The sequence below is a fragment of the Lamprobacter modestohalophilus genome, from assembly GCF_016583905.1.
GTDB lineage: Bacteria > Pseudomonadota > Gammaproteobacteria > Chromatiales > Chromatiaceae > Lamprobacter > Lamprobacter modestohalophilus.
Window position 1 is genome coordinate 1 of sequence record NZ_NRRY01000027.1, and the last position, 57671, is coordinate 57671.

Annotated in this window: 44 protein-coding genes (1 of these 44 running past the window's edge); 25 read left to right on the forward strand and 19 right to left on the reverse strand. The window is 62.2% G+C overall.

Features of this window, described 5'->3' with window-relative positions; translation table 11 throughout:
- Positions 1-177 precede the first annotated feature (177 nt).
- From istB to CKO42_RS15550, 4 genes are all read left to right on the forward strand, one after another.
- On the forward strand, positions 178-954 hold the full coding sequence (istB, locus tag CKO42_RS15535; protein WP_274608926.1) for an IS21-like element helper ATPase IstB: 777 nt from the start codon (positions 178-180) through the stop codon (positions 952-954).
- A 643-nt stretch (positions 955-1597) separates the two neighbouring features.
- Positions 1598-2422 carry a hypothetical protein gene (locus tag CKO42_RS15540; protein WP_200246025.1) on the forward strand — a complete coding sequence of 275 codons (825 nt, stop codon included), beginning with the start codon at positions 1598-1600 and terminating at the stop codon, positions 2420-2422.
- 136 nt (positions 2423-2558) lie between these two features.
- Positions 2559-3065, forward strand: a complete 507-nt coding sequence (locus tag CKO42_RS15545; protein ID WP_200246027.1) for a hypothetical protein — start codon at positions 2559-2561, stop codon at positions 3063-3065.
- Positions 3066-3266: 201 nt separating this feature from the next.
- Positions 3267-4814, forward strand: a complete 1548-nt coding sequence (locus tag CKO42_RS15550; protein ID WP_200246117.1) for an ATP-binding protein — start codon at positions 3267-3269, stop codon at positions 4812-4814.
- Positions 4815-5345: 531 nt separating this feature from the next.
- Here the strand turns inward: CKO42_RS15550 and CKO42_RS15555 are convergent.
- The 4 genes from CKO42_RS15555 to CKO42_RS15570 form a co-directional block, all read right to left on the reverse strand.
- Complete coding sequence (locus tag CKO42_RS15555; RefSeq protein ID WP_200246029.1) at positions 5346-8477, reverse strand: CusA/CzcA family heavy metal efflux RND transporter; 3132 nt, start codon at positions 8475-8477, stop codon at positions 5346-5348.
- Complete coding sequence (locus tag CKO42_RS15560; RefSeq protein WP_200246031.1) at positions 8474-8797, reverse strand: hypothetical protein; 324 nt, start codon at positions 8795-8797, stop codon at positions 8474-8476. The genes CKO42_RS15555 and CKO42_RS15560 overlap by 4 nt, the downstream gene beginning before the upstream one ends.
- Complete coding sequence (locus CKO42_RS15565; protein WP_242479427.1) at positions 8784-10148, reverse strand: efflux RND transporter periplasmic adaptor subunit; 1365 nt, start codon at positions 10146-10148, stop codon at positions 8784-8786. Before CKO42_RS15565 ends, CKO42_RS15560 begins: the two co-directional genes overlap by 14 nt.
- Before the next feature lie 98 nt (positions 10149-10246).
- Complete coding sequence (locus CKO42_RS15570) at positions 10247-10435, reverse strand: hypothetical protein (RefSeq protein WP_200246034.1); 189 nt, start codon at positions 10433-10435, stop codon at positions 10247-10249.
- A gap of 565 nt (positions 10436-11000) precedes the next feature.
- On the opposite strand from CKO42_RS15570, the gene CKO42_RS27975 reads away from it, so the two are divergent.
- Positions 11001-11423, forward strand: coding sequence for a c-type cytochrome (locus CKO42_RS27975; RefSeq protein WP_200246036.1), 423 nt, complete (start codon positions 11001-11003; stop codon positions 11421-11423).
- On the opposite strand, the gene CKO42_RS15580 is transcribed toward CKO42_RS27975, so the two are convergent.
- From CKO42_RS15580 to CKO42_RS15590, 3 genes are all read right to left on the reverse strand, one after another.
- Positions 11413-12096, reverse strand: coding sequence for a 3'-5' exonuclease (locus CKO42_RS15580; RefSeq protein WP_200246038.1), 684 nt, complete (start codon positions 12094-12096; stop codon positions 11413-11415). The two genes, CKO42_RS27975 and CKO42_RS15580, sit on opposite strands and share 11 nt — an antisense overlap.
- Positions 12097-12125: 29 nt before the next feature.
- Complete coding sequence (locus CKO42_RS15585; protein WP_200246039.1) at positions 12126-14063, reverse strand: DUF294 nucleotidyltransferase-like domain-containing protein; 1938 nt, start codon at positions 14061-14063, stop codon at positions 12126-12128.
- Positions 14064-14161: 98 nt separating this feature from the next.
- Positions 14162-14713: a MarR family winged helix-turn-helix transcriptional regulator gene (locus tag CKO42_RS15590; RefSeq protein ID WP_200246041.1), complete on the reverse strand. Its 552-nt coding sequence runs from the start codon at positions 14711-14713 to the stop codon at positions 14162-14164.
- 327 nt (positions 14714-15040) lie between these two features.
- Between CKO42_RS15590 and CKO42_RS15595 the strand changes: the two genes are divergently transcribed.
- Positions 15041-15853, forward strand: coding sequence for a glycine/sarcosine N-methyltransferase (locus CKO42_RS15595; protein ID WP_200246044.1), 813 nt, complete (start codon positions 15041-15043; stop codon positions 15851-15853).
- Positions 15850-16695, forward strand: coding sequence for an SAM-dependent methyltransferase (locus CKO42_RS15600; protein WP_200246045.1), 846 nt, complete (start codon positions 15850-15852; stop codon positions 16693-16695). Before CKO42_RS15595 ends, CKO42_RS15600 begins: the two co-directional genes overlap by 4 nt.
- A 158-nt stretch (positions 16696-16853) precedes the next feature.
- Here CKO42_RS15600 and adk read toward each other — a convergent pair whose 3' ends face one another.
- The 4 genes from adk to CKO42_RS15620 all read right to left on the reverse strand — a co-directional run bounded on the left by adk (position 16854) and on the right by CKO42_RS15620 (position 21017).
- Positions 16854-17519, reverse strand: a complete 666-nt coding sequence (gene adk / locus CKO42_RS15605) for an adenylate kinase (RefSeq protein WP_200246046.1) — start codon at positions 17517-17519, stop codon at positions 16854-16856.
- A gap of 104 nt (positions 17520-17623) precedes the next feature.
- The gene (locus CKO42_RS15610; protein WP_200246047.1) at positions 17624-18568 is read right to left on the reverse strand and encodes an alpha-E domain-containing protein; all 945 of its coding nucleotides are present in this window, start codon (positions 18566-18568) and stop codon (positions 17624-17626) included.
- 79 nt (positions 18569-18647) lie between these two features.
- Positions 18648-20165, reverse strand: a complete 1518-nt coding sequence (locus CKO42_RS15615; RefSeq protein WP_200246048.1) for a circularly permuted type 2 ATP-grasp protein — start codon at positions 20163-20165, stop codon at positions 18648-18650.
- 303 nt (positions 20166-20468) lie between these two features.
- Positions 20469-21017, reverse strand: coding sequence for a cytochrome b (locus CKO42_RS15620; RefSeq protein WP_200246050.1), 549 nt, complete (start codon positions 21015-21017; stop codon positions 20469-20471).
- Positions 21018-21316: 299 nt separating this feature from the next.
- On the opposite strand from CKO42_RS15620, the gene CKO42_RS15625 reads away from it, so the two are divergent.
- The 8 genes from CKO42_RS15625 to CKO42_RS15660 all read left to right on the forward strand — a co-directional run bounded on the left by CKO42_RS15625 (position 21317) and on the right by CKO42_RS15660 (position 31815).
- Complete coding sequence (locus tag CKO42_RS15625) at positions 21317-22240, forward strand: SAM-dependent methyltransferase (RefSeq protein WP_200246052.1); 924 nt, start codon at positions 21317-21319, stop codon at positions 22238-22240.
- A gap of 619 nt (positions 22241-22859) precedes the next feature.
- Positions 22860-23816 carry an AAA family ATPase gene (locus CKO42_RS15630; RefSeq protein WP_200246054.1) on the forward strand — a complete coding sequence of 319 codons (957 nt, stop codon included), beginning with the start codon at positions 22860-22862 and terminating at the stop codon, positions 23814-23816.
- A 124-nt stretch (positions 23817-23940) separates the two neighbouring features.
- Entirely contained in the window at positions 23941-24858 is a 918-nt protein-coding gene (locus CKO42_RS15635; protein WP_200246057.1) for a DUF58 domain-containing protein, read from the forward strand.
- Positions 24859-24914: 56 nt separating this feature from the next.
- On the forward strand, positions 24915-25685 hold the full coding sequence (locus CKO42_RS15640; RefSeq protein ID WP_200246059.1) for a DUF4381 domain-containing protein: 771 nt from the start codon (positions 24915-24917) through the stop codon (positions 25683-25685).
- Entirely contained in the window at positions 25682-26749 is a 1068-nt protein-coding gene (locus CKO42_RS15645; RefSeq protein WP_200246061.1) for a VWA domain-containing protein, read from the forward strand. Before CKO42_RS15640 ends, CKO42_RS15645 begins: the two co-directional genes overlap by 4 nt.
- Positions 26742-27830, forward strand: a complete 1089-nt coding sequence (locus CKO42_RS15650) for a vWA domain-containing protein (RefSeq protein WP_200246064.1) — start codon at positions 26742-26744, stop codon at positions 27828-27830. The genes CKO42_RS15645 and CKO42_RS15650 overlap by 8 nt, the downstream gene beginning before the upstream one ends.
- Positions 27831-28078: 248 nt before the next feature.
- Positions 28079-29770 (forward strand): tetratricopeptide repeat protein, encoded by a 1692-nt coding sequence (locus tag CKO42_RS15655; protein ID WP_200246067.1) that lies wholly within the window; start codon positions 28079-28081, stop codon positions 29768-29770.
- Between the two features lie 407 nt (positions 29771-30177).
- On the forward strand, positions 30178-31815 hold the full coding sequence (locus CKO42_RS15660; protein WP_200246070.1) for a BatD family protein: 1638 nt from the start codon (positions 30178-30180) through the stop codon (positions 31813-31815).
- On the opposite strand, the gene CKO42_RS15665 is transcribed toward CKO42_RS15660, so the two are convergent.
- Both CKO42_RS15665 and CKO42_RS15670 read right to left on the reverse strand, forming a co-directional pair.
- On the reverse strand, positions 31812-32231 hold the full coding sequence (locus tag CKO42_RS15665) for a DUF2384 domain-containing protein (protein ID WP_200246072.1): 420 nt from the start codon (positions 32229-32231) through the stop codon (positions 31812-31814). The two genes, CKO42_RS15660 and CKO42_RS15665, sit on opposite strands and share 4 nt — an antisense overlap.
- Before the next feature lie 130 nt (positions 32232-32361).
- On the reverse strand, positions 32362-34026 hold the full coding sequence (locus tag CKO42_RS15670; protein ID WP_200246075.1) for an amidase: 1665 nt from the start codon (positions 34024-34026) through the stop codon (positions 32362-32364).
- 218 nt (positions 34027-34244) lie between these two features.
- On the opposite strand from CKO42_RS15670, the gene CKO42_RS27360 reads away from it, so the two are divergent.
- Together CKO42_RS27360 and CKO42_RS15685 are read left to right on the forward strand one after the other, a co-directional pair.
- Positions 34245-38339, forward strand: a complete 4095-nt coding sequence (locus CKO42_RS27360) for a hydantoinase B/oxoprolinase family protein (RefSeq protein ID WP_242479428.1) — start codon at positions 34245-34247, stop codon at positions 38337-38339.
- A gap of 68 nt (positions 38340-38407) precedes the next feature.
- Positions 38408-38887 (forward strand): hypothetical protein, encoded by a 480-nt coding sequence (locus tag CKO42_RS15685; RefSeq protein ID WP_207148748.1) that lies wholly within the window; start codon positions 38408-38410, stop codon positions 38885-38887.
- A gap of 216 nt (positions 38888-39103) precedes the next feature.
- Here the strand turns inward: CKO42_RS15685 and CKO42_RS15690 are convergent, their stop codons facing one another.
- Entirely contained in the window at positions 39104-40921 is a 1818-nt protein-coding gene (locus CKO42_RS15690; protein ID WP_200246077.1) for a SufS family cysteine desulfurase, read from the reverse strand.
- Between the two features lie 148 nt (positions 40922-41069).
- Positions 41070-42896 (reverse strand): diguanylate cyclase, encoded by a 1827-nt coding sequence (locus CKO42_RS15695; protein ID WP_200246079.1) that lies wholly within the window; start codon positions 42894-42896, stop codon positions 41070-41072.
- Between the two features lie 316 nt (positions 42897-43212).
- Between CKO42_RS15695 and CKO42_RS15700 the strand changes: the two genes are divergently transcribed.
- On the forward strand, positions 43213-44781 hold the full coding sequence (locus tag CKO42_RS15700; RefSeq protein ID WP_200246081.1) for a hypothetical protein: 1569 nt from the start codon (positions 43213-43215) through the stop codon (positions 44779-44781).
- Positions 44782-44816: 35 nt separating this feature from the next.
- Here CKO42_RS15700 and CKO42_RS15705 read toward each other — a convergent pair whose 3' ends face one another.
- From CKO42_RS15705 to CKO42_RS15720, 4 genes are all read right to left on the reverse strand, one after another.
- Entirely contained in the window at positions 44817-45722 is a 906-nt protein-coding gene (locus CKO42_RS15705) for a GGDEF domain-containing protein (protein WP_200246083.1), read from the reverse strand.
- Positions 45723-45872: 150 nt separating this feature from the next.
- Positions 45873-46757: a carbohydrate deacetylase gene (locus tag CKO42_RS15710; protein WP_200246085.1), complete on the reverse strand. Its 885-nt coding sequence runs from the start codon at positions 46755-46757 to the stop codon at positions 45873-45875.
- Positions 46744-47232 carry a GtrA family protein gene (locus tag CKO42_RS15715; protein ID WP_200246087.1) on the reverse strand — a complete coding sequence of 163 codons (489 nt, stop codon included), beginning with the start codon at positions 47230-47232 and terminating at the stop codon, positions 46744-46746. The genes CKO42_RS15710 and CKO42_RS15715 overlap by 14 nt, the downstream gene beginning before the upstream one ends.
- 2 nt (positions 47233-47234) lie before the next feature.
- Positions 47235-48278, reverse strand: coding sequence for a glycosyltransferase family 2 protein (locus CKO42_RS15720; RefSeq protein WP_200246088.1), 1044 nt, complete (start codon positions 48276-48278; stop codon positions 47235-47237).
- A gap of 391 nt (positions 48279-48669) precedes the next feature.
- On the opposite strand from CKO42_RS15720, the gene CKO42_RS15725 reads away from it, so the two are divergent.
- From CKO42_RS15725 to CKO42_RS15755, 7 genes are all read left to right on the forward strand, one after another.
- The gene (locus CKO42_RS15725) at positions 48670-48936 is read left to right on the forward strand and encodes a DUF2934 domain-containing protein (RefSeq protein WP_200246089.1); all 267 of its coding nucleotides are present in this window, start codon (positions 48670-48672) and stop codon (positions 48934-48936) included.
- 787 nt (positions 48937-49723) lie between these two features.
- Positions 49724-51631 (forward strand): PKD domain-containing protein, encoded by a 1908-nt coding sequence (locus CKO42_RS15730; RefSeq protein ID WP_200246090.1) that lies wholly within the window; start codon positions 49724-49726, stop codon positions 51629-51631.
- A gap of 734 nt (positions 51632-52365) precedes the next feature.
- Complete coding sequence (locus CKO42_RS15735) at positions 52366-53646, forward strand: sugar transferase (protein ID WP_200246091.1); 1281 nt, start codon at positions 52366-52368, stop codon at positions 53644-53646.
- Between the two features lie 30 nt (positions 53647-53676).
- A complete protein-coding gene (locus CKO42_RS15740; protein WP_200246093.1) occupies positions 53677-54708 on the forward strand; it encodes a Gfo/Idh/MocA family protein in 1032 nt (343 codons plus the stop codon).
- Positions 54705-55232, forward strand: a complete 528-nt coding sequence (locus CKO42_RS27980; protein WP_207148749.1) for an acyltransferase — start codon at positions 54705-54707, stop codon at positions 55230-55232. Before CKO42_RS15740 ends, CKO42_RS27980 begins: the two co-directional genes overlap by 4 nt.
- Positions 55233-55274: 42 nt before the next feature.
- The gene (locus tag CKO42_RS15750; RefSeq protein WP_200246095.1) at positions 55275-56468 is read left to right on the forward strand and encodes a DegT/DnrJ/EryC1/StrS family aminotransferase; all 1194 of its coding nucleotides are present in this window, start codon (positions 55275-55277) and stop codon (positions 56466-56468) included.
- Positions 56461-57671, forward strand: partial view of a GumC family protein gene (locus tag CKO42_RS15755; RefSeq protein ID WP_200246098.1) — the 5' portion only. Its footprint extends 979 nt past the window's final position; only the first 1211 of its 2190 coding nucleotides appear in the window; its start codon is at positions 56461-56463; the stop codon falls past the right edge of the window. Before CKO42_RS15750 ends, CKO42_RS15755 begins: the two co-directional genes overlap by 8 nt.

Below are 57671 nucleotides of genomic sequence, written 5' to 3' on the forward strand. Positions count from 1 at the left end.
CAATCCGCGTTATCGCAGTGTCAAGACCATCCTCGAGAAGGGGCTGGATCAACAATCCGATGCGGCTGCGGCCTTTGACACCCTGGCGGAGAGCTACACCGGTGGCGCGCGTTTCTTGCGCGATGCCAGTGAGCTGCTGTCGCACTGATGATGAACAGGACAACCCCGATGAATCCGATGCCTGAGCTCGCTCCCATGCTCAAACAACTGCGCCTCTCTGGCCTCCTTGAGGCCCTGCCGGCGCGCAACCGCCAAGCCATCGAGGAGCACTTGGCCTATACCGACTTCCTCGCCTTGTTGATCCAGGATGAGATCGCCCGCCGCGAGCAGAAGCGCTTGAGCCAACGCCTGCGCCGGGCCAACTTCCGTTCGCACAAGACCCTAGAGCAGTTTGACTTTGCCTTCAATCCTGGCATCAACCGGGCCTTGATCCAGGAGTTGGCTACGGGGCAATTCCTCACGGAGCCGGCCTCGGTGCTGATCGCCGGCCCCAGTGGCACGGGCAAGAGTCATCTGGCCCAGGCCTTGGGCCAGATCGCGGCGTGCCAGGGACAGGATGTGCGCTTCATGACCCAAACCCAGCTGCTTGGCGCACTGAACGAGGCGCGCGCGACCGGGACCTTTCAGCGCCGCTTCCAGGCGCTGGCTCGGGTGGCGTTGCTGATCATCGACGATTTTGGACTGAAACCGCTGCGCTCGCCGCAGGATGAGGATGTCCATGACTTGATCAGCGAGCGCTATGAGCAGCGCGCAACCATCGTCACCAGCAACCTGGACTTCAGCGAGTGGGGCGATGCGTTCCCGAATCGTTTGCTGGGGGCCGCGACGCTGGATCGGCTGCGCCACAACGCCTACCGCGTGGTCCTTGATGGGGCCAGTTATCGCTCCCCGAAACCACTCCCAGAACCCCCACATTCACCCCTTGCAAATTCGGCTAAAACTGCCGAACAATAGCCCCCGTTCGAGACCCCTGTGAGCCACCTCTGAGTGGCTCCATTAACCCGATCATGGGTGGCTCCATTAGGGCGGTCAGTGACACCTCCTGCGCCTGCAGCGTAAATACCGGCAGAAAGCTCAGTGTGATGATCAGCAGCGAGAAGAACAGCGCCGGGCTGAAGCAATCAAAAACTACTTCCGGCCTGATGGGAGCCCCGAAGGTGTCGAAAAATTTTACAGTAGCAAAACACCGCGAGAAGAAACCAAAAAGCGGTTAGATAAATCAGTAACTTGCCGATTTTTAGACATTTAGTTTATCTTGCGAGCGTAACCATATCGTCACATAACACATTCAGTGCGAATTTTTCTGCATTTTGCCCCATTTTACCGGCCTTCAGGTGTCAGGATTTTTTACACATCAAACCAAGGTGCCTGGACACCACGAAGATCGACTAAAAGCACCCTAACTCATTGAATCAAATAACCAAAAAATTGACTAAAATCGTAGACATTAGCCCGCAGTAAATCACGGAAGCGAATTTACGCCAAGAAAACAGTCGAAAAATTTTTACACTTTCAACCTGCCGTGCGATGGCACTATTTCTATAAGTGCTATTTTTAAGACATAAATAAAAGTGGCTCGGTTTTTGCTTGAGCCACCGTGCGACCAGGGAAGCTGTCGGCTGACAGGAACCAAGGTTTCCTCTTTTTCTCTGAAGTTCGCGTTCAGTTCCAACATTCATCGATATGTGCAAAGGAGATTCCCTATGAACTCGAAGGCAGTACGTCGTTTGGCAACATCCACCGCCGCCGCCATGGCGCTCATTGTCGGGGGGGGGTGGCGCAAGCCACGCCGATCGACTTTCACCTCGAATCAACCAGCACGGTGACGTTTTTCGAGTCGGTCACCATTAACCCTTTTGAGCTGTATTTTGATGTTGAGCTAGACGGCAGCGGGATTCAAAACTACCTTCATGATGTGAGCGGAACAACGAGTGAGCCTCCATTAACATTTGTCGTTCCGGATGGTACGGATGACGATTCTTATATTTTCGAAACTCAATCAATTTTCTTGCCTATCTCTATCACGGACTTAACAAACAACGAAATCATTAATCAGAATGTCGAGTTTAGTGTGCAAATCCAAGTCACTGGCTTTGTGAGACAAGGCTCTTTGAGTCATTTGTCGAACTCTCATGGTGGTGGAATATTCTCTTTCTCAGCGGGTGATTTGGAGATTTCCACGTTTGCCGGAACAGCGAGAGCCTGGTCTCAGCCTGAAGGGACCGTGGCGACGAACAACCCTTATGTCTTTGTCCGATCCCTTCCAGCCAGCGCGCCCCCACCCACGAGTGTCCCCGTGCCAGCCTCAATCTTCCTGCTGGGAGCAGGACTGCTCGCTCTGGTGGGAGGGCGCTTGTTAACAGGACAGCGCTCCCCGAAGCTCCGTCGAGGCACCCAATCTCCGCTAGCATCCGCCGCTTGAGCCGACATGACCGCCCCGGTGATACCCTGCCGCAGCCGGGGCGGTTCATGGCTTATGGCGCCGAGAGCGAATTCTTTGGCTGCATCACGGTGCCCTGTTCCTGCAGATTGATAACACAATCTAAGGAGGCTCTCCTATGACTCGATTTACTGGTCTTGCGCTCATTGTTCTGCTGCCGTTGAGCGCCTCACCAGCCATCGCAGCTGAGCTTCCTGCGCCTGTTAAGGCGCAAATCTCGGAATTGAAATCCTCGTGTCGCGGGGTCGGTGGTAAACTTGTCAATCCGAAACAGGCCATCCTAAGCGCGGATCTCAACGGGGATGACCAACCAGATTATGCGATCGATCAGTCGGCCCTCAACTGCGACGGTGCCGCCTCAGCGTTCTCTGGCTCGGGTGGCTCTCAAGTCGATGTCTTCGTTTCGACGCCAAGCGGATATATCAACGCTTGGTCCGGTGGGACGTTCGGCGCGAAAGTCGAGCAACAAAGGCTGTGGCTGGCACTTGGAGGCCGTTACTGCGGCCAACAGAAGCCCTCAAGCCGGGCCGCAGCGCAAGGATGCTACCGCGCGTTATCCTGGAACCCCAACAAACGCAAGATGGTCATCGACCCCAAGATCAAGCCGCGTCCGGTCGGGTCTTAACTCGCCCTGTCGGCGCCTTTGCAAGCCTTACTCTTGCTGCCTTCTAGCCCCCAACCCAGCATCTTTCGCGCCTGCGGGCGGGGCCTCTTGTCAGACCGACGGATCGCCGAGCCCTGCTTGCTCCCTCGGGAACAGGGTCGACTTTATCGCGCTGTTGTTCGATGATCGCAGCCCATCACCAGCATCCCCATGGCCGCGATCATGCCCCGCCGCAAACTGCCCATTGGCATACAGACCTTCGCCAAGATGCGCGAGGAGGACTACTACTATGTCGATAAGACCGGCTTCATCGCCCGGTTGATCGACGCGGGCAGCTTTTACTTCCTCTCCCGTCCGCGCCGCTTCGGCAAATCTCTGCTGATCGACACCATCGGCGAGCTGTTCGCCGGCAATGAGCCGCTGTTTCGGGGCCTGGCGATTCATCCCGACTGGGATTGGTCGGTGCGTTACCCGGTTATCCGCCTGAGCTTCGGTGGCGGGGTGGTGCGCTCTCGCGCGCGGCTCGATACCAAGATAGGCGAGCAGTTGCGTCTGAACATGGCCGAGCTGGATGTCGAATGCACCGAGCCAGAGCCAGAAGCCTGTCTCGCGGAACTGATTGGCCTTGCCCGCCAAAAGAGCGGCCAGCGCGCAGTGGTGCTGGTGGACGAATACGACAAGCCCATCCTCGACAATCTGACCTGCCCTGAGCTGGCGCGCGAGCTGCGCGACGGGCTGCGCAATCTCTACTCCGTGATCAAGGACCGCGAGGCCGATGTGCGTTTTGTCCTCATCACCGGAGTGAGCAAGTTCAGCCGAGTGAGTCTGTTCTCCGGGCTGAATAATTTAAACGACATCACCGTTGATGCACCTTATTCGGCGCTGTGCGGCTATACCGAGACCGATCTGGACACCGTCTTTGCGCCTGAGCTGCACGATTTGGATCGCACCGAGATTCGCCAGTGGTATAACGGCTACAACTGGCTGGGCGATGCAGTCTACAACCCCTTCGACCTGCTGCTGCTGTTCCAGAAACGCGAGCTGCGTTCGTTCTGGTTCGAGACCGGCTCACCCACCGGGCTGATTGACCTGCTGATGCAACGCGGAATTTTCACCCCCGATCTATCCCAGACCATCGCCGACGACGAGCTGCTGTCGAGCTTCGATGCCGATCATATCGCCACCGAAGCCCTGTTATGGCAGACCGGTTATCTCACCTTCGCCGAAGTGCAACGTATCGGCGCCCGCGCGCGCTACCGCCTGACCTACCCAAACCTGGAAGTCCAAAGCGCCCTGAATGACGTGCTGGCCAAGGCATTGATGGGCAACGCCAGCCAGGCCAGCCGACTGTCCGGGCAGCTCTACCACATCCTCCAGGCTGGCGACCCCGAACCGCTGCGTGAGCACCTGCACAGCCTGTTCGCCGCCATCCCGCATCATTGGCACGACAACACGCCGATTGCTCACTACGAAGGCTACTGGGCCAGCGTCTTCTACAGCCATCTGGCCGCGCTTGGCCTGGAGCTGATCGCCGAAGACATCACCCACCACGGGCGCATCGACCTGACGCTCAAGTTCAACCACCAGATTTGGCTATTCGAGTTCAAGATTGCCGAACGCTCGCCTGCAGGCAGCGCCTTGCAACAGATCAAAGACAAGGGCTATGCCGACAAATACCGCGCGCTCGGGCAGCCGGTTTTTCTGATTGGCATCGCCTTCAGCGAACAGCAGCGGCAGCTGGTGGGCTTCGATGTCGAACGGATCGACTGACGCCGGCTGGGTGCTTCGGGGAGAAAAGGATATGAAATCCAAGTCACCCTGAGCGTCCAGGTTGGCCCGATGAAGAAAGGTAGCGGGGGTGGGATGCGCCGTCAACGCCCGACTGCGGGGCTGACGGACGTCGCGCGCGGTGTGGGCGCGCGCGTTTCGGGGTGCTGGGGTGAGCACCTGCGCCGCAACGCGCCGCCGGGAGACGAGCGGGGCTGTACCGTTTCCTGCGGGACAGAGACGGCGGCTACTCCGCAATGCGCTGATCAAACTCGAAGTCGAACTCGGGCGGGTACGGCCTCGACATGATGTCGCGTGAGGTTGTGACGTAGCAAGAAGAGGCTCGCGCAGAGACGCAGAGGCGCAAAGGAAGAAAGAGCTTGCTCGATGTTCCCAGTGCGCTTCTCTTGTCCTTCTCTTTTTCTCTTTTTTCTTCTTCTCTGCGACTTTGCGTCTCTGCGCGAGATATCTTTTTCTTGTGTCGTCTACCCGACATGGCTCCATCTGATTGACATTATTCGGAGACCACACTCGCTACTCTCCTCGCCGCAGCCCCCGCTGCCGCCACAACAGATAGATCGCCGGGATCACGAACAGGCTCAGCAGTGGCGCTGTGATCATGCCGCCGACCATCGGCGCGGCAATGCGGCGCATCACCTCGGAGCCGATACCCCCAATCAGCATGATCGGCAGCAGGCCCGCAAAGATGGTCGCCACCGTCATCGCCTTGGGCCTGATACGCAGCACCGCGCCCTCCTCGATCGCGCCCTTGAGTTCATCAATGCTCGTCAGCCGGCCTTCCTTACGCCATTGCTTCAGCGCATTGTCGAGATACACCAGCATCACCACGCCGAACTCGGCGGCAACCCCCGCCAGCGCGATGAAACCGACCGCAACCGCCACCGAGAGGTTATAGCCGAGCAGATAGATCAACCAGAAGCCACCGACCAATGAGAACGGCAGGGACAGCATCACCAACAGCGCCTCTCCGCCACTGCGGAAGGCGAGATAGAGCAGCAAGAAGATGATCGCCAAGGTCACCGGCACTACCTGATTCAGCCGCTCCCGCGCGCGCTCCATGTACTCGTACTGACCCGACCAGGCCAGCGAATAGCCGGGCGGCAGCTCGACCTCCTCGCTCACCACCTGCTTGGCCTCCTCGATCCAACTGCCGAGATCACGCCCACGGATATCGACGAAGGTCCAGCCGTTCAGCCGCCCGTTCTCGCTCTTGAGCATCGGCGCGCCGTCGGCGATCACCACCTCGGCGACCTGCGCCAGCGGAATCTGGGCGCCGGTTGGGGTCACGATCGGCAGTTCGCGCAACTTCTGCACGCTGTCACGCTGCTCGCGCGGGAAGCGCAGATTGACCGGATAGCGCTCGAGACCCTCGACGGTCTGGGTCAGGTTCACGCCGCCAATCGCCGCCGCGACGACCCGATTGATGTCGCTGACGTTGAGCCCGACCCGCGCTGCAGCCAACCGATCCGGCCGGATCTCGACATAACGACCACCGGCGACCCGCTCCGAGAATGCAGAACTGGTGCCCTCGACCTGCAGCACCGCGCGCTCCACCGCCTGCCCAATGCGCTCGATCTCGGCTAGATCCGGCCCGGCGATCTTGACCCCAACCGGCGTCTTGATGCCGGTTGCCAGCATGTCGATGCGGGTCTTGATCGGCATCACCCAGGCATTGGTCAGGCCCGGCAGATCGACGGTCGCATCCAGCTCCTCGATCAGCTTGTCGACGGTCATCCCCTCGCGCCACTCGGATTCGGGCTTGAGCTGGATCAGGGTCTCGATCATGGTCAGCGGCGCCGGGTCGGTTGCGGTGTCGGCACGGCCGATCTTGCCGAATACCCGCTCGACCTCGGGCAGGGTCGCGATCAGCCGATCGGTCTGCTGCAACAGCTCCTGTGCCTTGCCGATCGACAGCCCCGGCAGCGTCGTCGGCATGTACATCAGATCGCCTTCGTAGAGATCGGGCATGAACTCAGAGCCCAGCCGCGACAGCGGGATCAGGGTGCTGACCAGCACCAGCAAGGCCGCCAGCAGGGTCATGTAAGGCCAGCGCAGCACCGCCCGCAGCAGCGGCCGGTACAGCCAAATGAGCACCCGGTTGAGTGGATTGCGCATCTCGTTCGGGATACGCCCGCGCACCAGATAGCCCATCAGCACCGGCACTAGGGTCACCGCCAACCCGGCCGCCGCCGCCATCGCATAGGTCTTGGTAAAGGCCAGCGGCGCAAACAAGCGCCCCTCCTGCGCCTGCAGCGTAAACACCGGCAGAAAGCTCAGCGTGATGATCAGCAGCGAGAAGAACAGCGCCGGACCGACCTCGCCCGACGCCTCGCCGATCACCTGCCAATGTTGCTCACCGCGCGGACGTTCGCCATGCTCGGCCTCGTAGCGCTCCAGATGCTTGTGCGCGTTTTCGATCATCACGATCGCCGCATCCACCATCGCCCCGATCGCGATCGCGATGCCACCGAGCGACATGATGTTGGCGTTGATACCCTGCAGCTGCATGATGATGAAGGCCACCAGGATGCCAAGCGGCAGACTGATGATCACCACCAACGATGAACGTAGATGCAGCAGGAAGGCCATGCAGACCAACGCGACGACGATCAGTTCCTCGATCAGCTTGGTCTGCAGATTGTCGACCGCCCCCAGAATGAGCTCCGAGCGATCATAGGTCTCGACGATCTCGACCCCCTTGGGCAGCCCCGCTCGCAGCTCATCCAACCGCGCCTTAACCGCCTCGATCGTCGCCAACGCGTTCTCTCCAGAGCGCATCACGATGATGCCGCCGGTGATCTCTCCCTCGCCATCCAGATCCGCCACCACCCGACGCATCTCAGGGCCAATCTGTACCCGCGCGATATCACGCAGTAGCACCGGCGTACCCTCCGGCGTGGTCTGCACCGCGATCAGCTCGATATCCTCGAGCGAGGTCAGATAGCCGCGCGTGCGCACCATATACTCGGCCTCGGCCAGCTCCAGCACCGAGCCACCGACCTCCCGATTCGCGCCCTGCACCGCTGCCATCACCCGTTGCAGCGGGATGCCATAGGCCCGCAACTTCTCCGGATCAACGACGATCTGATACTGGCGCACCATGCCGCCGACCGTCGCCACCTCCGAGACCCCAGGCACCGACTGCAATTCAAACTTGAGGAACCAGTTCTGCAGGCTGGTCAGTTCCGCCAGATCATGCTGACCAGTTCGATCCACCAACGCATAGCTATAGACCCAGCCAACCCCAGTCGCATCCGGCCCGAGCCGCGGCTCCACCCCCTCCGGCAAGGCCGCCGCCGCCTGATTCAGATACTCCAGCACCCGCGCCCGAGCCCAATACAGATCCGTGCCGTCCTCGAAGATCACATAGACGAACGAATCACCAAAGAAGCTGAAGCCGCGCACCACCTTCGCACCCGGCACCGACAGCATCGTCGTCGTGATCGGATAGGTCACCTGCTCCTCAACCACCCGCGGCGCCTGCCCCGGGAAGCTGGTCTTAATGATCACCTGCACATCGGAGAGGTCCGGAATTGCATCTAGCGGCGTCTGTTTCACCGCCAGGATGCCCCAACCGGTCAGCATCACCGCTACCAGCAGCACCAGAAAACGATTGCGAATCGACCAAAGGATGACGGACTTCACAGCACAGCCTCCAGGGCCTGAAATGGCCGATCAAGCCGAATGCCAGTGCCACCATCGAGCACAACGTCACCCAGCGCCGAGCCAGCACCAACGCCCACAAAGGGCGGCCGGGTAGCGCCCGGCGGGGGTGTGCGCAGCAAGGATGCTGCGCTCAAGCCTCCAAGGACGGATTCACGGCGTCCCCCGCCGGGCGCTACCCGGTCGCCCAGACCACCACGTTCAAGGCCCTGCGCCCCCTGCATTGACGGCAACGCCAGCGCAAAACGGAAACAACGGCGTCCAGAAACAGCCACCGCCTCAACAGCATCAATGGTGCGCATGCGATCCTCCCGCGGTCATCCCGCCACCAGTATCGCCAGCGTCGTCATCGTCACTCGCCCCAGAGCCACCGACACCCGACATCCGCTGAAAGCTAGCCTGCAGATTCGACTCCGAATCGATCAAGAACTGCCCAGAGACAACGATCTCATCGCCCTCATCAAGCCCGGATAGGATCTCAACCTCATCGCCACGCTGCATCCCAGTAACCACATCCACCGGCTGAAACCGCCCATCTCCGAGCACCCTCACCACCGCCTCCCGCTCCCCAGTCACAATCAGTGCCTCGGCCGGAATCTTCAGCACCTCACGCTTCGGCCCGCCATAGATCACCACATTGGCAAACATATTCGGCTTCAGCGCCAAATCCGGGTTATCGAACACCAGCCGCACCCGCAAGGTCCGCGACACCGGGTCCAGCTCCGGATAGAGATAGTCGACCTTGCCCTCCCAAGTGCGCCCCGGCCGCGCCGGCACCCGCATCTCGGCAGACAGCCCCTCGCTCAGCCAATCGATCTGAGACTCATAGATATCCACCATCACCCAGACCTGGCTCAGATCCGCGATGGTGAACATCTCGCTCGACTCGGTCACATACATCCCATCGCGAGCCATCATCTTGGTAACGATGCCATCGATCGGCGCCCGGATCGGCACCCGATTGCGCGCCTCGCCATCACGCTGGATCGCCGTGATCACATCATCCGGCACATCCAACAGCCGCAAGATATTCCGCGCCTTGTCCTCACTCACCCGACGCCGATCAGCGGCATTGCGATCCTGCGCCAGCAAGAAATCCACCTGCGCGTTCAAGATCGCCGGTGCATAGAGCTCAGCAAGCTCCTGCCCCGCCCGCACCGGCTCACCCTCCGCACGCAGGCTCAGCGACTCGATCCAACCCGCAGCACGCGGATGCACATGCGCCAGCCGCGTCTCGTCGTAGGCAATGCGACCCAGCGTCTCGATGTACTTCCAGAGCGTGCCACGCTCGACCGCTGCGGTGCGAACACCCAGCGTCTGCACCACCGCTGGCGTCAAGGCCACCTCCGGGTACTTGCCGGTCATCGGGTCCATCAGCTTCTTGACCAGATCCATGCCGCAGATCGGGCAGGTGCCCTCCTCATCGCGGATGATCTGCGGATGCATCGGGCAGACGTATTTCGGATCGAGGTGCTTCGCCGCGTGCTCCATCGGAGAATCAGCGGCGGCTTCGGCGACCGACTCACTCGGGGTCTCGGTCTCAGCGCCAAGCTCGGCGCCGCAACCAAACAGGCCCATCGACAAGGCGCCGATCAGCAAAAAGACAGACAGGGGACCGCCACGGAATCGGCGGTAAGGGGGGAATCTCGACATTGATGATCTCCGGTCGTGCAAGCTGCTGTCCGCACTCGATCGCGGGACAGACAAAGACTGAAGGGATAACGGCGCCTAAAGCCCCGTCACCACGGCGATCAGCTTAGAACCGGAATGGGCGGCTTCGACCAGAGATCATCCGAGTAGCGATAGAAGTGGCGCTCTGGACTCGGAGTCGGGCTGGGTAGATCAGCGACAGCCACCGATGGAGCTTGCGGGAACACCCCCATCGCACCAAAGACGCACAGCTCGAGCGCGCACTTCTGGCACTCCGCCAAGGTCGGCACCGGCGAATCCTGGCCGTCTGCATCCGCAACGGTTGGGAGTCCATCATCAGAAGCAGCTGCAATCGTTAGAGGCGCAGTCGCGGCGAACTGATGCGGGCAATGGCCAGCGCCGAGCATCGCAGAACCATGACTCGACTGCGAAACCCCACCCGCTGCATGGAGGCACGGGAGCGCAGAAGCAGCAAACGCCTGTAAATGCAACGTCAGCAGGCAGAACATGACGATGATCTGTGTGGTTAGGGCTCGCGTCCTCATGCCAATCATATTGCCCCAAACCAGTCGGTCGACAAGGGCATGCCAGCGGCAGATTTCTGGGCATGACGACCCAGGGTGTCGCTGATATCGCCATTCGCCCTCCCCGGAGCCACCCACATGGTTCCTGAGCCTTCTGGGTCGGTGTTGTCCGGCGGCCGGGTTGAAAGCCTAAAAGGCCAATGACACTTCCCGAGCGTTGCTTCACGAACAGGCCTAGAACAGACCGGTTGTGGCATTCTAATCAGCCTGGCCAGAAGCTGACCGAGCCTGACTCAGTCGCAACACAACCTCCACGAGCCGCCGAAGAAACATGACCATCGCCCACCGACCGCGCCTGTCCCTCCTCTGCCTCGTCCTCGCCGCTGTTGGCGCGATACAAGGCTGCGGACCTGGCACATCAGAGCCGGCCGCCGGCTTCGAGATGCCGAAATTTGCCGATCCCGTGCTCGCCGAGGGGCGCTCAGTCTGGATGGGGACCTGCCGCGCCTGCCACCTGATGGGCGCTGCTGGCGCCCCCGCCGTGACCGACTATCCGAACTGGGAGCCGCGCATCGCCAAGGGCGTGGATGCCCTATTCAAGAGCCCAATCCACGGTATCAAGGGCGATGATGGCAAGTACAAGATGCCACCGCGAGGCGGCAATGAGCGCCTGACCAATCGCCAAATCGAGGCCGCGGTCGAATACATGGTGGCCTCGGTCGACTACCTACACCAGCAGACGCTCAACCCTTAGGATCGGCCTGCGGTGCCGGTTGACGCAGCAGCGCCGCAAGGGTGTTGCGGCCAGAGCGTGCGGCAACGCGGAGCAGTCGAAGCAAGACCAGCGCGGTGAGAAATGCATCACCGGGCGCCGTATGGCGGTCGTGCGGTACGATCCCGAAGAATCGGCAGAGTCCATCGAGCGAGAGATCATCGAGACCCGGCTCAGCGCCAAAGGCCCCGTCGTCCAGCAAGGCCAACATCAGTTGGCCCGTATCCAGGTGCCGATTCTGCAGCCGATCATCGGTATGGCGCGCCAGTGCGGCATCGATCATGGCGAGATCATGGCTGATGTGATGACCAACGATGACCCCGTCGCCGAGATAGCCCAACAGCGCGGAGAGTGCATCCGGTTCATCCAGCGCGTGCTCTGTCTCGCTGCGCGTGATGCCGTGCACTAAGGTTGCCGCGGTGTTGAAGCGCACCCGCAGCAGCACCTCGAGGCGATCGCTCAGATCGATCTCCCCCTCGGTGATCGCGATCGCGCCGATACTGACAATCCGATGCCGCTTCGGATCAAGCCCAGTGGTCTCACAATCGAGCACGCAGAAGCGCACTTGCTCAAGACTGTCAGTGTCGCTCCAGGTCGGCTCGAAGGCCGTTCGGTAGTCGGCGAGCACGCGGTCGAGTGCTGTTTGATCACTCATCTGTGGCTGATCGCTCATCGAAGACCCGGTCATCGGCGGCGCGTGGCGCCGTAACGCTTGCCCATGTACTCCATCAGCTGCAGCACGGTCCGAAAGCCGGATTTGAGCAGATTCTGCTCGAGTCGAGTCAAGGTCGAAGGCTCGACCAGATTGCCATCACAATGCCTAGAGAGGCCCGCGCGGGTGCGATAAAACAGCGCATTGCGGAAGGCAGCGATGGTCTCGTTGACCAACAGGACCGCATCCTGATCGTCTGGCGTCAACGCTTGCAAGCGTTCAAGCGTCCCCACCGGATGATCGATCCCGGCATCCAGCGCCAGGGCACGCGCGAGATCAACCACGGGCTGCAAGGTCGCGCGCTGGAGATCCAGGGTTTCCGTGTAGCGGCCATTGTCATCGATCACCAAGCCGCGGAAGAAGGTCAGGGGTGGCAGGTTAGCCATGGAATCAGCCACTAGCAGGGGCACAAAACCCATGCTGTGGTCCTTTTCGCGATGAATGTGCTGCTGCAGACGGTTCACGAGGGTGCAGTCGCCATGCACCGGACGCAGATCAAAGAACGAGGTCGCCCGGTAGACACAGCTCTCGATCGGATCGTGAATCCAGTGGCTGAAGCCAATCTCCCACTCATTGATCGAACGGCAGGCACTTGGATGGCCGGAGACGATGCCTTTGGCGGTGCTGACGAAGCCACAGGCGGCCAACGCCGAACTGACCCGGCGTCCAAGCTCGAGGAAATAGCTGCGCGCTGCGCGTCGCTGGTCGGGCTCAGGCTCGTCGTAGATGAGTCCGTGATCCAGGTCGTAGAGGGTCGTCAGCTCGCCGCGGCCGGCCGAGCCAAAGAACACCCAACAGTGTTTGAGATCGGGTATCGCATGGCCTTCGGCGAGCAAGGCACCCTCCACCAGCACCACCACGCGACGCAGCACCGCGGCATAGAGCGCGGTCGCCATCGGGGCGAGCCAGCGCAGGGACTCAGCGTCGGTCAGACCGCCGGCGATAAAGGTCTGCCCCTGAGCTAATAGGCGAGACAGCTCGTAGATGCCACCCGCGCGCGCCATGTCCTCAACAATGGCGAGTGGCGCCGCGGCCTCGATCCGCGTCAGATCACGCCTGGCCAGCACCGAGCACACCTTGCCTAGCCGCGAGCCATCATTGGTCAGCACGAGATGCTCGACCTGAAGCTCGAGCATCCGCGTCAGATAGGCGCCGGCCGGCAAGCCGACGCGCAGCGTATCCAAAACCGGCGCCATCAACTGCACTGCGGGCGCGTCGAGCGGCAGCTCACCGCTCGCCACCCGGTCACTGAGGACACGTGTCGAGATCAGTCCCCGCGCCGTGCCCTCGGCATCGATGACCACTGCCGCCGCGCCGGGCGGCTGATCCGCCAAGCGCGCAGCGACGTCACGCACGGGCGTCTCGAGCCCGCAGGTCACCGCTGAAGGCGGCTCATCGACAGGTTTCGCCATCCAGTCAACGGGTCGACGACCCAGACGCAGCTCATCGGAGCGGATCGAATCGCCCTCGAGCCCCGGCGGCGCAATGGCGACCGTGAAGTAGGCGGCCAGGTAATGGCTGGCGCGCGGATGCCGCTTGATCTGCTCCCAGAGCGGCGCCGCCGGCAACGCATAGAGGATGACTTCAGTCTCAGTGCGCGCGGTATAGGTATGCTCGACGATGCCGAGATAGCGACCAACGCCGAGCAGGTCGCCCTCACCGCGCACGTCGCGTAAGACCTCTTTGGCACCACTCTCGTCGTAGTCGACCAGGCGCACCACGCCCTGCTGGATCACATAGACGTAGGGCCGGCGCTTCTGGCCGCGCTCGAACACCAGCTCACCATCTTCGTGGAAGAGGACGCGGCCGCCCGCCACAAGCTCGAGCAGCTCCGACTCATCGAGATACTGGAACGGTGGATGGCGACGCAGGAAGTCGGCAACGCGGTAGGCAATGCTAGCGGTCTTCACGGGCTCGCTGAGTGCAAGAGGTTAGCGCGATCCAGGTGACCGCGAGCGGCATACTAGCCGAAGTCGGCGCGCAAGGCGCGTTCGAGCGATCACTGGTCTCAAATCCCTGGCTGGTCAAGCATCGGCGCGCCCCCTTCAGCATCGCTCGCAGCCGGCATCGGGTCATCGCCCGAGGCAACCGGCTCAGCAGCGAGCACGGGCGAGGCATCGAGCTGCTCTACGCCCATCAGGGTCGTGATCCGCTGCAGCGACGAGATCAGCAGACTTTGCTCCCACTCCTCCAGGGCTTGGAAGCGCTGCACAAAGGCCTCCTGCAGCAACGGCGGCGAGCGCGCCATGATCGCAACCGCCTTATCGGTCGCGCTGACCATGACCCGTCGCCGATCCTCACTGCTGCGCGCTCGCGCCACAAGCTCCCGACTCTCCAACCGGTTGAGAATATCGGTCACTGTCGCTTGGCTCAGGCTGACACGCTTGGCGACCGCGCCGACAGAGGCACCCCCCAAATCGATGATGGCCTTGAGCACCAGAGCCTGTGGCGCGGTCAGTCCATGGCTTCGCTCCAACTGCCGCGAGTGGAGGCCAACCGCACGAATGACCCGCCGCAGGGCCACCAACACGTCGTCACAGCGACTGTCTAACGTCGTCATCGTCATCAATCCGCCAACATTCGGTCACAAAATAAATCTTAGAGGCTTTCACTGACTGATTGCCTCGAAGAACCAAAATAAAATCAGCAAAATACGGTGATTTCCGGAACGCACTAGCACAGAAAAGCGTAGCGACAGCGTTCCAAAAGCTTCGGGTACGATGTACTATACTGCCCTCTTCGCCGTTCTTCCGCACATCCTCGATGCCGCACAGAACGGATCATCCGCTCGCGAGCCACCGTATCGCCCAGCGCTGCCACACGCCCCTGCGTCTTGGCTCGGTGCTTCGCGCAGCCCATCCGCAGCCCATCTCTAGGGAGCCAGACCATGCAGCAACCATCGACTCGACAAGATTACGGTTCTGATCCGCTTGCCGTCCGTGACAGCGAAAAGTATCAAGAAGAATACATCGAGGGCTTCGTTGACAAGTGGGACGAACTCATTGATTGGGACGCACGCGCGCAGGCCGAAGGCCAGTTCTTTATCGAACAATTACGCGAGCGCGGCGCGAAGAAGGTGCTCGACGTTGCCGCCGGCACTGGTTTTCACTCGGTCCAGCTGCTCGAGGCCGGATTCGAGGTCACCACGGCAGACGGCAGCCCTGTCATGCTGGCCAAGGCGTTCGAAAACGCGCGCCGCCGCGGCCACATCCTGCGCACGGTCCATGCCGACTGGCGCTGGCTGAACCAGAGCGTCCACGACCTCTATGATGCCGTCATCTGCCTCGGAAACTCCTTTACTCATCTGCATGAAGAGCTCGACCGTCGTAAGGCCTTGGCCGAATTCTATGCCACGCTGCGCCACGACGGCGTGCTGATCTTGGACCAGCGCAACTATGACGCCCTGCTCGACCATCAGGTCCAGCCGACCCACAACTACTATTACTGCGGCGACAACGTGCGCGCCGAGCCCGAGCATGTTGACGACTCGCTCGCTCGATTCAAATACAGCTTCAGCGACGGCTCTGCATACCACCTGAATATGTTTCCGCTGCGCAAGGCCTATGTGCAACGGCTGATGCGCGAGGTTGGCTTCCAGCGCGTCGATACCTACGGCGACTTCCAAGAGACCTACCGCGAAACTGAGCCCGATTTCTTTATCCATTGCGCCGAGAAGGCTTACCTGGGAGGCAACGGATGAGTCAACAGTATTCAGAGGCTGTCGAGACCGCTCGCGGTTATTACAACAGCGAGGACGCGGACAACTTTTATTTCCACGTCTGGGGCGGCGAAGACATCCACATCGGACTCTATGAGAGCGCCGACGAGCCCATCGCAACGGCCTCGGCCAGGACGGTCGAGCGCATCGCCGACCGCATTGCCGCACCGCTGTCGCAGCCAGACGCGCGCGTTATCGACCTCGGCTCCGGCTATGGCGGTGCTGCGCGCCATCTCTCTAAACGCTTCGGCTGTCAGGTGTTGGCGCTGAATCTCAGCGAGGCAGAGAACCAGCGTAACCGGCAGATGAATCAGGCCGCGGGCCTCGACCACCTCATCGAGGTCGTCGATGCGAGCTTCGAGGAGATTCCGGCACCCGATGCGAGATTCGACATCGCCTGGTCGCAGGATGCCATCCTCCACTCAGGCCATCGCGATCAGGTCATGACCGAGGTCGATCGGATCTTGAAGCCCGGCGGCGAGCTGATCTTCACCGACCCGATGCAGGCCGACGATTGCCCCGCCGGCGTGCTGCAGCCGATCTTCGACCGTATCCACCTGTCGAGCCTCGGCTCATTCGCGTTCTATCGTGAGCAGGCGAGACGCTTGGGTTGGGAAGAGATCGAGGTCCTCGATCTCACTGAGAATCTCATCACCCACTATGCGCGGGTGGCCGATACCCTGCGCGAGCAGCGCGATAGCCTCAAGGGCAAGGTCTCGGAAGACTACATCGAGCGCATGCTCACGGGACTCGGCCATTGGGTCGAGGGCGGCCGCAATGGCTACCTGAGCTGGGGCATCATGCACTTCCGCAAGTCCGCCTGAAACCGCTCGAAGCGCGTCTGAAGCCCTAATCATCAGCGGCTGAGCGGCTGGGCAGTTAAGCTGAGCAGTTAAACAGCTGAGCAAGCGCAGCAGCGCCGTCGCGGTTCCGCCTGGCCAAGGGTGGGTCGGCAGTATGCCGGCCCGACCCTTACCCCGCCCTAGCTCGCGTTCGCCTCCAGTCCGGCGATGATCTTGTCCCGAATCGCCTCGACGCCGCCGACACCTTCAACACGCAGGTAGCGTGGAGCACCCTCGCCGCCCTTATCGGCCCAGGCCGAGTAGTAGGAGATCAACGGCTCGGTCTGATCGTGATAGACCTTCAGCCGCGCACGCACCGTCTCTTCCTTGTCGTCGTCGCGCTGCACCAGCGGCTCGCCGGTCTCGTCGTCCTTGCCCTCCTCCTTCGGCGGGTTGTACTCGATGTGGTAGGTCCGCCCGGAGGCCGGATGCACGCGGCGCCCAGCCATGCGCTTGATGATCTCTTCATCGGGCACGTCGATCTCGACGACTGCGTCGATCGGCACCCCAACCTCTTTCAAGGCATCTGCCTGGGCCAAGGTCCGCGGGAAACCGTCGAACAGGAAGCCATTCTCACAGTCGGGCTCGGTGATCCGCTCCTTGACCATCCCCATGATGATCTCGTCAGAGACCAACCCGCCCTCATCCATGATCTTCTTCGCCGCCAGCCCAAGCTCAGTGCCCGTATTGACGTGGGAGCGCAGCATGTCGCCGGTCGAGATCTGCGGGATGTTGAACTGTTTCTTGATATAGCCCGCCTGAGTGCCTTTTCCAGCACCCGGTCCGCCAAGCAGGATGACGCGCATGAGCTCTTGCCTCCAGTGGTGTTAGGTCGACCGGATAGGCTGCCACAGTGGCAACGCCACGGCAATCGCGAAGCGACCTCCCCGCGCACCAGCCCTTGCTGTTTTTAGGCAGCACCGGTTGAGACCAGGGGCGGAAACCAGGTCTGCGCGATCTCTTGGTGGAGGTCGCCGATACCAAGCTGAAGCTCATCGACGAACTCATGCAGATCCTTTTGGCTGAAACGCTCGGGCTCGGCCGCATCCAGCGCGCGCGACAAGCGCCCGTTGACGCGTAGGCAGGCCTCGTTGCGCGGCAGACGCTCGAGACAGATGCGGCTGTGGTCGATACACCAGCGTAGCGAGCGCGGAAACCGAGCGCTCTTGAAGATGAATCCCAGCACTGGACCACGTTGAACCCGAATCTGGGTGCTGCGCCGATACATCTGATAGGCGGTGAGCGATTTCAGCACGCTCACCCACTGAATGTTGTCGTAGGGGCGCACCTCGTCAGCATCCGGCAGCAGCGCAGCCGAGTGCACATCAGCGATCCGTGTGGTCATATCGGCGCGCTCGATGTAGCGCCCCAGGCTCAAGAACTCGAAACCCTGATCGTGCAGCATGGTGCCATCAAGCAGTCCGTTGATCAGCTGACTGCTGGTGATCAGCCCGCGCAGATAGGGATGGCGGCCGTTCTTGGTCAGCCCCTTTTGCAAACCCTCGCGCGCATAGAGGGTCAGGCCGTTGATCTGCTCCCAGGCCTCGCGCGGGACGAAATCACGGATGGTGCGACAATTCTCGCGCGCCGCCTCGAGCGCGGAGAGGATCGAGCCCGGGTGGCGCTCATCGCCAAGCAGGAAACGCATCACCTGGCGCTCGCCGTAGTCTTTGTAATGCTCCTCGAAGAGTTCGTGCGCGCCGGTGATATCGACCAGTGGCTTCCAGCCGGGCGCGATGCCCTTGGGCAGATCTAGCAACAGATTGGCGTTGACGTTGACGATGCGGGCGGTGTTCTCGGCGCGCTCGATATAGCGAGCGAGCCAGTAGAGGTTCTCAGCGACGCGGGAGAGCATGGCGAATCTTGATCTCGCTAACGAGGGATACTCTGGAATCAGGGACGAACAAGCGTGTTTTCAGGGCGTGTTTTCCGGCTCAGCCAGAAGCCGTTTGTGATTGGCGCTGACTGGCCTCACCCTGGGCCTGCTCGTAGGTCTCGGTGGCAACGTCCTGCGGCAAGATCCAGGTATCCTTGCTGCCGCCGCCCTGAGATGAATTGACCACCAATGAGCCCTTGCGCAAGGCGACGCGGGTCAGCCCGCCCATGGTCACCTGTTGGCGATCGGAGGACAGGATAAAGGGTCGCAAGTCGACATGGCGCGGTTCGAGGCGATCCTTGATCACGGTTGGCACCGTGGAGAGCTTGAGCGTCGGTTGGGCGATGTAATTGCGCGGGTCTTTCTTGATCGCAGCCGCCATTCGGTCGCGTTCGGTCTGGGTCGAGGCCGGCCCGACCAACATGCCGTAACCGCCCGATTCGTTGGCCGGCTTCACCACCAGCTCCGCCATGTGCTCGAGCACGTACTGCAGCGCATCAGGCTCCATGCACCGATAGGTCGGCACATTCGGCACGATCGGCTCTTGGTCTAGATAATATTTGATGATCTCGGGGACGAAGGCGTAGACGACCTTATCGTCGGCAACGCCAGCGCCGGGCGCATTGGCCATGGCCACATTGCCCGCCTTCCAGGCCCGCATCAGCCCGGCAACGCCGAGCGCTGAATCGTCGCGAAAGGCCTCGGGGTCGAGAAACAGATCATCGACGCGCCGATAGATCACATCCACCCGCGCTGGCCCATCGACGGTGCGCATGTAGCAGCAATCGTCATCATCGACGAACAGATCACGCCCCTCGACCAGTTCCGCGCCCATCTGCTGCGCCAGATAGGCATGCTCGAAGTAGGCTGAGTTGTAGATGCCGGGCGTCAGCACCACGACCTCCGGATACTCAGCCGGACGCGGCGAGAGCGAGGCGAGGGTGTCGAACAATTGCGATGGATAATCATCCACCGGCAATGGGGCATAGTGCTCGAACAGCTCGGGGAAGACGCGCTTGGTCACCAGCCGATTCTCGAGCATGTAAGAGACGCCCGAAGGGACCCGCAGATTGTCCTCCAGCACATAGAGCGTGCCATCGGCATCGCGCACCAGGTCAGAGCCACAGATATGCGCCCAGATGCCGAAAGGCGGGTCGATACCGACGCATTGCGGCCGGAAGTTGACTGACTTCGCCAACACCTCCTTCGGAAACACCTTGTCCTTGACGATGCGCTGATCGTGATAGAGGTCGTCGATGAACAGGTTCAGCGCCTGAACGCGCTGCTTCAGTCCAAGCTCGACTTGGCGCCACTCCCGCTCCGGGATCACCCGCGGGATCACGTCGAAGGGCCAGGCGCGATCGATCGCCCCGCCCTCCTCTGAATATACCGTGAAGGTGATGCCCATCTCCTTGATCGAGACCTCGGCGGCCAATTGGCGCGCCATCAGCTCATCACCGCCGAGTGCCTGGATATCAGCGGCTAACGCCTCAACCTCGGGGCGCGGCTCGCCGCGTTCTGCGAGAAGTTCATCGTAGAAGCCGTCGCAATCGTAATCAGACCAATCGATCTCCATGGCGCCGTCGTCAACCTCGATACTGTTGTGGCGGGTACAAAACCGCGGCCGGGTGCCTGATTGTTACCGCTTCAGGCGACAGCGTCCAATCTTGTATAGGCCTAGCGCCATGTTCGCAAGCCTAAGGCTCATGGCGTGGTGCCACTCCGGACAAATGAATCACGTAAGATTCAAGTCAAGCCTAGCAAGCCTTATCTTAGGAAACACCGCAAACGCGTCGAGATCAGCTCTCCAATCTCCGCCGCGAGCCTATGATGGCTCGCGGCGACTCCGAGCCGAGCTCGATGACAGCCTGAGCCAGGCTCAGGGCAGACTGATGCGCTTCATGATCCCGTCTTTCAACTTCCAATGCTTGAGACCAGCACCGATATGCAGCAGTAAGACGGCAAGCAGCACCGCGCCGCCGATGCCGTGCATCAGGAACAGCTGTTCACCAAGCTCCTTATTGGCCGGATCGAGGCCCGGCTGCGACCAGCCGAAGAACTGAATCGGAAAACCGCTGATCGCTGTCGCAAGCCAGCCGCCGACCGGGATGCCGATCAACAGCAGATACATCAGCACATGGGTCGTTGTACTCACCACGCGCTCAACGCCAGTGAGCGGGGTCGGATACTCAGGCACCGGCGAGAATCGAAACAGCAGCAAGCGCAGCACCACCAGAAAAAACAGCAGAATCCCAAAGCTCTTGTGGGCCATGTAGAAGGTGTTGGTCAGCTCGTCTCCGAACAGACCGTTGACGCCTTCGTAGCCAAGGAACCAGAAGGTGAAGCCCATCGCCAGCAGCCCGAAGATCAACAGGGCGATCAACCAGTGCAGCAACCGCTGCACGAACGAGTAGCGTGTTTTTGCCATCAGAAGTCTCTCCTTCGTTCATCAAAAGTGCCAGCTCATTTACCACGAAACGCGACCAGCAACGCAAGGGGGCAACGCAATCCTCGGCGGTCTCTTGGCCGCCGATTGGCTGCCGACTGGTTTCCGATTGGCTTGACGCTGGCTTCCAGCTGGTTTCCGATCGGTGACCACGCAACGAGCCCGTTCGGCACCCGCGGCGGGCAGTCCGGCGACTCACCACTGCCACTTCTCAGCCAGTGCCCCAATCATCGACGCCTGTCGACGTCCCTGACAACAAACCCTAGCGACAAAGGCCGCTCATGCCGCACCTCGATCAAGCCCAACAAGCCAATTCTCCTGCTGCTCGCCCTCGAGCCCGGGAAACCTTCCGCTACATCAACTGGCTATTCAACCCCTACCAGCGGCTCGATGTGCCTGCCATCTACGACCTGCTGTCGACACGCGCGGCGACCGAGCGTGCGCTCTACCTCAATCTGGGCTTCTGGCGAGATGCGACGAATCTTGACGCCGCCAGCGAGGCACTCGCGGATCTGCTCGCTGACGCGGTGCAGCTCTCGCCCGGCGACCAACTCCTCGATGTCGGCTATGGTTTCGCCGACCAGGACATGCGCTGGGCCGAACGCTATCAGCCGGCACAGATCATTGGCCTCAATCTGACCCAGTCACAGGTCGAGATCGCGCGTCAACGCGTCGCCGAGCGCGGGTTAAGCGAGAAGATCGATCTCCGCCAAGGCTCAGCGACCGCGATGGACCTGCCCGATGAGTCAGTCGACAAGGTGATTGCGTTGGAATGCGCCTTCCACTTTCGCTCCCGCGAGCAGTTCCTGCGTGAGGCCTTCCGTGTGCTGAGACCCGGCGGGCGCATCGCCATCGCCGATATCCTGCCGCGGCCCGCGCAAGGCAGCGCCTGGCAACGCTTCAAGCGCAAGACGTCCTGGGCTTTGGTCGCAGGAAAGTTCTCGATCCCTTGGGACAACGCCTATCCGATCCCGACCTATCACGCCAAGTTGAAGCTCCGGGGTTACCAGCAGATTGACGTCGAGTCGATCAGAGATCGGGTCTATGCGCCGCTTCACCACTGGCTGCGTGGGCACCGCGACACCCTGCAACGGCTGCATCCGGTCGCGCGCTTTGCCGCCAAGCTCGCGCTGCGCCGCGACCCGGAAACGCTGTACGCCGGCTTGGACTACGTCCTCGCGACCGCCGTCAAGCCGACGCGCTGACGCTCATCGCATCATGCCCGTCGCATCATGCCCGTCGCGTCATGCCCAGCGCATCACTCCTATCGCATCATGCCCGTCGCTTCATGCTTCGGGCTCGCGACGGGCGATGACCGTCGCCGGCTGACCCGATGGCGTATCAACCACTTAGCATTTCTTCAACAGGTCTGTGGATAAGTCTGTGGGAAAGATAAGCACAAGCACGCCAAACGCGCGTCTGCTCTGCCCTGACGACAGATTGACGCATTTTTGACCACCGGCGTAACCCATTGTTTTTACGATGCTGAATTCGAGACCCTGAGCACACTGAGGCATGCTGAACGGGCGGCAAGCAGCCCGGTTGATCAATGTGGACAACTGACAGGGGTAGAACTGCAAGCGGCCGACTTGTCAACTGCCTTCGGCCTCACGCAACCAAGGCGATCAGCCTTCGCAATCGGTTCAAAGGGTCGCCAGCAAGACCGACGCAGGCTTGCGCGACCCGACTAAACCGCTCAGGATAGCGCCGCTGCGCGACAGAGCCTGAGACACCTCCGGGGCTCATTGGTCGCCATCCTGTCGCCCTACGCCTCGCCCCTAATCTACAGCTCGCCCTATCTATCAGGAAGTCACACACACCGGCATGACACCAGACGCGCTTCAACCCGTTCGCGACCACATCGCCTCGCGCATCATCGGCCAGCAGCGCTTCGTCGACAGCATGCTGGTCTGCCTGCTCAGCGACGGCCATCTGCTGGTCGAAGGCATGCCCGGCCTGGCCAAGACCACCGCGGTGAAGGCGCTCGCCGATTCCATCGAAGGCGACTTCCATCGCATCCAGTTCACGCCGGACCTGCTGCCCTCGGACCTGATCGGCACCGACATCTACCGCCACGAGAAGGGCGAGTTCGAGTTCCGCGAAGGGCCGCTGTTCCACAATGTCTTGCTCGCCGATGAGGTCAACCGCGCGCCGGCCAAGGTGCAATCCGCGCTGCTCGAAGCGATGGCCGAGCAACAAATCACCGTCGGCCAGCGCACCTACCCGCTGCCGGATCTGTTCATGGTTCTGGCGACGCAAAACCCGGTCGAGCAAGAAGGCACCTATCACCTGCCCGAGGCCCAGCTCGACCGCTTCCTCATGCAAGCAGTGGTCACCTATCCAACTCGGGATGAGGAGTTGCTGATCCTCGAGCTCGACGCGAGTGAACAGCAGCGCAACGAGGTGGTTCCGCCGAAGCGGCTCAGCCAGCAGGAACTGTTCGCCATTCGGCGTGCGGTCTCGGCGATCTATATCGACCCGAAACTGCTCAGCTATATCGTCGATCTGGTGCAGGCTACGCGTCAGCCGAAGCTGTACGATGACGCCCTCGCGCGCTGGTGCCGCTTTGGCGGCTCACCGCGCGCCAGCATCGCCTTGGCCCGCTGCGCCCGCGCCCGCGCCTGGCTCGATGGCGACGAGTTCGTCGCCCCGCACCATATCCAGCTGATCGCCCCTGAGGTGTTGCGCCATCGCCTGTTGCTCACCTTCGAGGCCGAGGCTGAGGGCATCACCACCGATGAGTTCATCAACCGACTGCTGAACCTGGTCGCCATCCCTTGATGAGGCCTGTCACGGCAGGAATCATGATCGGCGTCCTAGCCGACGTCATGACCGATGTCATGACCCACGTCATGGCGGCAAGAGCCACCGTCATCGGTGCGATTAAGCCGGACTTGCTCGACAGATGAGTCTCTATCCTCGCCTCGACGACCTGCTCGAGCTCAGACACCAGGCCCACACCCTAGGTGTCTCCTCGCATCATCTGGTCAACTCGACCTTTGCCGGGCTCTATGCGTCGGTGTTCCGCGGTGCGGGCGTCAACTTCGAGGAGGTGCGCGAATACCGCGAGGGTGACGACATCCGCTACATGGATTGGAAGGTCACTGCGCGCATCAATGAACCGCATCTCAAGGTCTTCCGCGAAGAGCGCGAGCGCAGCGTGGTGCTCTGCGTCGATCGCGGCCCGCACATGGCCTTCGGCACCCGCGGCACCTTCAAGGGCGTACAGGCGGCGCGGGCGGCGGCGCTGATCGGCTGGGCCGCGAGCCGGCTGCAAGACCGGGTTGGCGGCATGGCATTTGGCGATCCTCAGCAAGGCCTGCATCACTTCCGCCCTGCACGCGGCCGGCGCGCGCTCTGGCAGCTGCTGCGCACCCTGACCCTGCCCGGCTCGGCCGAAAGTGCCTCGATCGACTGCCTAGCCGGGGCGCTGAAGCGCGCCTCCCGTGGTCTGCCGACAGGATCGTTGATCTTCGTCATCGCCGACCTCAACCGCGAGGCACGCAATCTCGAATCGGTGCTCGGCAACCTCCGGCAGCGCAGCTCGGTGGTCTTGATCCCGGTTGATGATCCGGCGGACCAAGAGATCCCGGCGATGGGCAAGGTCAGCTTCCGCGGCACCGATGGTCGCCTGATCGAGATCGATACCGATGACAGCCAAGCGCAAACCGCCTACCGTGAGGCCTGGAGACAGCGCCGCAAAACCTTATCGGCTCTTGCCAACCGCTTGAATATCATCCTGATGCCGATTCACACCGAGCAAGACATCCATGCCAGCCTGATCAGCGGCCTCGAGCAACGCGCGCGCTCGCGCGCCATCTAATTCCTGCACCCTCTGACGCAACCCCTTGACGCACCCTCTGACCAAGAGCTCAACGTTTGAATCCTGATCTGCGAACGCTGCGCGACATCCACGACGCCCTCGGCAACCCCTGGTGGCCGCTAGCGCCAGGCTGGTGGCTGCTGCTTGGGCTGACCATCGCCGCTGTGGCACTCGGCTGGCACTATCGTCGCGCACGGCCGATCCTGCCGGCGATTCCACTGCTTCGGATCGGAGACTGGCGTTGGGATGCGCGTCGCGAATTGCAGCGTCTGCGCCGCGATTCTGGCCGCGCCTCACTCAAGGTCCGTCTGGCCGAACTCTCCGAACTGCTCAAGCGCATCGCCATGGCGCGGCACGGACGGAGCGCCTGCGCCGGCCTGCATGGCCAGGCTTGGCTCGACTGGCTCAGCGCGCATGATCCGGACGGCTTCAACTGGCGCCAGCATGGCCAGCTGATCGTCAGCGCACCCTATGCGCCGGATATCGCGGAACCGGCGACCAAGAACACCCCAGGGTCGAGCCGCGATCGCGGTCGCGACCTGCTCCCAGAACAACCGATTGCAGACCGACAGCACGCAGAGCGACAACTCGAGCAGCTGATCGCAGCCACCGAGCGCTGGATCACCGCCCCCCTCAAGGCGCCCAAGCGCGGAGCCGAGCCCCGTCAAGACCGGTCAGCAGAGCGCGCAGCCAGCAAAAGCGGTACCGCGTTTAGCCTGCTCAGCAGGGCGTCTCGCTGGCTCACCACGCACGGTCACAAGGTCGCCAAACACAAGGTCGCCAAGGCCTTTCGTCAGCACAAACCGCCCGCAGGGACTGCCAGATGAACGCCTTTGCATTCGCCTGGCCCTGGTTTGGTCTGCTGCTGCCGCTGCCTTTCCTACTCCCGTTTCTACTCAACCGTTTCTGGCCACGCCAATCGGGCAGCGATGCTGACACCGAGCCGCGCAGCCAAGGCCAGCGCATCACGCTGCTGCATCCGCAGCTCGAAGCGCTCGAAAGTGTCTATCGGGCACGGCGCCCGGGCCACGACCTCATGAGCGGCATCAGCCGTCTGCTGCTCTATCTGCTCTGGGCAGCCCTGGTGCTGGCCCTGATGCGCCCGCAATGGCTCGTGCCGCATACCGAGGTGAGCACCCCGGGCTACGACCTGATGCTAGCGGTTGATGCCTCGCATTCGATGGACGCACTCGACTTCAGCGATCGCGGCCAGCAGCTGAACCGCATGCAGGTGGTCAAAGGCGTGATGGGGCGCTTCATCGACGAGCGCGCTGGCGATCGCATCGGACTGATCATCTTCGGCACCGAGGCCTTCGTGCTCTCCCCGCTCACCATCGACCGCTACGCTGTCCACCAGTTGCTCGACGGCGTCGTGCCGAGCATCGCCGGCGGCAGCACCGCACTCGGCGATGCCATCGCCCTCGGCGTCAAGAAGCTGCGCCAGCGCCCCGAAGGCTCGCGCGTGATGATCCTGATCGCCGATGGCGACAATACCGCCGGTAGCTTCCAACCGCTCGAAGCCGCCAGCCTGGCCCGCCTCGACGGGATTCGCATCTACGTCATCGGCGTCGGCAGCAAGCAGGCGCGCATCCCGATTCTGCACAAAGGCAAGATCGAGTACTGGGATGACCTGACCATGGACGAAGAGACCCTTCAGCAAATCGCCGATGTGACCGGCGGCGCCTATTTCCGCGCCACCAACACGCGCGCCCTCGAGGAGATCTCGGAGCGCATCGGTGAGCTCGAAAAGACCGAGTCCGAGACCCGCACCGTGTTCCTACCGGAGCCGCTGTACCGCTGGCCGCTCGCGCTCGCGCTGCTCGCCCTGCTCCTGCTCGGCCTCTTCCCCGAGGGCCGGCGTCGCGCCGTGCGGAGGTCGAGCAATGCCTGAGACCGGCTTCCACTTCAGCCAGCCACAGTGGTTCTTGGGTCTGCTCGCCTTGCCACTGGTCGCACTCTGGCTCTGGCGCAGCGCCGCTAAAGCAGCGCGCGGCCCGATCCATCGCTACGCGGACCCGCATCTATTGCCGCATCTGTCTGGGGTCCGCGAGCTCCGGCGCACCGAGCGCTGGGGCCGCTTCCTCAGCTGGTCCCTGCTCTGGCTGTTGTTGCTCACGGCGATGGCCGGGCCGCGCTGGGACTCGGCCTCGGTTCAGCTCTTTCACCCGGGCGATAATCTGCTGATCCTGTTGGACATCTCGCGCTCAATGGATGCCACCGACACGGCGCCGAGCCGGCTCGGCCGCGCACGCCAAGAGGTTCAAGACCTGATCTTGCAGAACCGGGAGCTGCGGCTCGGGCTGATCGCCTTCGCCTCGGTACCGCATGTGATCTCACCAGTCACTGAGGACAGCCGCGCCCTGCTGTTGACGCTGCCCGCCCTCTCCACCGGGCTCACGCAACTGCCAGGCAGTCGGCTGCAGGGCGCGCTCGACCGCGCCGAGCAACTGCTGGACGCCCTGCCCGAGGACAGCGCCAAGGCCATGCTCTTGATCTCAGACGGCGACTTCGACGAGCCTGGACTCGAAGACCGCGTCAGAACGCTCGCCGAGCGCGGCATGCCGCTGCATGTGCTCGGCGTCGGCACCGTTGAGGGCGCCGATGTTCCCGGCGACCGCGGTCCGCTGCTGGCCCCGAACGGCAAACCGGTGCGCACCAGGCTCGACGAGGATCAGCTGCAGGCGCTAGCCGCGGCCGGCAGCGGCCTCTATCGACTCGCCGACTATCGAGATGACGACACCCGCGCCATCCTTGAGATCGCCGCGCAGAGCCGACTCCCGGCCGAGATCAGCAATGATCGCACCCGGGTCTGGCACGAGCGCTTCTATATCCCGGTTGCCCTCCTGCTGTTGCTCCTGCTACCGCGGTTTCGGGATTGGCTCGGCTCCAGCGCCAAGCGACCGGCCCGCCAAGGCGTCAGCCAGGGCCAGGGCAACGCTGGCTCCAGCCGAGATGGCGGGAGGTCAGCCTGATGGACCAGGGTCTTCAGCACAACCAGGGTCATTGGCTTGGGCGGCTCGGCCCGCGTTTGCTTGCATGGATCACAGGTCGCGCACGCCATCGAACGTCCGACGGCAAACCTGATCGAAGCCGTGCGCCCGCGCTTGACCGACCGCCCGTCAGCTCGAAACAAGCTCCTCGCCTGGTACTGCGCGCCGGCGACGCTAGCGTCGAACCCCGTGGGATCGGAAGTTCGGGGACCAGTGCTCAAGCCACCAGCATGTTCGGCCTGGCGCTGGGCGCGACAGTGCTGATCACTGCAACGGCGACCGTTCCCAGCACAGCCCAAGCAGGCTGGCTCAAGAATAGCGAGCAAGAGGCGATTGCCGACTACGAGAACGGCGCCTACGCCGCCGCTGCGGCAACCTTTAGCGACCCGTTCCGACGCGGCGTCGCACTCTATCGCGCCGGCCGCTACGCCGAAGCCGAGGCCGCCTTTGCCGAGCCGCAGCGCGATGCAATGCGCACCCAGGCCCTCTACAACCTCGGAAACAGCCGATTTTCGCAGGGCGACTATGCCGGCGCCATCAACGCCTACGAAAAGGTGCTGAGCGCCGAGCCGACGCACGACGATGCGCTGTACAACCTCGCCCTTGCGCGCTCGCAACTCGCGCGCTTCGAGCAAGCGGCCTTTGCCGAAGAGCAGCAACCCGAGCCGGACGAAGAGCAAGACGCCGAACAGACCGCAGACAGCGAAGATCGCCCAGATGCTGGAAATGATGCCGCCGACCAAGAACAGTCTGAAGAGCAGGACGGGGAGCGGGACGAGAAGCAGGACGGGGAGCAACAGCAACAAGGCGAGCCCAAAGACGAGGGAGAACAGGAAGAAGGAGAGCAAGAGCAGGGCGAGCAGGAGCAGGGTGATCAGGAGCAGAACGAGCAGCAGCAAGGCGAACAAGAACAAGGCGATCAGCAGCAAGACGAACAGCAGCAAGGCGAGCAGCAAGGGCAACAATCCGGGGGCGGCGAGCAGCAAGGCGATGCCCAGGATCAGGCGTCAGACGCCGCATCCGATGAGCAGACCGCAGATGATCAACAGCGCGGCAAAAGCGGTGGTGATGAGCAGCAGGAGCCGCAAGACGATGCCGAGGGCGGCGACAGCGCTGACGCGAAGCAGGGCCGCAGCGAGGATGAATCAGCGTCAGACAAGGCCGGCGGCGACCTAGACGACACCGAGACAACGGATGAGACCGGCGAGCACGGCGACCGCGAGCGGGAGTCAGCATCAGAGCAAGCCAAGGGCGAGCAGCCAGACAGCCAAGACGCGTCACAGGACACCGGCAGCGACGAACAGCATAGCGACGATCAAACCGGTGAGCACGGCGACCAAGCCAATGCGGAGCAACGTGCTGGCGGCCAGACTCCGGAGGATCAGGCGGGGGCCGATGAATCGACCGATCAGGATCGCGAACAACCGGGCGTCGGCGGTGACGAAGGGTCCAACGAGGGCCAAGAGCCTGACGACGATCAAGCCGCTGGCGAAGGCGCCGGCGGCGATGAGGCAAGCGAGCAGGAGCCCGACGCTCAGGACATCGGCTCCGACGAGGATCAGCAGCGTCCGGAACCTGAATCGAGCGAGCGCGCTGATCGGCCCGACGCCAAGGGCCGTCGCGCCGCGCAGGCCAGCACCGAGCCCGATCTCAGCGCCGCCGATCGAGCAGCCGAGTCGGTCGACCGCTTCGATCAGCAGGGGGCCTTGCCTTGGCAGGCGCTGGACCCTGAGCAAGGGATCAGCGATCGGCCCGCGCTCGATGGCGAGGCCGCGCTCGGCCCAGGGATGGCGGTGATCGAGCAGCGGCTGCAGCAGGTCGAGGGCGATCCGACGCACCTGATGCGCAACCAATTCCGGCTCGAGGAGGCACTGCGTCTGCGCGAGAGCGGTGGCCAATTGCAGGAGGCTCGACCATGGTAGCGAGGCTCGCAGCAGGGCGCCCACAGCACCCAATAGCCACTCGGCATCCGGATCAAGACCGTAGCATCCAGTGGGCGTGGATCAGGCTACGCACGCTCGCACTCGCACTCGCACTCCTCGCCTCGGTCTTAGGCCTCGCTCCGGTAGGCATCACAGCCTTAGGCGTCACGGCCTTAGGCATCAGCGCATTAGGCCTCACCACAACAGCGAGCGCTCAGGACGCGCAGAACCCATCGCAGGCGTCCTGGGGACAACCGCGGCTCGCCCAGCAGGGTTATCCACAGCAGCCTGGCCAGCCCTGGACCTTCCGACCCCAGCCCCCGACCAACGCGCGCGGCGTTCCACCCGGATCAGTCCCTAGCCAACAACCACCGGCTGGCTACCCGCAGGCTGGAGCCTGGCAACAGATGCCACCAGCGTACCCGGGAGCAGGCTCACCCAGCCCCTATCCAGGCGCCTATCCCAATCAGCAGCCTGGCGGCTACCCAAGCGGCCCCGGCTACAACCCGTATCAGCAGGGCGCACGGCCAAGCGCTCAGCCGTCTCTGGAAGTCAGCCTGCTCGACACCCAACCTTACGTGCAGCAGCCCGTGCTGGTGCGGCTCGATGTCCTCAGCTCTGGCAATCTCGCGACGGCCTCGCCGGAGCTTGCCGGCTTTGACGCGGTGCTGCTGGAAGAGATCTCCGGACCCACCACCAGCGTGCGTGGCAGCGGCCGCGAGCGGCAGATCGTCAACAGCTACATGCTGGCGCTGACCCCGCTGCGCGAAGGATCAGTTCAGGTCGGGCCGTTCGAGGTCTCCGGCACCCTCGCCGGTGGCGTCCCGTTCTCGGCGGTGGCTGCAGCGCCCAAACGTCTTGAGGTGCGGCCGGTGGTCGCCTCGGTACGACCCTGGCTCCCGCTGCAGGCCCTGCAGCTGACGCGCGAGCTTGACCAGACCACACCACTCGCCGAAGGCCGGCCCACTACCCTCACCTTGCGCATGCAGGCGACCGGCGGTACCGGCGCTCAGCTGCCCAATCTCGAGCCGATGCTTGCATCGAATGACTTTCGCGCTTACCGCGAGCAGACGATCATCGATACCCGCCTGAGCGACGATGGACGCACGCTCCAAGGCATCCGTACCGAGATCTACACGCTGGTTCCCTATTCCGGCGGTCGTCTTCAGCTGCCAGAGCTTCGTGTCAATTGGTGGAATGTGGACACTGCCCGGCGCGAGACCTCGAGCGTCCCGATCCGTCGCCTCTCCGTTGCTGGCGAGTCTGGTCCGTTCGGATTTGGGCGCGGCACCGGATGGCCGGGATGGCTCGGTGGCGGGCTTAGCAGCGGCACCGGCAACAGCACTGATAGAGACGAAGGCCGCTGGAGCGGCCGCGGCAGCGAGGGTTGGCGCTGGTTCTGGATACCACTGGGCAGCATCATGCTGCTACTAATCGGTTACTGGGCTGGCGTCTGGTACCGCGTCAAGAAACCGGCGTCCAGTGCCGAGGCGAAGAGCGCGAGCGCGACCTCTCAACCAGGTTGGGGGCACAGACTTCGGGGCACCGGCACCCAACTGAGCTCCAGACTGAGCGCTGGCTTCAGGAATGGCCTGCGCCGACTCAACCCACGCGCGCTGGTCGCCGTGCTGTGGCTAGCCCTGCGTAGCCGCCTGCAAAGGCTGATGCCCGCTAGCCTGCGGGTCTATCGCTGCGCTATCGCCGCCGAGCGCGCGGACAGCGCGAGCGAGTGGGCGCTGAGATTTCAGAGCAGCGCCTGTCAGAGCCTGCGCACGCCCAGTCGGGAGCCGCTTCCGCGCATGGCAGATCGGATCTTGCGGCTCCGCCCAGGGGCCGATGCAGCACGTGTTCGCAGTCTTCTCCAGGAGCTCGATAACGCCCTCTACAACGGTGGCCAGCTGGAGATGAAACGCTGGAAGCGCGAGCTGCGCCTTGCCTTACGCCCAGGTTGGGGCGCATTCTGCGGACTGCTCGGCGAGCGGCTGCAGCGTACGCGACTGCCCGCACTCAACCCCAGCTCAGCCGACCACTCGACCGAACCTTAGCCGGCCGCCTCATAAGCAGTCTTGGAGCCGGTCAGGTCCCAAGCGAAGGTGCAATCCAGATGCGAGAGCACCGAGATCAAACCGCTTTCGCCATCCTCGACCATCACGGCAACCGGCGCACGCTTGCCGAACTGCTTGTTGCCGCGCTTCACCCACATATCGCGCATCTCCGGATTGCGCGGGAAGTAGGTCTGTAGGGCCTCCTCAATGCGCAGCAAGTACGACACCCGGCGGTTCACCTCGGCGCTATCGGGAAACGGCTCTTCTTCTCGAAAGCGCGCGATGTTGCGCGCCTTGACACTCTCGGGGAGTTGCAGCAGCACCATCATATCGGTTGCCGAGAGATTCCAGCTCTCGAGCAGGCTCATGGTGCGCTTGGTCAGCGTCAGACGTTCATCGTGGGACAGATCAGACATGGGATAGAACCACCTTGAAGTGCTTGCCGCAACGGCCATTCTGCTCGCCGCAGCACCTGAAAATTGCGTCGTCTTTGGAGAGTGACGGCAAATACCCGGGTTGCAACCCGGAAAAGGCGAGTGATTCACGTTAACCGGAACTCGTGTCCTGGGGATGCTTTGGCACCGCCTCCGGCCAAGGCGGCGCGCCACGTAGCTGCTCGAAACGAGCGCCAAGCCCGATCAGGGTCGGCTCCGAATCCGGAACGCCCAAGAATGAGAGGCCAACCGGCAGGCCGCGCGCTGTCTGTCCCATCGGGACGGTGATCTCCGGCAACCCCGATGCGGCGGCGAGACCCGCTGGCAGGTTCGGATCAGGCGCATCACAGTTATAGCTGGTGTCGTAATCATCAAGCCGTGAAGGCGCTGGGCAAAGGCTGGTTGGGAACACCAACGCGTCCAGCCCATGCTCCGCCATGCGTGCGAGTAGCGCCGAGCGAAGCGCCGGCAAGTGCACTGAGAGCACCTCTAGATAGTCCGGATTGGCCAGTCCAGGGCCTTCCAATGCTCGGTTCAGCATTGCAAGCGCAGCCGGGTCTACAGGCGACCCAGAGCCGCGAATCAGCGGTGACTCGCTCATCCGCAGCAGCCCTTCCAGGTGGTTTGGCCGGCCGTCGCCAACCTGCGCGAGATAGGCATTGAGCTGGTCCCGCAGCTCGGTCTCGCGCAGCAGCGCGCTCCATTGCGGCCAACCTTCTTCGAACCCAGCCGGAAGCTCAAGCGAGACCATCTCGGCAGCGTCGCCCTCGAGCCAGCGCAGGGCTTGGTCAAAGGCCTGATCCACTTCACGATTACCGCCAGCCAGGGCGTTAAAGACACCGAACCGCATTCCTTTCAGCTTGCCACTGCTGGCCTCGGCTTCGGCTTCGGCTTCGGCTTCGGCTTCGGCTTCGGCTTCGGCTTCGGCTTCGGCTTCGGCTTCGGACTCAGCACGGGAGTCAGCGCTAGCCGGATTCAACCGGCGCGAGAGCGCGATTTCAGGGTCATTCCCCGCCAACACCGCGAGCACCAAGGCCGCGTCATCGACCGACCGAGCCAAGGGACCGATCGCATCCAGCGACAGTGGCAACGTCAGTGCGCCATGGGTGCTGACTGAGCCACGCGTCGGGCGTATCGCAACCAAACCAGCTTGGGCGGCGGCGCTGCGCAGATCGCCGGCACCGTCGCTGCCAATACCAACCGGCGCAAAACCTGCCGCGACCGCCGCCGCGACGCCGGATGCGACTCGAGCGAGATTGTAGGGGTTAAGCGTCTGACCACCGGCGGAGCTATAGCCGGGACGGCTCGGCAGCAGACCCAGCTCTCGCGTATTGCCCTTGGCGAATGGCAGTGCACCGGCGTCCCGCAACGCGGCGACCACAGCGGCATCCGCTCGTGGGCGATGACCTCGCAGGGTCGCCGAGCCTGCTGTGGTCGGCAAATCCTTCACATCAATGGTGTCGCCGACGACGACCGGGATACCACTCAACGCTCCGTTTTCGGCGCCCTTATCCTGTCGAGCTGATCCCGCGCCCCCTGCGACCGAGCCCGGAGCTCGACCCGAGCCCGGACGCGGGTCCACGGCAACCAGGCTATTCAGCGTCGGACCACTCGTGTCGAGTGCCTTGATCCGCTGCAACGCGCGTTGCAGCAGCTGCTCTGGCGAGATGGTCCCGGCCGCGAGTGCCGCTCGCAGCTTGGCAAGGTCGGCATCCGCCCGCGCTGGGCAAACAGGGGCCGACGCCAAGAGAAGCACGCCCAGCAATGGCAGCGACAAGGCCAGCGCGGCGGCGCGAGCCTGAGTAACGCTGCAAAAGCGAACTGCACAAGCAGGATAGAACAAGCGCAGCGGTTCGGCCCATCGAGCCAACCATTGGTTCAGGTTGTTGTTGAACCCTTTCCGAGTCGGCAAAGGGTTTGGTCGGGAAGCTGTCATCCTTTCTCCCGGGTTAGAATCAGGGGTCGTCACGATGACAACTCGCGAAGTATGCCGCAATGAGCCAGTGCGATTCGGCCGAATCCCAACCACAGCAGTCCTCGGCCACCGGTTGGCAGTTCTGGATCGACCGTGGCGGCACCTTTACCGACATCGTCGGCCGCCGGCCCGATGGTGGCCTCGTCACGCAGAAATTGCTGTCCGAGAACCCTGAGGCCTATGTCGATGCCGCCATCGAAGGCATTCGGCAGCTGCTTGGTCTGGCGCCGCATCAACCCCTGCCGAGTGCCGCAGTCGACGCTGTGAAGATGGGCACCACGGTTGCCACCAACGCACTGCTCGAGCGCAAGGGCGACCGCGTGCTGCTGCTCGTGACGCGCGGCTTTGGTGATGCACTACGCATCGGCTATCAGGCCCGCCCGCGCCTGTTCGAGCGCCAGATCATCCTTCCCGAGATGCTCTACGAGCGCGTTGAAGAGGTCACCGAGCGCGTCAGCGCCGATGGCAGCCTGATCACCCCGCTCGATCTCGACGCGCTGCGCCCGCGTCTCGAGCGGGCCTATCACGACGGCATCCGCGCCGTCGCCATCCTTTGCCTACACGGCTATCGCTACCCTGAGCATGAGCAACGCATCAAGGCCCTCGCCAAGGCGATCGGTTTTGGCCAGATCTCGACCAGCCATGAGATCAGCCCGCTGATCAAGCTGATCGGTCGTGGCGACACCACGGTGGTCGACGCCTACCTCTCGCCGCTACTTCGGCGTTATGTCGAGCAGTTCGAAGGCCTACTCGGTACTAGCACTAGCACTGGCACGAGGGCTGGGGCTGAAACTGGGGCTGAAACGGTGGCTGAAACGGTGGCTGAAACGGTGGCTGAAACTGGGGCTGGAGCTTGGGACGGCGCGGCGCCTAGTGACCGGCGCAACCAGGACCCTGCTGACTACGGCCAGGCTGAGCAAAACAGGAATCACCAAGGTACAGAAGCCGCGAAGACGCAACGCCCAGCGCTCGCAAACGCCAAGCCACGTCTGCAGTTCATGCAATCCCACGGCGGACTGACCGACGCCCATCTGTTCCAGGGCAAGGACGCGATCCTGTCCGGCCCAGCCGGCGGCATCATCGGCGCGGTCGAGACCGCACGCCAGGCCGGCTTCGACAAGCTGATCACCTTCGACATGGGCGGCACCTCAACCGATGTCGCCCACTATGCCGGCACCCTCGAGCGGACCCTCGAGACCCCGGTCGCTGGCGTGCGCCTGCGCGCGCCGATGATGCAGATCCATACCGTCGCCGCTGGCGGCGGCTCGCTGTGCCGATTCGACGGCGCGCGCTATCGGGTCGGACCTGAGAGCGCGGGCGCCGATCCCGGACCGACCTGTTACCGCCGCGGCGGTCCGCTCGCGGTCACCGACTGCAACCTGATGCTCGGCAAGCTCCAGCCGGACTTCTTTCCGGCGGTGTTCGGACCGACTCAGGATCAGCCGCTCGACTTGGATGCGGTGCGGGACGCATTCAGCACATTGGCCGATGAGATTGCCTCGGCAACTGGCGAGCGGCCGATCCCAGAGCAGGTCGCAGAGGGCTTCCTGCGCATCGCCGTGGAGAACATGGCCAATGCGATCAAGACCATCTCGGTGCAGCGCGGCTACGATGTGACCGACTACACCCTGGTCAGCTTTGGTGGCGCCGGAGGTCAGCATGCTTGCGCGGTGGCCGACGCCCTCGGCATGCCGCGGGTGCTGCTGCATCCGCTCGCCGGCGTGCTCTCGGCTTACGGGATGGGGCTCGCCGATGTCCGGGCGCTGCGCGAGCGTTCGCTCGAACAGCCGCTGGATGAGGTGCTCAGCAACGGCGAGCTCGCGGCAGCGCTCGATGCCATCGCGGCCGAGGCCGAGCAGGAGCTGCGCGCCCAATCGATCCCGGTTGAGCGCATCGAGCTGCGTCGCCGACTGCATCTGCGCTACCAAGGTTCTGAAGCTGCGCTTGAGGTGGACTTTGGTAGTAGTTGCAATGAAAGCAGCGGCTACGCTAACTGCAGCAATAGCCGAGAGGATATTGGGAGGAGCGGCGGTATCGACAGCAGTTATGGCAGGAATGGCAACGGCAAAGGTAACCCCGCCATCGGTAGCAGCAGCGGGAGCAGCGGCAGCGGCAGCAGCCGTGACGACAGTACCTTCAACAGTGAACAGGAGCGAACCCTCACCTTCACTGCCGAGAGCTGCGCAGAACTCGCCGCTGAGATCACGCGCACCTTCGAGGCCGCTTATCGCGCCCGCTTCGGCTTCTTGATGCCTGGCACAGCACTGATTGCGGCGAACATCGCTGTCGAGGCCATCGGCAAGGCCGAAGGCTCCTCGGCAGCAGTGAAGGCATCAAAGGGACCAGTGCCACCACCGAGTGCCACCGTCTCGGTGTTCAGCAGCGGAGACTGGCATCCCTCCCCGCTGTTCGAGCGCGCCGCCCTGCACTCGGGCAATTGCATCACCGGCCCCGCGATCATCGTCGAGCAGACCGGCACCACCGTCGTCGAGCCAGGCTGGCAGGCTGAAGTGACCGATCTCGGCAATCTGCTGCTGCAACGGGTCGAGGCCCGCCCCAAGACCCGCGCCATCGGCACCGACTGCGATCCGGTGATGCTCGAGGTCTTCAATAATCTGTTCATGTCGATCGCCGAGCAGATGGGCTATCGGCTGCAGAACACCGCCTTCTCGGTCAACATCAAGGAGCGGCTCGATTTCTCCTGTGCCCTGTTCGATCCGGATGGCGCACTGATCGCCAATGCCCCACACATCCCGGTGCATCTCGGCTCGATGGGCGAGAGCGTGCGCGCGGTGATACGGCATAACGCTGGCCGCATGGCGCCGGGCGATGTCTATGCGCTGAACGCGCCCTACAACGGCGGCACCCATCTGCCCGATGTCACCGTCATCACGCCGGTGTTCGATGCCGCTGGCGAGCAGATCCTGTTCTATGTCGGCAGCCGTGGCCATCATGCCGACATCGGCGGCATCAGCCCCGGCTCGATGCCCGCGCGCTCGCGCTCCGTCGACGAGGAAGGCGTGCTGATCGACAACCTCAAGCTGGTCGAGCGCGGCGTCTTCCAGCGCGAGTCGGTGATGCTGCTGCTCAGCGCCGGCCCCTATCCGGCGCGCAATCCCGAGCAGAACCTTGCCGACCTGCAGGCGCAGATCGCGGCCAACGCCAAGGGGATCGAGGAGCTGCTGAAGATGGTCGACCACTTCGGCCTCGCCACCGTGCAGGCCTACATGGGCCATGTCCAAGCCAACGCGGAGGAATCGGTGCGCCGCGTCATCGAGGTGCTGAAACCGGGTCACTTCCGTGTTGAAATGGACGACGGCGCCGTGATCGCCGTCGCGATCTCGATCGATCGGCAGCGGCGCCAGGCGCGGGTCGACTTCACCGGCACCAGCCCGCAACAGCGGAGCAACTTCAACGCCCCGGCCGCCATCTGTCGCGCCGCCGTGCTCTATGTCTTCCGCACCCTGGTCGAGGATGCGATCCCGCTCAATGAAGGCTGCCTGAAACCGATCGAGCTGATCATCCCGGAAGGCTCGATGCTCAACCCAAGCTATCCAGCTGCGGTGGTCGCCGGCAACGTCGAGACCAGCCAGGCCATCACCGACGCCCTCTATGGCGCGCTTGGCATGCTCGCCGCGGCCCAGGGCACCATGAACAACACCAGCTTCGGCAACGCAAGCCACCAATACTACGAGACCGTCTGCGGCGGCTCCGGCGCCGGCCCCGACTTCGACGGCACCAGCGCGGTGCAGACGCACATGACCAACTCACGCCTCACCGACCCCGAGGTACTGGAGTGGCGCTTCCCCGTGCGCTTGGACGCGTTCTCAATCCGCCGCGGCTCGGGCGGCAATGGCCGTCATCGGGGTGGCGATGGCGTCGAGCGGCGCATCCGTTTCTTGGAGCCGATGGACGTCGGCATCCTCGCCAATCGCCGACGGGTGCCGCCCTTCGGCCTTGCCGGCGGCGAGCCGGGCGCCTGCGGTCGCAACTGGATCGAGCGCGCCGACGGCAGCATCGAGCCGCTCAGCGGCACCGACACCTGCACTGCCGCACCCAATGACGTCTTTGTGCTGCAAACGCCCGGCGGCGGTGGATTTGGACAGGTGGTTTGACGCGGACCGCGACCACCTCAACATGGCTTGTTAGAGTCCCGAACAATCACCAAGGTTAAGTACCGATGATGAAACCTATCATTCTCTTCGCCCTCCTCCTGCTGCCTGCCATCCTCCCCGCGGCACCGCTGTCAGTCGGTGACCCGCTTCCCGCGCTCAGCCTGGTGGATCAGCATGACAAGCCGCAGAGCATCAGCCCCGAAACACGCCTGATCCTCTTCTCGGCCAGCCGCGATGCAGCCAGCCTGATTGAGGATGCACTCGCCGGACAAACCGGCGACAGCCTCGCCGCAGCCGGCATCGTCTACGTCGCCGATATCGACGGCATGCCGCCGGTGGTCTCCAAGCTGGTCGCACTGCCACAGATGCGGAAGCTGCCCTATCCGATGCTGCTCGGTCATGAGGCCGAAGACACGGCGATGATTCCCCGCGAGCGCGGCAAGGTGACGCTGATCGAGGCCGAGGGCGGCACCGTCACAGCGATTCGAGAGATCGATGATCCCGCCATTCTGAAGCAGGCCCTCACTGCGGCCCACGACCAAGAATAGATCGATCACGGCCTAACGCTCATGGCTGAGCGCCACGCCGGAAAATGAATCACGTTAGATTCACGTTATAGCCATTCGCGCTGACTTCCAGACAAGTTGAGCCTGAAATCCCGATATTTTTAGCGCGTTTTGTCCGCCAACCAGGTGGAACGGCTATATCGGGCAGCGTTGTGCCTTTGCGCACAACGATCGTCAGGGCCTGCGCAATGCCTATGCTCAGGTCTCCCGCGCCAACGCCTTCAGGCGTTGCACCATCGCCTCGAGCCCATTGCGCCGTGACAAGCTCAGATTGGCATCGAGGCCGATGCGGTCGAAAAAGCCATCGACATCGAAGGCCAGAATCGATGCAGCCGACTGTCCAGAGCAGATCCGCTGCAGCAGCGCGATCAGACCTCGCACGATCGCCGCATCGCTGTCGGCGAGAAATTCGATCACCGCCTCCGAGCCCGGCTTGCGACGAGCCGCCAAATAAACGGTGCTCTGACAGCCGCGGACGAGGTTCGCCTCGGTCTTCAGCGATGGCGGCATCGGAGGCAGCCGTTCGCCGAGTTCGATGAGATAGTCATGCCGCGTGGGCCAGTCCGGCAGCAATGCAAAATCCTCGGCAATGGCGTCCGCGGCAGCCTGCGGGGAATCCGCAGCGGCGGCTGGGTAGGCCGGTTCGACGCCCGCGACCTCGTTCAGGTTCATGCCGTCGGCCGGCGCAGCGCTCGAGTTGGAACCGAACACCTGCGACCTCGGCGCGAGATCAGCCTGATCAACCTGCAACCTGCCTGCACGCGCTGCCGCCCGGAGACCGGCCTGCTGCAGGATCTCAGCGAGCGCGTCGGCGAGTCGATCGACATCGTCGCGCGAATTGTAGAGCGCCAGCGATGCCCGAGCGGTCGAGGACACACCGAGCCGCTCCATCAATGGCTGGCAGCAGTGGTGTCCGGTGCGAATACTGATCCCGCGCAGGTCGAGCTGGGTGCCGACATCGAGCGACGCGAGCGGCGGATCGGTCACGACAAACGAGATCACGCCGCTCTTGCGCGCCGCCCTACCCTTGATCTCGACACCGGGGATCGGCGCGAGCCGTTCGGTCGCGTAGGCAAGCAAAGCCTGCTCATAGACACTGACCTGCTCAAAGTCGCGCTCAGACAGCCAGTCGATCGCGGCACCCAGCCCAATCACGCCGGAGATGTTCGGCGTGCCGGCCTCGAAGCGGCTCGGCAGGCCAGCATAGGTGGTGCCCGTAAAGCTGACCCGCTCGATCATGTCGCCGCCGCCCTGATACGGTGGCATCGCCTCGAGCAGCGCCCGCTTGCCATAGAGCACGCCAATCCCGGTCGGACCATAGAGCTTGTGGCCCGAGAAGGCGTAGAAATCGGCATCCAGCGCCTGCACGTCGGTGCGCCCGTGGGCAACCCACTGGGCGCCGTCGATCAGCGCCAGCGCGCCGGCCGCATGGGCCTCGGCGATGATCTCCCGCACCGGGTTGATGGTGCCGAGTGCGTTGGAGACATGATTGACGGCAACCAGCCGCGTGCGTGGCGAGAGCAGGCGCCGATAGGCGGCCAAGTCCAGCTCACCGGCGTCGTTGATCGGGATGACCTTGATCCGCGCGCCACTGGCCTCTGCGGCCAACTGCCAGGGCACGATATTGGAATGGTGCTCGAGGGTGGAGAGGATGATCTCGTCACCGGGCTGTAGATTGGCGCGGCCCCAAGCCGCGGCGACTAAATTGATCGACCCGGTGGTGCCGCTGGTGAACAGGCACTCGGCTGGCTCGGCTGCGTTGATGAAGCGGGCGACGGTGGCACGCGCCTCCTCATAGCGCCGGGTGGCGCCCTGCGAGAGCTGATAGACGGCGCGATGGATATTGGCATGCTGGTGGCGCTGATACTCGGCGACCGCATCGATCACCCTGCTCGGCTGCTGGGTGCTAGCGGCACTGTCAAGAAACACCAGCGGCCTGCCGCTGGAGTGGGCCTCAAAGAGCGGAAATTCTGCGCGAATCGCGGTGTGATCGATTGGCATCGGTGATGTCGGCATGCAATGGTCTCGGGCGTGATGGACAAGCGGCTCGGGCGTCGCACGGGGCACGGATCAAGCCTGGCTCAGGCCTGGCGCGGGCGGCGCGGATCAAGCCTGGCGCGGGCATGGCTCGGGCGGTGCAGATCGAGCCTGGCTCAGGCGCGGCTCAGGCGACCTCGGCGGCTGGAATGCTGTCGTGGATGACGACCCGATTCCGCCCCAACTGCTTCGCTGCGTAAAGTGAGGCGTCGGCGCGTGCCAAAAGTGACTCAGGGCTATCGTTCTCCCTAATGCAGGTGACACCAATGCTGACCGTGAGTGCGATCTGATGAGACTCAAAGAGCCTTGGCTCCGCAGCAACGCAGGCGCGGATACGCTCCGCGGTTTGCAGGGCACCCTCAGCGTTGGTTTCGAATAAGAGCGCGGCGAATTCCTCGCCGCCAAGGCGCGCAAGGAGGTCACCGCGTCGCAAACAGCTTTGCGCCAGCGTCGCAAACTGGCGCAGCAACGCGTCGCCAGCCGCATGACCGTAGGTGTCGTTAACGACCTTAAAGTGATCGAGATCGAACGCCAGCACCGCAACGCTCATTGCGTGGCGGACAAAGTGCGCAATCGCAGCGTCTAAGCGCTCAAGGAACAAACGCCGGTTTGCGATCTCGGTGAGCCCGTCGTAGAAGGCATAATACTGCAGCAGATCCCGCTGTTGCCGGCGTTCGTCGACATCGATATCGATGCCGCGAAAACCGACGATCTCCCCAGACTGGTCCCGCATGGGCATGCCGCTGGTGGAGACCCAAAGCCGGCGTCCGTTGCAGTCGACGACCTGATTCTCGAACCCGGCGAGGTAATCGCCTTCGCGGATCATTGCGAGGCCTAAGTCGCGCATCTGGTCGCGCTCTTCGGCCGGCATGATGTCCCAAAACGCGCGCCCAATCAGTTCCTCAGGCCGATACCCCAGCACCGTCTCGACCGAGTCCGAGACATCGGTGTAATAGCCATCTTGGTCGACGTCCCAGGCATAGCTTCGGCTCTGTCCTGCTAGCTCCGCGTAGCGCGCCTCAGAACGCTCGGCGCGGTCGCGCGCCTCCGTCAGCGCCTCATTGAGTTGTTCGAGTAGTGCTGTTTGCTTACTCGACTGTCGCTGCCGCCAGCTGAAGAAACCGGCCAGCAGCGCCGACAAGGCCAAGACCACCAATGAAGCCCACAGCCAGCGCAAATCGGGCGGAGATTCAATCCAGGCCGCCAGCCAGCGATTCTCGATCTCGCGACGGTCTTCCGCGGTCAGCGATTGCGTCATGGCATCGAAGAACGGCAACCACTCTGGGCGATCATTGCGCACCGCAATCGCCAAGTCCCAGCGATCGGCAAACCGGCCAGCCACCTTCAGTTCATGAAGCTGCGCCTGCTGAATCGCAAAGGCCACGGTGGCCAGCGAGTCGATCAGCCCGTAGGCCTCCCCGCGCCGGACTCGCTCTAGGCCCTCGCTGATATTCTCGACCTCGATAAATCGGATCTGCGGATAGCGTTCGCGAACCAGCTCGGTGTAGGCGTAGCCCTTCACCGCCGCCAGTGTCTTATCCGCAACCTCCTCCAGGCGGCTGACCGAGGGCGCTCCGCTGCGCGTGGCCAAGACGAATGGATAGCTGACATAAGGCTTGGTGAAGAGCCAATGCTGGCTGCGACCCGGCGTCTTCATGGCCAGGGTCAGCACATCGCACTCGCGCCGCTTGGCCTTCTCGAGGGACGCCTCCCAAGACTCAGTCGGCACGATCTCGGTCCGCAGCCCGACACGATCGGTCATGCGCTGCCAGTACTCGGCCGCCATGCCTTGATGCTGGCCTTGCTTGTCGAGGTACTCGAAGGGTGCCCAGGCCGGATCGACACAGAGCCGCACCGGACGCTCAGCATCCGGCGCGGCACTCGCGCCCATCAGCGGCAGCGCGATCAGGGCAGAGAGGGCCAACAACAGTAGAGACAGGGCAAATCGATGCACAGAGCGCTCAACTAAGAGGTCAACGAACAGGTTAACGAACAGGTCAACGAACAGGTCAGCAATCAAGACGTAAGGTTGACTGAAGTGCTTGCCAGAAACAATGCAAAGTTTCGCGCAACGCTTTCTCGCCGAGTCCGTACGAGATCCCTTACGGGCAGGGACCGATGATGAGTTCAGGTTTTCTCGGACGAATACGCCACCTGGCTGTGGATAATTGATCCACGGCCATGGCACAACCCTGAGAGAGGCGTCGCAATACTGCGCACAGGGTTTTCATGATGTCTTGGCGATACCCTACCATCCTGAGTCAGGACCGATGAATACCCGATTTCCACCGAGCGAGAGACAAGAGGCAGAAGGCGCACTCCATGCCGAATTGCGGGGCGTCGCGAGCGATACTCCGGTGATCTTGGATTTTGACGAGACGCTCTGGCTCCGCAATTCGACCGAGATGTATCTCCAAAGCCTGTGGCCAAGGCTGCCCGCGGTACTCATTCTGTTAGCGCTGGAGTGGCTGCGTCCCTGGTGTTGGCTAACCCGCAAAGATGCGGTGAGCCGCTATCGCGACTGGCTCCGGGTGCTAACGACCACGCTACTGATGCCTTGGAATCTGCTGTTATGGCGGCGCAAGGCTGTACAGCTCGGCCCGCGCTATGCCAACCGCCGATTGCTGGGAATGCTGGGAAAGGGACCCGCCGTGCCCTTGGTCGCGACCTTCGGCCTACGGCCCATCGTTGAGCCGCTTCTGCGGGCCATCGATCCACGGCTGCGCCTCTGCGTCGTCGGCGGTTTCTGGTCAGCGTTCAGGTTGCGCCGGCAAGGAAAATGGGCGGCGCTCCAGCAGGTGCTCGGCGAGCAGACTGCACGGCGAGCACTGTACGTCACCGATAGCGCAGAAGATCAGGATGTGCTGGACGCTGTCCGGCACCCGGTACTCGCGCGCTGGCCGGATGCACGCTACGAGGACGCCTTAGCGCGGGGCTACATTCCGTTTCTTTACAGCAGCCGTGGCAAGCGCACCGGAAAGCAATACATGAGCCAAGTCGTGCTGAAACGCGACGTCATGGTGCTCATTCTTGCGTTCGCCTGGACCCAGCCGAGCCCGATCCTCGCCGCGGCCGCCTTGCTGTTCATGCATCTGTCGTTCTGGCTGGTTTATGAGATCGGCTATCAGGAGAACGACGTCATTGGTGAGCAGTGCGAGCAAGCTCCGACGCTGGCTAGCGGCTATTCCGAGATGCGCGATCGCATGGACCCTGCAGCGGCGTGGACTGCCTCTTTATCGATCGCAGCGCCAGGCCTCTTGCTGCTGCTATACGCCACCGATGCACCGGTCTCAAGCGGCCAGATGATGCATGGTCTTGCCGCGCTCGCGTTCGGCTGGGCCTGCTATCTGATCGCCGCTCGCCAAGCATTCAAGCTCTACAATCAACGCCAACCTGAGTCACGCGGCCTGCTGTACTTGCTGTTACAGCTATTCCGATCGGTCGGCTATGCCCTCTTCATACCAGCGACGACCGTCGGTGCGGCTCTCTGTATCGCACACGTTCTGGTCAGTTGGCTGCCCTATCTCGCCTATCGTTACAGCGGACTGCGCCTGGAAACGCCAGATCGGCTGCTGTATATCGTGCATTTCCTGTTCATTGCATTGACCTTGGGACTGATGTCGAGAGACCTGGCCGCGCTTCTCACGTCCCAAAGCGCCGCAATCCTGCTTTACTTCGGCTGGCGTGCCCGTCAGGAAGCGCAGATCTGGCTGCAGAGCGCTGGAAGGATTGATGAGGCGCCAAGAGGTGGCGAGTCAGAGAAATCCCAGGGTACTAACCAGGAGGCCAATTGCCTGCTTGGGCCTCGGGCTGCCGAGGTCAACGCGACGATCGAATGACCGCTCTGCCGCAACGGCAGGTCGGCTAGTCCCTTCTAGGCCATTTGACATGCGGAGGCTGGACAGACTCGATCACGGCCCAGATGCTTGGCCGCATAGAGCGCCGTATCGGCGCGCTTGATGACCTCATCACCAGCCCGATCATCCATACTGCTCTCAGCGATCCCTGCGCTGACAGTGACCCTGATCGGTGGCTCGACCATACCGAAGCGGGCCGTCGCAAGCGTCTTGCGCAGACGCTCCATTGAGCGTTGTGCCTGGTCTGCCTCAGTGTTTGGCATCAAGACGATGAACTCCTCGCCGCCCCAGCGCGCCGCCCAATCGGCCTCGCGCAGCGATCGCCGCAACAACTTTGCGAAATTGGAGAGCACGCGATCGCCGACCAAATGCCCGTAAGTGTCATTGACCTGCTTGAAGAGGTCCAAGTCAAGCATTGCGATGCAATAAGGCCGCTGGGTGCGCTGGCTCTCCGCGTGGACGCGCTTGAGCGAGTAGAGGAAGCTGTGGCGGTTGAGCAGATGCGTAAGCTGATCGTGCTCGGCCTGATAGGCGAGCTTTTGCTCGGCACGCTTACGCTGCGAAATATCGATGTGAACGCCAATGATCAGCAGCGGTTGTCCATGCTCGTCGCGCTCTGCGATGCGAGCTCGATCTTCGACCCAGATCCAGCGTCCGTCGCGATGACGCATACGGTACTCACTCCGCAACCGCTCACCATCGCCATTAATGAGCTCAACAAGCGACTCGTTAGCCCCATCGACCTCATGCGGATGTAATGCGCTGCGCCACCAGTCCAACGTTGGATTGATTTCTCTCAGCGAATAGCCAAGCATCGCGAGATACCGAGCATCAGCGCAGATCGTTCCGGTTCGCAGATCGATATGGTAAATCCCAATCTCACTCGCATCGAGCGCCAGGTCCAATCGTCGCTTTGCATCCATTAGTCGCTACTCCGGTCAACGGGCAGTGCGCGTCGCGCAATGCCACGAGGCGTTCTGACTCGATCTGCGTGCACCAGATTCAGACGCAGAACAGACCCACAGCCGCTCGCCCAGAGGTATATGCCGCACTGATAGGCCATATTGATGCTGCTATGCTGTGGCTGTCAGAGAAGGGCGATCCGGCACAGGCTGGACCAGATCTGCATAGGAGGTCAGCGCGATGCCGTAATCATCTAATAGGTGACGCGCCAATGGATATTTCAATGCAGCAAGCTCCTTCTCCCACTGATAGCCCCAATGGCTGTATTCACCGGACGAATCCCTCTGACCAGGATGGCACATCAGCTCGCAGACGCCGCTGGCAGGAAGCCCCTGCAACAAACCCACCAGCCGACTAGCCGTCAGCCGTCCACCGAAAAAGAAGCCACGAAAATGGTTGGCTAAAACCATAGGATCATCACGACGGCGGACAGCGAAGCGGTTGAGCACTGCCAACTGAGCAGCCCGCGACAACCGCCGTGGCCGCGAGAACATCGACAGATTGAGTGGCTCAAGTGGACAACGGATCGCAGCAATGTGATAGCGGCGCGCGAGTTCAGCCGCAATCTCCCAAACCCGAGGTAGCAGATGCAGGTGCTGGTGGCTGTCGAGATGGCTCACCGGCAAGCCTGTATCCAGAACCCGACGCACCTGAGCATCGAGCTCGGCCGCCACCTCGGCCAACGCGATGCGGCCGCTCAAATAACGGCGAGTAAAATCAACCGCGTGCCGATGCAGGCGGCCGTCGCCGTCAACCAGGCTGGGGATAGTAGCAGGGTCGCAAAGCGGCCGTTCCTCGGTGAGCGTGAGATGGACTCCAAGATCCAACGATGGAGTCGCGCGGCAGCGACGAACGGCATCATCAAGGGCCGCTCCATTGGCCATGATAGAGCTTGAGGTGACCAGCCCATCTTGATGGGCCTCGAGGATGCCGGCATTCACCGGCTCGCTGAGACCAAGGTCGTCGGCGTGAACAATGAGTCTAAGCGCGTTCATGGCTCATTACCGGTAGCTGCGCTCGGAAGGTCCAGAGCTTGTTGCCATAGAAGTTGAGCAAGACGACGGCTAGGGTTGTGATGCCCCAAACGGTCAGATGCGATCCATGGAGCAGATCGACGAACAGCAACAAGCTCAGGCTGCTCAGCGCCAGTCCCACCAGATTAAGTAAAAGGAATCGCGGCAATTGGCGCGCGAGCGGCCCGCTTGCACGGAAGGTCCAACGCTTATTGAGCAGAAAGCTCGAGACCATCCCCGCCGAATAGCCTAAGGCGTTAGACACGGCGCCATTGGTCGATTCCAGCCCCAATCGCAAGGCCATGCCATCAATCAATAGATTGAGGCCAGCACCGAACTGGGCAGAGCTGTAACAGACCTGAAAGACCAGCAGACTCACCAAGACGTTGATACAACCAACGACGGCGAATCGAATGAACTGGCCTTTGGTTTCGCCTTGATCGTGGTGCGCGCACATGCTCATGCGCGTGCCACGATCCGAACCGCTTCTCGCGGCCTCTTTGACGGAGCAGCCTCAATGGCCTGGCTAACCAGCGGTTGGAGCGGCACATCGGCACGCTCACTGACGATGAAGCGCGGGCGCGAACGGACCTCGTCTAAGATGCGCCCAAGGTACTCGCTGAGCACCGCGAGACAAACGAATAGAATGCCGAACAGAATCGAGACAATCGCCACCGACGAGGTCCAACCAGGCGCCGTGTTACCGTCCATCCAATGACTGATGATGGCATAAGCAAAGCCCATAAACGCGGCAAGCGAGGCCATCAGCCCTAGCAGCGTCACGATGCGCAGCGGCACCACCGAGAACGAGCTGACACCGTTCCAAGCGAGCTGAACCATCTTGCGCAGCGTATACCGGCTTTTCCCCTCAACCCGCGTGCCACAGCTGAACGGCACCTCGGCCCTCGGGTAACCGATCCATTGCACCAGCCCACGCAGGAATAACCCACTTTCTCGGAACTGCAGAAGGTCATCCAACACTTGCCGATCGAGCAGCCGATAATCAGCCATCCCGCTCTTGATCTCGACTCCACTAAGCGCCGAGAACAAGCGGTAATAGAGCCGCGAGCTCAATCGCTTCCCGCTCGGAATCTCATCGCTATCCTTGCGCAGGGTGCAGACCACCTTCTTGCCCTGACGCCAAGCCGCGACCAGCTCTGGGACCAACGCCGGCGGATGTTGCATGTCGGCGTCCATCGAGATCACCGCATCACCCCGCGCATCAGCAAGACCAGCGATGAGCGCGTGCTGATGGCCGAAGTTGCGTGAGAACCGTAAGCCACGAATCCGAGGCTCTTGCTGATGAAGCGCTCGGATCAGGTCCCAAGTGCCGTCGCCGCTTCCGTCGTCGACGATCAAGATTTCCCAAGACAGGTCCAAATCGCCGAGGACGGGACTGAGCTCCGCGATCAATCGTGGCAGATTGTGCTCTTCGTTAAAGGCCGGAATGACGACCGAAAGGGTCGGAGCCGCGGTGGACCCCTTGACGGCAGATGAGCTCATGGTGCGTTAGTCCTAAGCACGAGTTGGGCCAACCGGGAGCGGTGCTGCGTGAGTCGCCAAGCGCTGCAAGCGCGCCTAATCCTCGGTACCTGATCGCAAGGCTAACGTCCGCGCCACTCCGACGGGATCAGGGCGTGCCCCCGAACACCGATAAGGGATTTTTGGTCGCGAGACGCTCGGGTCCGGGCGGATCGAGCCAGCATTGATGCTCCGGTTGCGACCTTCCCCGAGCGACCGATCCGGAAATACCCGATCGCGACCCGCCAAGGTCCTACTTAGTATTGAAAAAGTGCCCTTCGCGAGGGCTCGCATCGAGATCAGGCACAGACACGCAGCCGACGTCGAGGCTCGAGGTGCTGATCGACCACACCTAACCCTCAGGAGCATGACGATGAATGACCAAGCAAGCACGACCCCGCACAAGCGGGGCAACAGTAAGGGCAAGCAAGCCCAGCCATCACCAGAAATCACGGAAGAAAACATGAGCGATCCGGAAGACGACTGCCCGCGCGACGAAGCGATCAGCGAAATCGCCTATTACCTCGCCGAGGCTCGCGGCTTCGAGCCCGGCCACGAGATCGAGGACTGGCTTGAGGCCGAGAAACGCATCGGCGCATCTGCGGCATCGCTCGAGAATAGAGTCGCCGCCACAAGCTGAACTCAAGATCCCATCGTAAGCTCAACATCCCATCACTGGACTCCCGCCTAAGCCCCCGCGGTCCCGCGTCCGCGGCGGGCTCCCCGCCAATACCCGACTCAACCCCTGAGTCCCGCCTACGCTTCCTGAGACGATTTGTGTCAAATCTCAGGCCGCCTTGCTTTTTTGCACACCTCACACGTCATCCCACCGGTAACCAGAGCCCAACGACGCGCGAAGCGCACGCACGGCTTGATCAGCATGTTCAAGTATGTATAATTGACCCCCCACAAAATTAGACCCGAGTCTATCGGGCAATCCCTGAAGAAGAACCAAGAACAACCCTGTTCGGCGGCACGCAAGAGGCCGCGCTACGAGACCACTGTTTCCCGCTACAGGCGCTCATCGCTTCGAGTGTCCAGATTTGCCGGAGACACGCCTCGTTTGGTTCGATACCTGCAGTCGCGATCCAAGCTCGTGCCCGGCCAGACCGAGGCACCTGTCACCGATTGTCACCGCCCGCAGTTCGGACCGAACACCGCTGATGGTCGTTCTCGTCATCGACAACGAGAGCGACCTGAGGCGAACGCTGTTGGGTGTTCTGGGGGCCGTCCAACAAGCTTATTGGTGCAGACCACAGGCCATCGCTCGCGGGGTCAGATTCCTGACCATGCCGCGTAGGGATTGTTGCGCCTTGTTTCTAGAGCCCCCGCCGACGGTCGCCACGTGCATTTGCCGCACTGGCGCTGACAAACGTAACCGCAGTCATAACGGGTATTTCATGAAACATATTGTTCAGGGGGGCCGGATGCGAAGGACAGCAACACCGGCATATCGGCGAGGGCTCGTCGCACTGGCGATGCTCGCGCTGGCGATGCTCCAGCCGGCGCTCGGCGCGGATGCCAGACTCACGTGGGGCACCATCAATGACCCACGCTCGATCACCTACGAGCTCCACTACGGGGAGGCGGGCCAGCCTCCGGATCAGCAAGTCTCGAGCGAGACCTCTAGCGCGGCCGTCTCCGATCTTACGGAGGGCAGATCCTATGCTTTTGCGGTGCGCGCCTGTGTCACGGACTCGCCGCTCTGCAGCACCTTCTCGCCGCAATTGATTGCAACCGTGCCCTCCTTGCCCGCTGCGCCGGAGGCTGCATTCAGCGCGAGCACTCGCAGCGGCGAGGCCCCGCTGAGCCTGGTCTTCACCGACACCTCCAGCGGCATGATCGACAGCCGCCAATGGACGCTGGGCGACGGCGCCACAGCCACCGGCGAACGGGTTGAGCATCGCTATGTGCAGCCCGGCACCTATAGTGTCGCCTTGACGGTCAGCGGACCAGGCGGAAGCGACACGCTGACACGCTCCAATTACATCGTCGTCAGCCCGCCAGAGCCAGAGCCAGGCCCCGAGGCTGGCTCGCTGGAAGCCGGTGAGGTGCAGCTGAACAGCGACTGGCAGTGGATCGCGTTTCAACAAGCCTGGGCCGACCCTGTGGTCGTGGCGCGCCCGCTGAGCGGAGCCGATGAAGAACCAGCCTTGGTGCGCATCGACGGCGTCACGAGCGACGGCTTTTGGGCACGCATCCAAGAATGGGACTACCTTGACGACAGCCATGTCGATGAGACCCTGGGCTGGATGGTGATGAATGCCGGCACCCTGCAAACCGATGATGGTCGCTGGATCGAGGCTGGGCGCATCAGTACGAGCCGGCCTCCCGGCTTCTTGCGGCAGTCTTTCACGGCGCCATTCGGCGAGCCACCGATGGTCCTGAGTGCTGTTACGAGCAACCTCGACCCGGCGCCGGTGATCTCGCGCATCCGTAACGTCGATGCGACAGGATTCCAGATCGGCATGCGCGAAGAAGAGGCCGCGGACCAAACCCATGGCCTTGAAACCCTGAGCTACATCGCCATCGAGCCGGGCACCGGCACCATTGGCGACCTGTGGGCCGAGGTCGGCATCACCCCCAACGCGGTAAGGCACACCAGTTATACCGTTGCCTACCAGAGCGCGTTCACCGAGCCGCCGATCCTGCTCGCGCAGATGCAAACCACCAACGGCGGCGACACCGCCAACCTGCGCTGGACCTTCCGCACCAATACCGCGGTCGATCTTTGGGTTGCCGAAGAGCAATCCCGCGATGTTGAGACCCGGCACATTAACGAGCGCGTTGGCTATCTGTTGCTCGCATCGACCGGCAACGATGTACCCGACCAGCCCGAGCCAGGGATCACCTACGAGGACGCCGAAGACGGCACCACGCTCGGATGGCGCGTTTACACCGGCTCCCGCGGCGAAACCATCAGTAACGAGACCGATGCCGATGTCGACGGCCGCGTCATCGTCTTGAGTGGCGCAGGTTGGAACAGCGGCTACCACTTGCAACGCGACGACAACAGCCCCTGGGCGGATTCGGAACATGCGATCCTGGAATGGGATCTCAAATACGCCGAAGCCTTCCATGTCTACGTTGACATCGAGACCAGCCGCGGCCAGATGTATCTCGAATACACGCCAGTGGACGAATCGTCGACCTGGGTCTGGCGAGAGTACGTCCACCATGGGCTCGGAACGGCACTCACCGACGGACGCTGGCATCACTTCGAGCGTGATCTGGCCGCTGACCTGGCGGACGGCTACCCTGACGCTCAGCTCGAACGTGTAAACGGGTTCTTGATCCGAGGCAGTGGTCGCGTCGACAACATCCGAATGCGTTAACAGGAGACGGCGAGGCCATCCATCGGCGAGATGGCCTCGCCAAGAAGGATAGCCTTGCCAACCAGCTAGCCGATACCCGAGCGCTCCCAAGCCGACCGATGACCGCTCGATGCTGACTGACCCACTCCCGACCGATATCGGCATCGATATCGACGCTATAGGCGGCCACATCGCCTGAGGCGAACCCACAGCGTGCATCAGCACCGGCTTCAGGACCGGTATCAGCACCTTCGCCTAACGATTGTCGTATTTGCCCCATCAGCACTCTCATCGGCAGTCTTCTTCACCCTCGTCTGCAGTCGCCCTAGCCCTTTTCGGCAGTCATCTCCTAAGGTTTCCGGCCTTTAGCGTGGCGCAATCTTTACATTCTCTCGACACCGGCTAAATAGGCAATTCACGGAGCCTCGTCCTCAGGGAATCTCCCCGAACCGCCATCCGGTAATCCCCTAGTCGTCCGCACCTTCACTACCTCTCCAGCAGTCACCCCAGCGCCCGTTGTAAGCCGCCAGGGGAGACACCGCAGCCATTCGAGCTGCTTTCACCCCATGCCCCGCTAAGGAAGCTACCGATTCGCTCAGCGCGTTCGGATTGCCAGTATAGAGCCCGCAATCGGTGGACTGTTTCGCCGAGGCACCGTCATCGATCCTCATTCAGCACACGTCAGCGTGTCCGCGGGTCGAAAACGCATTGGACTGTTGTCGTCAAACATCGCCGGGCCCGCATAGGTACAGTGAATGATCCGCTTCAGCTCTGCAGCCATCTTCCCCAGCTTGGTGAAGACTCATGATGCCAATCTTGGCGTGATCACCGAACATGATATGCGACTGCTGATCGAGTTCTCTCGCGAACGTTGTGATCGCGGGGAACATCCGTTCGCACTCATCGAATTCGATATCCTCGACAATTCAACGCTACAACGCGAGTTTGAGAAAAACCTGATCGAGCCTCTGCGTGAGCAAATCTCCGATTCCGGCGTCGTTGGCCGCATCAATGGGCAGCTCGTCGTGTTGGTGCCGAATATCGATGCGGCAGCAGCAAGAAAGATCGCTCAGTGTGTATTGGCGCAGATCTCAATGCCAATCGATGCCCATTGTTTTATCTCAGTCTACCCGATGCCCGTCACCGCCGATCGCGGCCACGACCCCAGCTATGGTGATGGCATCGAAACAATCAGCGAGCGGAATATCCGGCTCACCCATTCTCAACATGTTAGCGATACCAAGACAAGCGCTCGAGGCCTAAACGATACGGGCCCAATACAGATCCATCCATTATCAGACCTACTGCGTAAACCGATACCTGCCTGGAAAAGGGCCTTAGACCTGATTGGCGCATCCGCACTCTTGTTGGCGCTAGGTCCAGCGATCATCGCCTGTGGACTTTATCTGCAGGCACGTGACCCGGGACCCATCATCTTTCGACAGCGGCGCTTTGGCTATCTCGGCAAGCCGTTCTCATTGCTCAAGCTGCGCACCATGCGCACAGATGCCGACCCAACCCATCATCAGGCCCACCTGCGCCAACTGATCGAGAACGACGCCAGCCTGACGAAGCTGGATAGCTCAGGCGATCAGCGCGTCATTCCAGGTGCTGGCGTGATGCGCAAGCTCGGTATCGATGAGCTGCCACAGCTCATCAACGTGCTGCGGGGCGAGATGAGCCTGGTGGGCCCGCGCCCCTGCCTCGGTTATGAGCTCGAAGGTTTCCGCCGCTGGCACTTTGCCCGCTTCAACGTCCTCCCAGGGCTTACCGGACTATGGCAGGTCAGCGGAAAGAACAGCACGACATTCAGCAAGATGCTTGAGCTGGATGTGCGCTACGCCATTCGCACCAGATTACGCGATGACCTGCTGATCCTACTCCGAACTCCAGCCGCAGTCCTTGCCCATGCAAGGCAGACTTCGCCGAATTCGCAGGGCAACATTGCATACCAGTCATCTCCAGCAACCGACAATCGCTCATTTCAATCTTTAAGCCTATCCTCAAGCGCCGACCCATCGACCAACGTCCTATAATAGCCAGAATCAACCAATAAGAGCCGCCCTATGAACATCCAGCGCGATAGCCAAATCAATGTTGCCGTCATCGGGTGCGGCTATTGGGGACCGAACCTGATCAGAAATTTCAATGCGATTCCCGATTGCCGAGTGAAATGGGCCTGTGATCGGGATGGTTCCAGACTCGCTCGCGTCACAAGTCTTTACCCCGAAGTCTGCTGCACTTCGGACTTCGAGCGCGTCCTAGCCGACCCCGATGTCCATGCCGTCGCCATTGCAACACCGGTATCGACCCATTTCGAGCTCGGTAGCAAGAGCCTCGCCGCAGGCAAGCACACCTTTATCGAGAAACCACTCGCGCGAACCAGCGAGGAATGCCAACAACTCATCGACATGGCTGATTCACGCGGGCTCTCGCTGATGGTCGGACACACCTTCGTCTACAACGCCGCTGTGCGCAAGATGAAGGAGATCATCGATAGCGGAGAGATCGGTCGCGTGCTCTATATCGGCTGCCAACGCCTCAATCTCGGGCTCTTCCAACACGATATCAATGTCGCTTGGGACCTTGCTCCGCATGACATTTCAATCATTCTCCACCTACTCGGCAATAGCCCAGATACCGTGAGCTGTCAAGGTAAGGCGCACGTCCGCGATGGCATCGAGGACGTCACCAACATGTCATTGTCCTTCGACCAAGGCCCATTCGTGACCATTCAGAGCAGCTGGCTCGATCCGAACAAGGTCCGGCGGATGACCGTCGTCGGTGAGAACAAGATGATCGTCTACGAAGACACCGAGCCATTGGAGAAGCTCAAGATCTATGACAAACGAGTCGAGGTGCCACGCACCTATGACACCTACGCCGAGTTTTTCTACTCCTATCATTACGGCGGCGTCTATAGCCCGTTCATCGAGCAAGATGAACCGCTGCGCGTCGAATGCATGCGCTTCCTGTATCGCATTCGCGACGGCGTGAGTATTGAATCCGAGGGTCGACATGGCCTTGAAGTGGTGCGCGTCCTAGAGGCTGCCTCGCGCTCACTGGCCAACGGCACCGCCGCGGTGAGCTTGGCATGAACGCGCCGCATCCACTGCACCTGAGCGCTGAGGCCGTCGACGCAAACGCGTCTGCACTGCGTCGCATCGCGGCCGATGTCGAACTCGGAAACGGCGTTGTGATCCGCGACTTCGTCAACCTCTACGGCTGCCGGATTGGCGATGAGACTCGGATCGGCACCTTCGTCGAGATCCAGCGCGGCGCCGTCATCGGCCGACGCTGCAAGGTCTCTAGCCACAGCTTCATCTGTGAAGGCGTGCAGATCGAGGACGGTTGTTTCATCGGCCACAACGTCACGTTCATCAACGACACCTACCCCAGCGCCGTGACCGAGCAGGGCGAACTGCAGCAGGACACCGATTGGCAATGCATCCCGACGCTGGTCAAGCAAGGCGCCTCCATCGGTTCCGGCGCGACCATCCTTTGCGGCTTGACCATCGGCGAGCGCGCCATCGTCGGCGCTGGCGCCGTGGTCACGCGCGATGTCCCCGCGCACATGATCGTCGCTGGCAATCCAGCGCGCCCCCTTAGACAACGCGATTAACGCCTGATGCCAGGCCGCAACCAACCCCGAGACCCAACGGATATGACCGCTAAGCACGAGCCCATTCCCTATCTTGACCTCAGCGCCCAATACGCCCCGCTCCGCAGCGAGGTGCAAAGCGCCATCGAAGCCGTGTTCGCGCGCAACGCCTTCTCCGGTGGCCCCTTCGTCGAACGCTTCGAGCAGGCCTTCGCGGACTACTGCGGTTGCCGCCACGCAATCGGCGTCAGCAGTGGCACCGACGCTGTTTGGCTCGCCCTGCTCGCAGCAGGAGTCGGGCCCGGCGATGAAGTCATCACGGTTCCGAACAGCTTCTTCGCGACCGCTGAAGCGATCAGCTTCTGCGGCGCTAAACCGGTGTTCATCGACGTCAACCAGTGCACCCTGACGATGGAGCCGAAAGCCCTGAAAGACGCCATCACGCCCCGCACCAAGGCCATCGTGCCGGTGCATCTGTTCGGCCAGACCGCCGACATGAACCCGATCAACCGCATCGCCAAACGCCATGGCATCAGCGTCATCGAGGACGCCGCCCAGGCCCATGGTGCCCAATACCGTGGCCGTCGCGCCGGCGGCCTTGCGCGGGCTGGCTGCTTCAGCTTCTATCCGGGTAAAAACCTCGGTGCCCCCGGCGAGGCCGGCGCCGTCACCACCAACGATGATGAACTGGCCAGCCAGATTCGCATGCTGCGTGACCACGGCCAGGCGAATAAACACGAGCATCGCCTGATCGGCTGGAACGCGCGGATGGACGGCATTCATGCCGCCGTTCTCGAGGTCAAGCTACGGCATCTCGACTCCTGGAACATGGCGCGCCGGGAGCGCGCCTATGCCTACCACGAGCTGCTCTCACGTGTAACTGGCGTGCGCGCGCCAATCCAAGCCGCCTACGCTCGCCACGTCTACCACATCTACGCCGTGCGCACCGAAGGCCGCGATGCCCTGATGCGCTTCCTGACCGACCAGCAGATCAGCTGTGCCATCCATTACCCGCATCCGATCCACCTGCAACCGGCTTACGCACAGCTCGGCTACCGCAAGGGCGACCTCCCGGTTGCCGAGGCGGCAGCAGACCAGTTGCTGTCACTGCCGCTGTACCCGGAGCTCAGCATGGAAGCCCTGTGCCGCGTCGGCGACTGCATCGCCGAGTGGACAGATAGCCGGCTGGTGACATCGTTCCTCGAACGCGATATTGACGCTGGACCCAGCCCCATCCCGGTAACCGCCCATGGCTGACCACCGCTCAGATCAGGGTGCTCTCGACGCCGCCCTGCCAAGCCCGAGCCACCATTCGGGACACCCGCATTGGGCGTTTACACCGGACCTCTATCCGGATATCGCTAGCCCAGCCTATGGCCTACGCGATCTCCTGCGGCCGCTGTTTCGACGCCGCTGGCTGGTGCTGCTGTTCACCACTGGCGTCATGGTCGCCGTGTTGCTCGGCGCACTCATGCAAACGCCAAGCTATGAAGCCACCGCAAAGGTCCTGGTCAAGAAAGGGGTAGCTCGCGAGCCGCTGTCGCCACGCGAGACCCCAATGTGGGTCTCCGATAACCTCTATGAGGAAGACATCAATACCGAGATCGGCATCCTCAACAGCCGCATCTTGATTGAGCAAGCGGTCAAGGCCATCCGACCCGCTGATGTCCAAGCCTCAACGTCTGCATCGGCCTTCTCTTGGGTCCAGACGATAGGCCAGTGGCTTAAGCAGTTCGTCGGAGCACATGCGGCCGATGCCGATGCCGATGCCGATGCCGAAAGCAATGACAACAGCAAAGGCGGACGCGGTTTGGACGGCTACAGCCTGCAAGAGCAGGTGGACGACATGCAGCAGTCTCTCGAGGTCAGTCCTGAGCCAAAGTCCAACATCATCTCGCTGCGTTTCGTTTGGCCCGACCCACGCGAGGCCAAGGCCTTTCTCGACGCCCTCGTCGACGGTTATCAGCGCCATCGTGCCGAGCTCTACGAGCCGGCAGGAACCGAAAGCTTCTTTCGCCGGCAAACGGAAACCGCGGCAGAAAAGCTGGTTACAGCCGAAAGCGCTTTGCAGGGCTACCTGCGCGACGCGGGCATCACGATCATCGACGTGCCAGAGGGGCACGATGTGCTCGAGGCCGAGAAGCGCTCGATACTCGATCGGCAGAAACGTATCGACGAAGACCTCAGCCAGACCCGAGCCCAAGCCAGCCAACTGACCCGTCTACTCGCGAAAACCAGCGAGCAGATCCTCTCTGAATCGGTACGAGTTCGCAGCGAATCGCTCGAGCGCCAGCGCGCCGTATTAAAGGGTCAACTGACGGACGTCGAGCAACAACGCGGAGAGGAAGGACACCGGCTGCAGCGTCTGCGCGCAGAGCAGGCCGAGGTCTCAGACAAGCTCGCGCGCATCCGGGTGCTCGAAGACCAGCTGCGCGGCCTCCTGCTGCGGACTCAGAGCGG

Coding starts and splice junctions, on each gene's coding strand:
- istB (WP_274608926.1), top strand. CDS start 178: ATGCCTGAGCTCGCTCCCATGCTCAAACAACTGCGCCTCTCTGGCCTC.
- CKO42_RS15545 (WP_200246027.1), top strand. CDS start 2,559: ATGACTCGATTTACTGGTCTTGCGCTCATTGTTCTGCTGCCGTTGAGC.
- CKO42_RS15550 (WP_200246117.1), top strand. CDS start 3,267: ATGCCCCGCCGCAAACTGCCCATTGGCATACAGACCTTCGCCAAGATG.
- CKO42_RS15560 (WP_200246031.1), bottom strand. CDS start 8,797: ATGCGCACCATTGATGCTGTTGAGGCGGTGGCTGTTTCTGGACGCCGT.
- CKO42_RS15565 (WP_242479427.1), bottom strand. CDS start 10,148: ATGTCGAGATTCCCCCCTTACCGCCGATTCCGTGGCGGTCCCCTGTCT.
- CKO42_RS27975 (WP_200246036.1), top strand. CDS start 11,001: ATGACCATCGCCCACCGACCGCGCCTGTCCCTCCTCTGCCTCGTCCTC.
- CKO42_RS15580 (WP_200246038.1), bottom strand. CDS start 12,096: ATGAGTGATCAAACAGCACTCGACCGCGTGCTCGCCGACTACCGAACG.
- CKO42_RS15590 (WP_200246041.1), bottom strand. CDS start 14,713: ATGACGACGTTAGACAGTCGCTGTGACGACGTGTTGGTGGCCCTGCGG.
- CKO42_RS15595 (WP_200246044.1), top strand. CDS start 15,041: ATGCAGCAACCATCGACTCGACAAGATTACGGTTCTGATCCGCTTGCC.
- CKO42_RS15600 (WP_200246045.1), top strand. CDS start 15,850: ATGAGTCAACAGTATTCAGAGGCTGTCGAGACCGCTCGCGGTTATTAC.
- adk (WP_200246046.1), bottom strand. CDS start 17,519: ATGCGCGTCATCCTGCTTGGCGGACCGGGTGCTGGAAAAGGCACTCAG.
- CKO42_RS15610 (WP_200246047.1), bottom strand. CDS start 18,568: ATGCTCTCCCGCGTCGCTGAGAACCTCTACTGGCTCGCTCGCTATATC.
- CKO42_RS15615 (WP_200246048.1), bottom strand. CDS start 20,165: ATGGAGATCGATTGGTCTGATTACGATTGCGACGGCTTCTACGATGAA.
- CKO42_RS15620 (WP_200246050.1), bottom strand. CDS start 21,017: ATGGCAAAAACACGCTACTCGTTCGTGCAGCGGTTGCTGCACTGGTTG.
- CKO42_RS15625 (WP_200246052.1), top strand. CDS start 21,317: ATGCCGCACCTCGATCAAGCCCAACAAGCCAATTCTCCTGCTGCTCGC.
- CKO42_RS15630 (WP_200246054.1), top strand. CDS start 22,860: ATGACACCAGACGCGCTTCAACCCGTTCGCGACCACATCGCCTCGCGC.
- CKO42_RS15635 (WP_200246057.1), top strand. CDS start 23,941: ATGAGTCTCTATCCTCGCCTCGACGACCTGCTCGAGCTCAGACACCAG.
- CKO42_RS15645 (WP_200246061.1), top strand. CDS start 25,682: ATGAACGCCTTTGCATTCGCCTGGCCCTGGTTTGGTCTGCTGCTGCCG.
- CKO42_RS15650 (WP_200246064.1), top strand. CDS start 26,742: ATGCCTGAGACCGGCTTCCACTTCAGCCAGCCACAGTGGTTCTTGGGT.
- CKO42_RS15655 (WP_200246067.1), top strand. CDS start 28,079: ATGTTCGGCCTGGCGCTGGGCGCGACAGTGCTGATCACTGCAACGGCG.
- CKO42_RS15660 (WP_200246070.1), top strand. CDS start 30,178: ATGCCACCAGCGTACCCGGGAGCAGGCTCACCCAGCCCCTATCCAGGC.
- CKO42_RS15665 (WP_200246072.1), bottom strand. CDS start 32,231: ATGTCTGATCTGTCCCACGATGAACGTCTGACGCTGACCAAGCGCACC.
- CKO42_RS27360 (WP_242479428.1), top strand. CDS start 34,245: ATGAGCCAGTGCGATTCGGCCGAATCCCAACCACAGCAGTCCTCGGCC.
- CKO42_RS15685 (WP_207148748.1), top strand. CDS start 38,408: ATGAAACCTATCATTCTCTTCGCCCTCCTCCTGCTGCCTGCCATCCTC.
- CKO42_RS15690 (WP_200246077.1), bottom strand. CDS start 40,921: ATGCCGACATCACCGATGCCAATCGATCACACCGCGATTCGCGCAGAA.
- CKO42_RS15700 (WP_200246081.1), top strand. CDS start 43,213: ATGAATACCCGATTTCCACCGAGCGAGAGACAAGAGGCAGAAGGCGCA.
- CKO42_RS15705 (WP_200246083.1), bottom strand. CDS start 45,722: ATGGATGCAAAGCGACGATTGGACCTGGCGCTCGATGCGAGTGAGATT.
- CKO42_RS15710 (WP_200246085.1), bottom strand. CDS start 46,757: ATGAACGCGCTTAGACTCATTGTTCACGCCGACGACCTTGGTCTCAGC.
- CKO42_RS15715 (WP_200246087.1), bottom strand. CDS start 47,232: ATGTGCGCGCACCACGATCAAGGCGAAACCAAAGGCCAGTTCATTCGA.
- CKO42_RS15720 (WP_200246088.1), bottom strand. CDS start 48,278: ATGAGCTCATCTGCCGTCAAGGGGTCCACCGCGGCTCCGACCCTTTCG.
- CKO42_RS15725 (WP_200246089.1), top strand. CDS start 48,670: ATGAATGACCAAGCAAGCACGACCCCGCACAAGCGGGGCAACAGTAAG.
- CKO42_RS15730 (WP_200246090.1), top strand. CDS start 49,724: ATGCGAAGGACAGCAACACCGGCATATCGGCGAGGGCTCGTCGCACTG.
- CKO42_RS15735 (WP_200246091.1), top strand. CDS start 52,366: ATGATCCGCTTCAGCTCTGCAGCCATCTTCCCCAGCTTGGTGAAGACT.
- CKO42_RS15740 (WP_200246093.1), top strand. CDS start 53,677: ATGAACATCCAGCGCGATAGCCAAATCAATGTTGCCGTCATCGGGTGC.
- CKO42_RS27980 (WP_207148749.1), top strand. CDS start 54,705: ATGAACGCGCCGCATCCACTGCACCTGAGCGCTGAGGCCGTCGACGCA.
- CKO42_RS15750 (WP_200246095.1), top strand. CDS start 55,275: ATGACCGCTAAGCACGAGCCCATTCCCTATCTTGACCTCAGCGCCCAA.